The sequence below is a fragment of the Streptomyces sp. NPDC048560 genome (genome assembly GCF_040650955.1).
Taxonomy (GTDB): Bacteria; Actinomycetota; Actinomycetes; order Streptomycetales; family Streptomycetaceae; genus Streptomyces.
In genome coordinates, this window is the sequence record NZ_JBEZIJ010000010.1 from 124,678 (window position 1) to 182,348 (window position 57,671).

Below are 57,671 nucleotides of genomic sequence, written 5' to 3' on the forward strand. Positions count from 1 at the left end.
AAGCTCAACGACAGCCCCCATTTTTCGAACACACGTTTTTCGGTCGGCCCCGAAATCCCGGAATAGAGCGCCGGGCGGACCGTGGGAACTACACCGACCCGCCCCCCGTAACACCCGTGCCACCAAAGGTGGTTGGCCGAATCGCCGAGGTTCCCAAGCGCCGCAAGGCCACGGGCGAGTTGGAGCGGATCGGGCGGAGCCTGCTTGTAGAGTGCGGGGCTCCTCGTACGCCACGGACCGCGCTCGGTAGCCCTCCGCATGGGCTGCCGGTCCACTGCCGGCCGGGGCGGAGGCTGGCTCACGTCTGGGACGAGGTCAGAAGAGCTCGGCCTGGACGGGGGCGGATGCCTTGGCGGGGCGACCGGCGGTCGTCTTCAGGTTGCGCAGGCTCCGGATGGTTCCGGTGGAGTCGGCTTCGGCGATCAGCCGGCCGAAGACCTCGGCGGTGACTCGGACATCGGCCATGGCCCGGTGGCGGTCCCTGGGCCGGGGGATCTTGTAGTGGTCGAGGAGGGTGTCGAGCCGGTAGTTCTCAAGCGGGGCAGGAGGCGTTTGGCGAGAAGGACCGTGTCGATCAGATCGATCGCGGCCAGATGGGGGCAGTCCTCACGGCGGCGGTAGATCATGCCGCCCTCGACGGGGGCGTGGTGGGCGACCAGGAGGTAAGGCCCCGCCGTGAGGCAAGAGTCCAATGCGGCCAGTGCCTCGCCCGCGGTGGGCGCGTCGGCGAGCATGGCCGCGGTGATGCCGGTCTGCGCGGCTCCGGCGGGGGTGAGCGGGGCGAACTCCGGCGGCCGCATCAGCGATTCGTAGGCACCGACCTGCACCCACCCCCGGTGGGGCTGGTGGGTGAGGGCGAGGGCGGCGACCTCGATCGGCTGGGGCGGATGTCCGGCGGGGGTGGTCCCCTCAAAGTCGATGACGACGAAGGTGGTGTTGTGGAACAGCGGATCGCCCTCGAGCTGGCCACTCGGGGGCCGGCGGATATCCGCATTCATGAGATGCCCCTTGGATGCCCGGTTTCGGCGGCGAGCGCGTCCTCGAGATCCACCAAGTTCTCGACCAGACGCCGGATGCCTCTCTGCCGTTCCGACCAGTACCGTTGCAGGTCGGCCTCGGCTTCGTCCGGGAGGTCGTACTCGGCGGTGGTGGCGCCGTAGAAGCTGAACAGCATGTACAGCAGCGCGATCCGCGCGCAATGCCGAACCTCGGCAATGGGTAGGGTCGGGTTCTCGGACCGGTAGGCGGCCGCCATCGCCAGAACGCAGTCGGCCCAGTGGTCGGAGTTGGCGAGGGTGCGCGGGTCGCACGCAGCCCGCCCGAGCTCCCAGGCAGGCAGCGCTCTGGCAGCTCGAAAGTCGATGACACCGGTGACGACACCGGCCTGGACGAGCAGGTTGGTGCGGCTGAGATCGGCGTGCAGGGCCTGCTCGACCAGGTCCTCGGGCAGATGGGCCCTCAGTCGGCCGACTTGGGTTTGCAGGTCCTCGCGTCGCTGGGCGATCTGGCCCCGCAGCTGGTCGAGGCTGTCAGCCTGCTGACGGCAGGCGGTGTCCAGAACCGTGTCGCACTTGGCCAGGGCCTCTTCGACAGACCCCGTACGCCATCGCACGTGCTGGCGGCGCCGGGGGAGAGGATAGGCAGCCAGGACCCGGTGCATCCGGCCCAGGATCATGCCGGTGTGCTCCGCGAGCGCCACCGTCATCGCGGAGGTCGCGACGGTTCCAGGTGCCTCCTCGACCACCGCCCAGGGGCTGCAGTCGGCCAGGCTGAGCAGATTGCCGTCCCGGTCAGGCCATACCCGCGGTACCGGCAGCCGCGCGGCCCGACAGAACTCCGACATGTCCCATGCCGCCCGGGCCGCTTCCAGATCGGCCGACGCCGGGTACTCCTTGACGTACAACCGCTGCCCGCTGGAGGTCACCACGCGCCAGTTGACGGTGTCGGTGCCCATCGGCACTTGCTCGACGGACTCCGCTTCGATGCCGTACCGGTCGGCCAGCACGTCGGCTGTCATTTCGTCCTCCCAGTTCATCTCCTCCATGACGGTCACCGCCTCCTGGACGGGGAGCGCATGATGCCGTGGTTGTAGTGGACCCGGAGGTTTTCGAGCATGGTGTGGGCCGCGTCGACGGTCTCCACGTCCCGGTGTTCCAGACCCCACTGCAGGGCGCTCACGGCGTCCTGGGCGCCGTAGGCCAAACATGCGTGCTGTTCGGCCGGAGTGAGGTCGCGCCCGAAGCCGTCGTAGAAGGCAGCGCGGACATTGGGGCGGGAGGCGAGGATGCGCAGTTCGAGGCGTGGGAGATCGCGCTTCACGGCGGGCTCGACGCAGGTCCGCTCGAAGTCGATCAGCCGCAGGGTTCGGGTGGTGCCGTCCCACAACCAATTCCTGGGCTGGTAGTCGGCGTGGGACACGTGCATCGGCAGCTCGCCGGGGCGCTCCCGGGTAAGGTCGCGCAGCATCACGCCGACATCGGCCGGCAGGTACAGCGCGGCATCGTTGAGCATCTTCTCCACGGCTGCCGCCCACTCGGCCTCGCCCTCGCCCTCGGCCGAGTACGAGGCCGTGGCGGTCGGAGCGGAGTGGAGCAGCGCCAGCAGGTAGCCGGCCTGCTGGTATGCCTCCAGCTCCTCCTTGTCTTCCAGAGGGTGGCTGCGGACGCTGCGTCCGGCTACCGGCGTGATCACGATGGCTAGCGCTTCGGTGTCGGCCGCGACCAGCGTGGGAGCGCGCCCCGCACCGAGGCAGTGGGTCCACCGCTGGTAGGCGTCAACCTCGCGGCGGTGCCCCTTCGGACCGGCATGCCGCTTCACGAACCGCCGCTGGCCGTCACTGCCTCGTACTTCCCAGACTCGGGGGCGGTCGGGGCCCGGCCACGAATGCTCGGCGACAACCTCGAAGGTGCCGACCACCGTGGTGATCAGGTCTTCGATCGTCGCGGGGATGTCGGTCATGCCGATGCGCCCTTCCAATCGGCCGCCCACCCAGAATGATCACGTGAAGTGACTGTGCGGGTGCGCAGCGTCGTCTTGTTGTGTGGGGGAGTAGCTTGCCAAGGGCCACTGACAACGTGGCCGTCTGCAGCTACGTGACCTGGTGGCCGCCGGTTCCGTGGGAGGCGTCGAGTACGCCGAACATCCAGCCCAGGGTGATCAGGTGCGGGTCGTGCTCGGCGTTCCAGCGCGCCCGCAGCGCTCGGATCCGCTTCTTCATGGCGTCGTGGGAGAGGCCGCAGTGCTGTGCGATCTCGGCGTACGTGCCGTCCAGGGCGAGCGACCAAAGAATCTTGGTCTCGACGTCGTCGACGCCGCCGGGCGGTGGCGTTGTCGGCTCCGGCCGGGGCAGCTGTTCGGTGACGTAGCACGCGTGGACCAGGGCATGACGGTGGCGTACTCCGGCACGCCGGTTCCCGTGCGACATCTGGATCGCGACGGTGCCCTCGGCGAGGCCCAGTTCGGCTGCCGCCTTGGCGGTGCTCATGCCCCGGGCGAGGGTTCCGGCGATCTTCACCTGTGCCGGGGTCGGATGTGAGGCGGCCGTGGCGGTCCGTGCGGGCATGAGCGGGTCCTTTCGTTTCGGCGGCGGCGTGGCGGTGCAGGTTGGGCAGACTCCGGCCGAGGGGGGAACGCTCCCGGCCGGAGTCTGGTCTTGGTGCGGCGGGAGATCAGGCGCGGGTGAACCAGCGGGCCTGATCCGCGTCGGTGACGATGCCGCGGTGGTGGTCGAGTTCGAGCTGCGCGAGGTGGGCGTAATGCTCGACCACACCCTTCCCGAAGGCTTCCTGGGCGACGGGGCTGTGGCGGAACGCGGAGCGTGCCTGATCGAGGGTGAGGGGCAGGAGAGCCGCCTCGGTGGCCTCGTAGGCGTTGGAAGTGCAGGGCGCCGGCGGGGTGAGCTGCCGCTCGACGCCATGGATCATCGAAGCGAGCGCCGCGGAGAGAGCGAGGTACGGGTTCGCGTCCGCTCCCGGAACGCGGATCTCCAGGTGCACGCCCGCCCCGTGGCCGGTGACCCGCACTGCGCAGGTGCGGTTGTCCCACCCCCACGTCATGCGAGTGGGGGCGAAGGAGCCGGGCACATACCGCCTATAGGAGTTGACGTTCGGCGCGTACAGCGGGGCGAGCCCCGGCAGCGCCGTCAGCAGCCCGGCGATTGCCTGCTCGCCGATCTCGGACAGCCGTCCGGTCGGATCGGTGATCATCGGGTTGCCGCTGCGAGTGAGGGAGATGTGCAGGTGCAGACCGCTGGCCAGCCCGGTCTGGGGGGAGGCCATGAACGTGGCCGTCATGCCGGACCGGCCCGCCAGGGTGCGCACGGCGTGCTTGAAGACGAGGTGGTTGTCGCACGCGGGCAGCGCGGCACCGTAGGGGAAGGTGACCTCCACCTGACCCGGGGCGCCTTCGGTCTTGATCGCCTCGACGGGCATGCCCGCCTTGGACAGCGAGCCCTGGAGGCGCCGGAAGAGCCGGTCGGTGTCCGGCGTGTGGTCGAGGGCGTAGTCCAGGTTCTCCTCGGTCACCGGCGTGAGTCCGCCCGGGCCGATGCCGACGGTCGGGGTGTAGGTGCCGCGGTAGAGCATGAACTCGGTCTCCAGGCCGGCCTGGGCGTGCAGCCCGTGGGCGGCAAGCCGGGTCAGCTGGTGGCGCAGAATCTGGCGCGGAGCAACATCGATGGGCTCCTCGTCCAGGCCGATCGCGTTGCCGAGGATGAGCGCGGTGCGCGGCATCCACGGCAGGGTGCGCAGCGTCGAGGGGTCCGGCACGACCGTCATGTCCTCGTACCCGCTCGCCCAGGACGTGAGGGCGAACCCGTCGGCGGGCGTCATGTCGACGTCGGTGGCCAGAAGGTAGGCACACATCTCCGCGCCGCCGTCGAGGACACGGTCGAGGAAGTGCCGCGCCCCGTACCGTTTGCCCTTGAGGCGGCCCTGCAGGTCCGGAACGGCGAGGAGGACGGTGTCGATCACACCGGCTCCGACGGCCTTGCGCAGCTCGTCGACGTTGAACGCCCGGGCCGGCCGCTGCGGGGTGGTCGAGGCGGCATCGGCATCACGGTGCGAAGGGCCGCTCGGGCGCGGTGTTGCTCCGGTCTGGGTGGACATTGCGGTCATCACACGACCTCTTCCTGGATCCGGGCCATGCCCGAGCCCGCGTCGGCCGCCGCGGTCGGCACCTTGTAGTCGCGTCCCGCGACACGCCACCACACGGTGGCCAGGGCGAGGACGACCAGCAGGGCGATGGGCGCGTAGTTGAACGTGGTCACGGAGACGAGACCAGACTCGGGCCGGGTCTGGGGGAGGCAGAACAGCACGGTCACGAAGACCACCCAGGCCACGGCGATTGCGCCGACGGGCACGCCCCAGCGGCCGAGGTTCCAGGGGCCGGGCTGGAAGCGGTGGCGGTTGCGGATCCGCAGGTAGATCGGGATGGCGTACGCGGGCGTGATCCCGATGACGTTGATCGCCGTGACGGCGGCGTACGCGGTCGGGCTGTACAGCGACGGCAGGGCCAGGACTGCGGCCACGGCGACCGCCAGCCACACGGCGCGGGTCGGGGTGCCGGTGCGGGCGTCGACGTGACGCCACAGCTTCGACCCGGGCAGGGCGCCGTCGCGGGAGAATGCGAACACCATGCGGCTGGCGGCGGCGGTCTCGGCGTTGCCGCAGAACAGCTGCGCGACGATCACCACCAGGAGCAGGGCCTTCGCGCCGGCGACGCCGAGGGCGTCGAGGAAGATCTGCGCCGGCGGCACCCCGGTGGCGCTGGCCTGGGTGGCGGCGTAGTCCTGGATGGCGAAGGTCAGTCCGGCCAGCAGCACGAACCCGGCCAGCCACGACCAACCGATCGCCCGCATGATCCCGCGGGAGGCGGAGACCTGCGCGTTGGTGGTCTCCTCTGATAGGTGGGCGGAGGCGTCGTACCCGCTGAAGGTGTATTGGGCGAGCAGCAGCCCGATCAGCACCACGTACAGCGAGCTGGACCAGCCGGTGTTGTTGACGAACTCCCCGAAGACGAAGGATGGCGACTGGTGGTGCGACGGGACGATCGCCAGCGTGCCGACGATCACGGCGACCCCGCCCAGGTGCCACCACACGCTGATGGAGTTCAAGATGCTCACCAGCCGGACCCCGAAGAGGTTGAGGGTGGCGTGCAGCGCGAGGATGCAGAAGTAGATCGCCATGATCTTGCCCGGCGTGGGGACGAAGCCGAACTGCAGGTTCAGGAAGGCGCCGGTGAACAGAGCGGCGCCGTAGTCGATGCCGGCGATCGCGCCGAGCAGGCCCAGCAGGTTGAGCCAGCCGGTGTACCAGCCCCACTTGCGGCCGCCGAGCTGTTCGGCCTGGTAGTAGAGGGCGCCGGAGGTGGGGTACGCGGAGGTGACCTCAGCGAGGCCGGCTCCGACGAGCATCACCATGGCGCCGACGGCGATCCAGCCCCACATCATCACGGCGGGGCCGCCGGTCGCGAGCCCGAAGCCATAGAGGGTCATGCAGCCGCTCAGCACGGAGATCACCGAGAAGCTGATGGCGAAGTTGCCGAACGGCCCCATGCGGCGGGCCAGCACCGGCTCGTAGCCCAGTTCCCGAAGGAACGCGTCATCTGCCTGGGCTCCCGGCGCGTCTGTCGATCTGTGCGAGGGTGAGCAAGCAGATCCAAGGCACCGGATCCCGCGGTTCCCGGTGCGCCATCATCAGCGAGGCATGCCGTGCAGCCTCCTCCAATGCCGCAGCGCCCACGTGTTGCTGGTGATGGGCGCGCAGGGCTCGCTCCACCGAGACGCGGGCACGCATCACCTGTGCGTCGTAACTGTTCGGCTCCTCCGCCAGCCACACGCCCATAACGTCGGAGTGGGCAGCGGTGACCGCCAGCACCTGCGTACGCGACGTCCGCAGCCCCCACTGCCCACCAGTTGCCGCCAGCAAGTCGCGCGCCGATCTCCACCGGCCGGCCTGCAACTCGACCATGGTCATACCGAGGGCGTCATCGGTACCGGCCGGGTGGTAAACGGGGCGCATCAGTGCGCCTCGTGACCGGGGTTGTCGCCGGTCGCAGTCGAGGGCCGGGAAAGCTGAAACCTCGTGCTCGCGATCGCGGCACAAGGGTGCGTCATGCTTTTCTCGGTCATTGAATGCTTCCTCGGCAGGGAGAGGGGCGTTGGTGCCGGGCAGGATCGCTGCGCGGCCGGAGAGAGCTACCGGACTGCCGGCGCCCGGTCTAGAACTTGATCCCACTGATCAGGCGCGCGACGTTCGTCGTGACCTCGGAGATCGTGGGGGCCATGGAAGAGCTGGCCAGGTAGAACCCCAGGAGGACGCACACGACGGCGTGCCCGGCTTTCAGTTCGCCCTTCTTGACGAAGAGGATGACGAGGACTGCGAGCAGCACGACAGCGGAGATGCTGACCGCCATGGATGTGTCCCCCTTCCGAACCGTCGGTGATGTGGCTCGTTCCCGGCCCAAGTCCCCCGCAGCGGAGCCCAAGCCCATTCCCGGCGGCATTGCTGACGAACCGGTGCGAGAGGTACACAGGACCGGACGAACTCGTGCTGCGAGTGGTAATCGGCCCTGGACAGAGGCTGATTGAGGCACAAGGCTGACTGGGAAACGTCCGGTGTGCACATTCCGCTGGTGATATCACTGGGGTGATCTCGGTTCCCGGCGGACTAAGCCGGCGGCTGGCGCACTTTCGTTTGGGGAGGTACAGGTGGCCCAGCAGGCGCTGCGACAGTGCGACGACTGCGGCTGCCGACTCAGCCAGTACAACCCAGACGGCCTCTGCTCCGCTTGCGCGCGATCTCGCATCCCGTCCGCCCCCGCGTTACCAGCCGTACCGGAGCGGGTGTGGCAAGACATCGATGTCCGACAGGCCTTTGCAGCCCTTGACTTCGGCAAGGCCAGCCGTTTGATCAGGCAGCGAGGCTCGCTGCGCCAGGAGGACATGGCCCAGCTCACGGGACTGAGTCAGGCGTTCTTGTCCATGCTGGAGTCGGGCAGCCGTCGCCTCACCAACATCGACAAGATCATCGAATTTGTCGCAGGCGTCGGCGCACCCGCCGAGCTCGTCCAGCTCCCGCTCCCACGGTCAGCGGGCAGAGCGCTTCAGCGGCCTGCGGACCAGTCGGCCGGAGATCTCGACCCAACCCTGCCCTGGACCGCGGCCCGTATGGTGGCGGCACTGGACAACGCGGTTGGAGGCAACGTGATTGACCGCCGGCAGTTCCTCACGGTGAGCGGCATGGCGCTCACCGCCTTCGTCCACCATTGGGGCACCGCCGAGGCCGAGCCCCTTCAACGCGCCGTGGAGGGAAGCCAGCTCGCCCCGGAACTGCTGGACAATCTGCAGGCGACCACCGACCGCCTGCGCATCATGGACGCCAGCGCCGGCAGCGGCACCCTCACCGAGCTAGGCGACGCACACCTTGAACTCCTCAAACGCCTTCTGCAGAAGGCGTCATACACCGAAGACATCGGCCGCCGCCTGGCAGCCATCGTCGCCGACACCGCTACACAGACCGGCTGGTTCGCCTTCGACTCCGGGCGCCACGACCACGCGCAGAGCTACTTGCTCGCCGCACTACGCGCCGCCAAGGTCTCCGGCGACGACCGCCTGGGCGCCGGCGCCCTGTCCTACCTGGCCATTCACGGCTACTCCACCGGTCAGCCGCGCACCGCGGTCACCGCGGCGCGAGCCGCCCGCGAGAAGATCAGGACCCTGGGCACCCCCGCCCTGGAGGCGATGCTGCTGACCCGGCAGGCACGAGGGCACGCCAAGCTCGGCGAACGGCAGGCAGCCCTCATCGCGCTCGGCGAGGCTGCCGAACTCTGCGCCCGGGGGCGATCCGAGTTCGACCCCCACTGGCTGTACTGGATCAACGAAGGCGAGATCCACGGCCAGTCCGGCAGTGCCTATCTCGACCTGGACGATGCGCCTAGTGCCGCTGTCAGCTTCACCGAGGCACGGAAGGCCCTTAACCCGGCAGACCAGCGCACCAACGCCCTGTTCCTCTCCCGCGGGGCCTCCGCCTATCTCAGGCAGGGCGAGCTCGAAGCCGGTTGCGCCACGGCACACCAGGCGCTCGACCTTGCCGAACAGCTCCAATCGGTTCGCCTCAACGAGCACATCGACGGCATGGTCGGCGAACTCGCCCCGGTCCGGCGGAGCCCGTACGCTCGGGAGCTGATCGACCGTGCCACACTCGTGACCGGTGCAAGGAGCTGAACGTGACCCAGGCCCAGCAGGTCCTCGTGCTATGGGACATCGACCGCACGCTGCTGTACGTCGGCGACATCGACCGGCAGGTCTATCGCGAGACCTTCGCCGAGGTCGTCGGCCGTCCCGCCGAACACCTGCCAGCCCGCGGCACTGGCGTCACCATGCCACTGGCGATCCGATCGCTTCTGATCGATAACGGAGTCCAGGAAGGCGAAGTTGACGGTCTCCTGCCGCGCATGGTGGATCTCCTGCCGGTCCACCTCGCCGCACACGCTGAGGACCTGCGTGCGCAGGGCGTCCTGATGCCTGGTGCCGCCGCCGCGCTGCGCGCGGTGCACGATCATCCCGGCTTGATTGCGACTGCCGTGACCGGGAACCTCAAGCCGAACGCCGTACTCAAGCTCGCGGCCTTCGACCTCGACGGTCTCCTCGACACCGAGATCGGCGGATTCGCCTCCGACGACCACCACCGGCCGGCGCTCGTCGCCATCGCTCAGAAGCGCGCCCAGGCCAAGTACGGCACGGTCTTCACCCGCTCGAACACTGTGATCATCGGGGACTCGCTGGAGGATGTTCGAACAGGCCTTGAGGGCGGCGCCCCCGTCATCGGCATCGCATCGGGCAAGACCACGGCCGCCGAACTTACCGAGGCCGGTGCTGACCTCGCACTCGACTCCCTCGCAGACGTGGCACGGGTTCTGGAGGGCATCGCCGCGCTGACGACGACGAGCGGGCAGCCTTAAGGTTCTGTCCGGCCGTTCACGAAGAAGTTGTCGTCGGGAGGTTCTTCATGAGGACGATGCTGTCGTAATTGGTGACGTCCCACCGCCAAGTGCCGATCGGCGCGTAGCCGCGCCGGCGGTACCAGTCGACGAGGTCTGTTGCCTGTGAAGAGGTATCGATGACGACCTGTGTCGATCCGAGAGCAGCGATACGTGACTCCGCCAGGGCCAGCAGTCGCTGTCCGAGGCCAGTGCCTCTTTGTGATGGCTCGACAGCCAGTTGCCAGAACGAGCCCCCTCCTGCCGGCGCCGGGTATCCGGCCGGAGTGGTGTGAGGGGCTGACACGGTGACGGTGCCGACCAGTGCGTTCCCGTTCATCGCGACCCAGCACTCGCCTTTGCTCAGGCGGTGCTGTGTGTCCTGCGGATTTTGGTAGGAGGCGAAGAAGACCCGCCCGGCAGCGGCGTGGTCTGCGTAGGCGCGATGAAGCAGGAGGGTCAGCTGCTCTACCGAATCATCGTTGCGGAAACGCCTGACCTGCACGGTTGCAGACGGACTCACTTCCGTCGAGTTGATGTTCATTCGCGCAGTCAAGCGCACTTCTGGGATCTGTCCAGCTCAGTCATCTGACTTTCCTTTGGATCGGGGCGTGCCCTGGTTTTGGGGCGGGGTGATCTGACGGATGCCGAGCGGGATCAGCGACGTCCATTCCTCTCGGTCAGCAACGGGCGTTGAGGCAGGTTGCGGGATCACCGCCAGGTGATCGACCGTATTCTGCACCGGGTCCGGACCGGCGTGCAGTTGTGTGACCTGCTCGAACGGTTCGGTCCGTGGAAGGCCGTCTACGAACGTACCGACTTGGTCAGCAGACGGGACATGGGAGCGGCTGCTCCAGCAGGTCCAGGCAGCGGCCGACGCTGCGGTGAGATCGACTGGGACATTTCCGTGGAGTCCACCATCGTGCGGGCGCATCAGCACGCGGCCGGGGCCCGCACCGGCCCTGGTGAACATGGCGGCGGTCAGGACGCGCGGATCTGGGTGTCGAGCACGGCCTTGATGGCCTCGACGTTGGCGGCCGTGAAGTTGGCCAGCTCCGGCGGCATCAGGTTGAGCTGTCGGACCGCCTCTGCCGTGAACGGCACGCGGACGACCTCGTAGCCGCCCCGCTCGGGCTTGTCGAACTCGGTGCCCGTGCGGACCGCGAGGTCCATCTGCTCCAGGCGCGCGGCGAAGATGTGCTGGACACCCAGGCCGCCATCGAGCGAGTCGGTGATCAGGTGCACGAGCTCTGCCTTGCTCAGCTTGCCCCCGAGCTCCTCGAATACCTCGCGGTGCAGCGTGTCCTCGATGCTCGCGTCCTCGGCCTCGACACCGCCGCCCACCGTCACCCAGTACGGGTCACGGCCCGGCTTGGTCCGCTTGATCAGCACGAGGTCGTCGCCGTCCAACAGGATGGCCCTCGCATTCCGTTTGGTGATCGTCATCCCCGTGCCTCTCTGGGATTCGTTCGTGGCGTCGCTGGCATATCGGCTGATTCGCCTGTGAATTGTCGTAATCGGCGGCCCGCTACCGACTGGACTTCGGGGATCTTCCGAGTCTGAACGACGCAGGCTGTTCGCGCATATCGCGGTGGTGATATCACCTCTGCGCAGGGTGAGTTGATGACCCGGGTCTTAGCTGGGGCCCGCGAGGGACATCTCGGGCTATCTGTCTTCCGCGGGCGAACTGAGACGGCCTCACGCCAGAGCTCCGCATCCTGGCCACGCGCCTGACCGGCTGGACCTGATACCACTAACGCCTCGGTGTCACGTCGAAGTGTGTTGCTGGAGAAAGTACTTGTGCACTCTGGTTGTGTCGTGCACTGCGGGGATCGTACGTGTGCCCTGGCCGAGGCGAGAGCTGCTGACAGCTCAACGATTAGCCGCTGCGGTGGTGACGCCCACGACCTCTGGCGGCAAATCTGCGCTGGCGGGTGAAGACCACGGTCAGATGCCCAAGCTCCGCAAGTGAGCGAGGACGTCTGCGACCGGCAGGTCGTACCGGTCTTTGTCACCCTTCCAGTGCGACATCACCGCGACTGCGGCTTCGGCCATGTCCGACGGCAGATCGGCCGCACGGAGGGTGTCGGCGATGTCCTGCATCTCCGGTGCCCAGCGCCAGGCTCGTGCCGCCACGCTGGGCAGGTATCCGGGGTCGGAGAGGATGTTGGAAGCCATGACCTGGGCTTCGGCGGTGAGCTCGTCGCCTACTCCGTGGGCGTCGGCGAGGGCGTGGGCGACGCCGGCGAGGGTGCGGGCGGCCTTCTGGTAACTGGCGAACGCCATCTTCAGGGCGGAGGCCGAGCCGATGGCGCCGCTTGCTCGGCGGGGATGCAGGGCGGTGTCCTTGAACAGGGTCTCCACGAGGTCGATGGCCGAGCGGTCCCCGGCGAGGTATAGCCGGGCGGTCCGCTGGCCACCGGGCGGTGGACCGAAGATGGCGCCATCCAGCACCGCTACCCCAGGGCTCATCGCCTCGGCGATGTGCTGCATGCGCTGGGGGTTGATGGCGTTGGCGTCGACGTACACCCCGGTGAAGCTGTGGTCGGCGACCGCTGCTGCGACCTCCTCGGCTGCCTGCGGGGGACACACGGAGAGCACCACTGCGCTGCGCTCCAGGGCTTCTGCCAGGGTGTCGACCGCCACTGCTCCCGCCTTCCGGGCCCGCTCACGGGTGGCCGCGCTTCGGCCTTCCGGCACCCAGAGCACCTCATGGCCAGCGGCCGCAACCTGGGCGACGACACCGGCGCCCATGGCGCCGGGGTGCAAGACGGTCACGGTGGTCACGGGCGGCCTCCTGGCGGAAGTTCGGCGATGGTGCGTTCCTGCTGAGCAATGATCGACTCTCGAAGGCCGATCGCGATAGGGGCGCCCGCGCCGGGGTGGGCGGCGAGTTGGCGGCTGAAGTGGCCGATGCGGCGGTCCACGCTCTCCGTGGGGCGGCGGGCGTTGGTCGCGAGTACGGTGTGGATTTGGGCCGCGGCGCCGTCGAGGTCGCCCCGGCCGAGGCGGGCCATGGCCAGGTCCATGCGGGCCAGGGACATTTCGCCGAGCCGTTGCCGCTCTGGCGGCGCGGCCTGGAACATCTCCACGGCTTCCTCCGCCCGGGCCTCGGCATCGCCCAGGTGCTGGGGTCCGGCCAGCCAGAGGTGGGTGCTGCTGGCGTAGAAGAGTTGCTTCTCGACGGGGAAGGCCATCATGCCGCCGGGCAGCTCGTCGCCATCCGTGAGCCGATCGCGCAGGTGATCGGCGGCGGTCAGCGCGGCAAGGGCATCGCCGGGGCGGCCCAGCTGCCCGTACGCGCGTGCCTTGATGCTCTCCAGCCGGATGTGCGCCGTTCCGGACTCGGGCGTGAACGCCGAGCCGGACTCCGCGAGACGTACGGCATCTCCCGGACGTCCGTCCCAGTAGGAGATCAGCGCCTGGAGTCCGCGTACCCATGTCCGGAGGCCGTTGTGGCCGGCCAGCTCGCCGAAGAGGAAGGCGGTGCGGGCCTGGGTCTCGGCGGCGTCGTAGCGCCCGAGGTCGAAGCTTGCGTTCGCCAGGACTCCGCACAGGATGCCCGCGCCGAGATAGAGGTCGCGGGTGTACTGGGGTGGCTGGCGGCCCTCCAGGAGTTCGAAGGCGTGATCGCGCAGGGCGCGGACCTCGCGGAACAAGGGCCCGACCGGCCGATTGGGATACGAGTCGACTATCCGACGGATGTCGGATTCCAACTGCTCCAGCGTGTGCGGTCCCACGTTGCTGCTCTCCGCCCGGGCCGCGAACCGCGCCGACTCGTTGGCCGCCGCGGTGACCACGTCCTCCAGGCCGTACTCGAAGGATTCCCCTGGGCTGCGCCGTTCCGTCTCGGGGACAGACGGTGACGCTTCCTGCGCGGTCTGCGCGGTCTGCGCGGGTGCGAGGAGGCGGGCGGCTGGGATGCCGGGGAACATGAACTCCAGGACGCGGCGAGCAACGGTCTGCGGGGTGCGGACCTCGCCGTGGGCGTACCGGAAGAACTGTCGCTTCTCGATGGTCGCCGTCGCGATCGAGTGAGGCCCCTCCAGCTCGGCCAGCTGCTTGGCGGCCTGTTCGTAGCGCCGCTTGAAGACCTGGTAGTCCTGCCAGCCCCGCTGGTTGATCAGGGTCTGGAAGAGGGTCGGTCCTAACTGATCCACGGCCGCTCCCTTGGCGTCGGCGTATTCCTCCGCCACCACGCTAGACACGAACCGCAGCTGGCTGCAGAGGTGTTGCACAGAAATGGCGGGCGCCGGGCCAATAGACATCCGTTGGACGCGAAAAGGCCCCGTTAGACATCGTCTGGGCCCTCGTTCAGACCGGCCGCGCGGTGAACACTGCGTCTTCGCCCGGTAATCCGGCCACCGGCGAGGTTGCCTCTCGGCTCCACGCGAGCAGGCGACGGGACCGCCGGATCCCCGCAGTGAGGACCATTCCCGACCATCGACTTGCCGAGGCCGACCATGCAGACGAGCCAGAGCAGCACCCCCGGAACGCAGACCGCCCCCGCGCACACCAGATCGGACAACAGCGCACCTGCCTGCGAGTTCGTCCACGCACACGGAACCAGTGATAACTGGAGCGCCACAACCCTCGCGCTGTACGTCGAGCTGTACAGCACGCCGCCGGTGGTCACGCGGCGGCCGGTGTGACGGCCCCGGCCAGCAGCATGGTTGTCGCCGCCGGGCAGGGCCCCGAGCGCTACCACGACACCTACGCCGCAAAGGAGACAGCTCCTGCCAAGGCACGGCAGGACGTGGCGCTTTACCTCAGCACCTGGAACCTCGGTCACCTGGCGGAAGCGGCGCGCACCATCGTCTCGGAGCTGGTGACCAACGCCGTCACACACACGGACACCCGCAGGATCGGGGTCTCGGTCACCCGGACGGGAACCACCGCGGTGCACATCGTCGTCACCGACTGCTCTCGCCAGCCACCACTGCCCGACGCCGGATCCCGCTCGGACCCGGGGAACCTCACCGAGCACGGTCGCGGCCTGCTTCTGGTGGAGGCCCTCTCGACCCGGTGGGGCACCGAGCAGCTGGCCACCGGCAAGCGGATCTGGGCGGACCTCGACACCACGAAGGACACCGACCTGTGAGAACGCATGCCACGGACGGCCGCCAGGCCGTCCAGCTGGCCTTCCGCCGCGCCCGCACGGCGGCCCCCACCCTGACCTGCGGGTGCCAGCAATGCATCGGAAGCGCCACTCCCGCCTCAGGCACCACAAGGTACGGACCGGCGAGGCCCGCTCGCCGCAGTTCTGCTGACCGCGGCCAACTTCATCGGCATCGTCCTGGTCGCCTGTTCCGCCGTGTCCGCCGCGGCCCGGGCCAATCCCACGGCGCCGCCGGCGCCGCCGATCTGCCTCCCGTCGAAGTGCAGCCCTTGCCCAGGGCCAATGCCACGGCGGGCCCGCTCACCTCACCCCCGCGCGCCCAGCACTGACGATCAAGGAGGCGTCCCATGTTCCATTCCGAGGAAAGTCCCACCACGGTCGACCACTTCCTCTTCTCACCGGCCTCGTCCTACCCGAAGCCCTTCGCCAGGCTCATCGACCGGGACGGCCGCACCATCCACACGTGGAGCAACGAGGCAGCGCAGCCGCCCATGGACGCCGAACCGCCGAGCTTTCTCCGGGGGTGGAACCACGTCGAGGTCGACGCGGTCGGCAACCTCTACGCCATGGTCCCGCTGCGGGCCCTGCTGAAGATCGCCCCGGACTCGTCGCTGCTGTGGCAGGCGGACATCGCCGTCCACCACGACCTCGCCTTCGGCCCAGACGGGAAGGTCCACGTCCTGACCGAGGAGCCTCGGCAGGTCCGGCTGGGCAGCCAGTTCCTGGTGATCCTGGACAACGCCGTCACCACCCTCGCCACCGACGGCACGCTGCGCGGGTCCGTATCGCTCTTCGACGTCCTGTGCACGGATCCGGTGATCGCGGCCGACCTCCGCGACCGGATCGTCGACAAGCACACCGCGTTCACGCTCGGGGGGCATCGGATCAACGCCGAGGCCCGCGGTCTGCTGGCCTCGGTCACGTACGGCGGCTCGCCAACCGAGGCCCTGCGGATCCTGCGGGGACTGCCGGGCTCACCGTGCGACGCCCTGCACACCAACACCATCGAGATCCTTCCCGCCCACCCGAAGGGCCTGTGGGAGGCCGGGCACGTTCTGCTGTCGTTCCGGAACCTAGACTTGGTGGCCGTCGTGGACCTCGACACCCCGCAGGTGCTGTGGTCGTGGGGGCCCGGCGAGCTCTCGGGACAGCACCAGCCCTCGGCTCTACCGAACGGGAACCTGCTGATCTTCGACAACGGCAGAGCCTCGGGGCGCTCCCGTGTGGTGGAAGTCGACCCTGCCACCCGGCGGATCATCTGGGAGTACGCGGGCAAGCCTGCGGAGCCGTTCTTCACCGAGCTGGCCGGCGGCTGCGAGCGCCTACCGAACGACAACGTGCTGGTCACCGAGGCCGAGAAGGGCCGGGCCTTCGAGGTGACCCGCGACGAACAGGTCGTGTGGGAGTGGTCCACCGCCAAAGAGCACACCGGGCAGCCGACCAGCCGCGTGACCCTCTACCGCCTCGCCGGTGTCCCCGCGTCCACGGCCGCCCTGCTCAGCAGAGCGGAGGCGTCGTGATCAGCGTCATCATCCCGACCCACAAACGCTCTGACCTTCTCGACCTGGCCCTGGAGAGCCTGCGGCAGCAGACGTTCACCGACTTTGAGGCCGTCGTCATCAACGATGGCGGCCGCACCCTCGCCACGAGTGTCAGCCCGTGGCGGCGGCACTTCGACGTGACCTTGGTGGAGCTGCCCGCGCACAGTGGGGTCTCCAAGGCCAGGAACGCCGGCATCGCCTGCGCCGAGGGCGACCTGCTGGCCTTCCTCGACGATGACGACGTCTTCCTTCCCTGGCACCTGGAAACAGCCCACAAGGCGGTGACCTCAAAGGCCGCGGACTTCGTCTACCTGGGCGCCCTGGTCGCCGACCAACGCCTCACCGCCCTCCCAGCCGACACCACGGGCATGCACACCAAGGCGTACGCCTTCGACCCGCGCTTCTTACTCGTGGCCAACTACATCCACACCGGCTCCGTCGTCACCCGCAATTTCTACAAGGACGGCGCACGGTTCAACGAGGCGCTGACCCACTGCGAGGACTGGGACGCCTGGCTCGCCCTGACCCACGGACTGGGCTACCGCGCCGCGTTCGTGGACGAGCTGACGGCCATCTACCACCAGGTGCCCCGCTCCGGTGGCCTGGTGGCCTCCGCCCAGCTGACCGTACCGAGCCCGTTCACCCTCGCCCGGGAACGGATCCAGGCCCGGTGGCCCTCGGCCGACGAACAGGTGGTCGCCTTCCGGGGCTGGATGACCGCCTTCGAGGACCACCGTAACCAGCGCATCCGTGGCCGGCTCCCGATCCCACACCAGATGTTCGACGCCGTCCTACGCGACCTGCACCAGTGGTTCACCACCGGACGCGAGCCCGACCACCGGCTGATCCCCGGCTACTTCGAGGCGCCACTGTGACCGCCGCCTGCTTCTACTGCCGCCACATCGCCGCAGCGTCTCCCGGATACACCGTTCGCCCCGCGCTGCGGGACCTCGGCTCGCCGGCCCCGCGGTGCGGCCTCCACTGGCGCTACACCTGCCAGGTCTGCCAACAGACCCGCCACTTCATGGCCATCGCGTACTGCCCGAAGGCCGACGCCTACTTCTGCGACAGCTGCGCCACGGGCATCGAGACCGTCCCGGCATCGTTCCACGGCTGGGGCTATTACTTCCGCTACCGCTCGCCGTGGTCCGGTGAGCCGGAGCCGTCGCTGGACTGGCTGGAGTACGAACGCCGCCACCCGGCGCTGCTTCGTGGGCCCAGCCCGGCCGCAGTCTCGGCCGAACGCTGGCTGCCGCGTCCCACCGGCGCGGAGGCCCAGCAGCCAGCCGACCTCGCCGACGTCGATGTCCACGCGCTGTGGGACAAGAACGCCCGGCCGTGGGACGCCGCCTTCGACGACGACGGCGACAAGCACCGCAAGTACGTCACCGATGAGCCCATGCTCGCCCTGCTCGGACCTGCCCACGGCCGCCGGATCCTGGACCTCGGGTGCGGCAACGGCTACCTGTGCCGGAGCCTGGCCCGAGCCGGCGCTCACGTCACCGGTGTCGACGTGAGCGAGGAGATGATCCGTACGGCAGCCGCGTACGAAGTGGCCGCCCCGCTCGGTATCCGCTACCTCGTCGCGTCGGCCACCGCCCTACAAGGCCTCACCGATGCTTCCTTCGACGCGATCGTCTGCAACCACGTCCTGACCAGCGTCGACGACTACGAGACCGCTCTGGCCGAGGCCCACCGCGTCCTACACCCCGGCGGTCGGATGACCGCGGTGATCAGCCATCCGTGCTTCTCCTGCGGCCCGCGCCGCTGGCAGCCACCGGTCGTCGACTCCCCCAGACCGGAGGAGGCCACCGGCTACCTCGTCGACCACTACCTCGATCCGGGTGCCCACCTGCTGGACGACTGGCCCGGCTTTTCGCCTGTGCCGTACTTCCACCGGCCGCTCACTGCGTATTGGCAGGCCTTCCGCGCTGCCGGCTTCGATATCGAGGACTTCACCGAACCCGGCCCCACCAGCGAAGCCCGCGCCCAGCTCGCGCCCTGGGAGTACAACCAGGCAGAGCGCATCCCGCTGTCCTGCATCTTCCAACTCGCCCCGACCTGACCCATCGGAGGACACAGTGCTACCCGACAGGCTCCAGACCGACCCGTACCTGACCTGCGTCCGCCCCGGCGACCCGCCGCCGGTTATCTACATGACCGACACCAAGGGCCCCACCTGGCCCGCGATCACCAACCCTGGCACCGCCGCCTTCGGCGTGATCGGCCTCGACCGCCGCGTCGAGTGGCACCACGACCGCGCGGCCCTCGCAGCCCTGGAGAAGGCCGCCACGGCGCCCATCGACACCAGCGTCCTCGTCGCCGAGTTCGGGCAGGCGACGGTGGGGCAACTGGCGGCCAAGGGCTGGCTCCAGGCCCCCGACGACCTGTGCCGCGAGTACCGGCTGCTGACCGGACAGGTCGAGATCAGCGCCCACTGCAACTGGGGCTGCCGCTCCTGCCCGGTCTCCACCGACCCCAAGCCCCGCGCCACCATGCCGATGGACCTGTTCACCGAGATCATCGGCAAGCTCGCCCCGTACGAGACCGTCAAGTTCGTCACGTTCCACTTCTTCAACGAGCCCACCCTCGACCGGCACTTCACCGACCGGGTCGAGGTCCTGCGCGAGAACGGCATGAAGCTGTCCCTGTTCAGCAACGTCAGTGCCCTGACCCCCGCCAAGATCAAGGCCATCGGGGACGCCAGCGTCCTATACGACCTGATCGTCAACCTGCCCAGTCTCGACCCGGCAGAGTTCCGCACCCTGACCGGAGCCCGCACCTTCCACACCAGCCTCGCCAACCTCGACGCGGCCATCGATGCCGGCTGGCCGGTCAAGATCGCAGTGAACGGCGTCGGTGCCGACGTGCACCGAAACGTCGAGGCGATCAAGAAGCGCTACGAGCACCGCGGCGTGATCGTGTACGCCACTCAGGCCAGCGACCGCGCCGGTGAACTCGCCAACGAGTTCGCCCAGAACCTCAATATCACCGGGCCCCTGACCGGCTGCAGCTGGCCGCTCAATCACGCCTACTTCTCCGTGACCGGCGATCTGTTCATCTGCTGCAACGACTACCACCAGCGGGAAGTCTTCGGAAACATCCGCGACGGCTCCCTTCACGACATCATGACCAGCCCCGCCGCCGTCCAGCTCCGGCGCCGGGTCTTCGGCGTCCAGGAGGCCCCCGACGACTACATCTGCCGTGGCTGTCACGACCAGAAGCCAGACTTCCCGCACCGGCAGTTCCGGCCCCTGCACACCTTCCCGGTCCTCAACACCGCCACGGCCGACCGGGCCTGCCCGAAGGCCGGGTGACCGTGATGACCGAGCCCCTGGTGAAGATCTGGTACGTCAGCCCCCAGCGCCTGTGCAACCTGGCCTGCGACTACTGCGTCTCGACCGGCGACTACGCCAAGAGCAACCTCGGCCACTGGAAGAACCACAACGACCGCGAGAACTTCGCCACCACCGTCCGGTGGATCGCCGCCCAGCCGTTCCCCGTTGGGGTCCGCCTGGCCACCCTCGGGGAGCCGTTCGCCTCCCCCGACTTCCTCGAGCAGGCGGCCTGGCTCACCCGTCAACCCAACGTCCGCTTCGTCGAGCTGCTCACCAACGGCACCCTGCTCAAGAGCCGCCTGCCCCGCATCGCCGCCGACACCGACTTCACCAAGCTGTCGCTGTGGGCCACCCACCACCACACCCAAGTCCCCGTCGCCCGGTTCATCGACAACCTCGCCTTCGCCCAGAACGAGTGCGGCCTGTTCGTCGTCGTCAATGGCCTGCTGTTCCCGGACAACGCCGACAGCATCCGCGAACTGCGCACCGCCGCGGAGAACGCCGGCCTGCGCTTCAACCTCGACCCCGGCTACGACCCCGGCACCGCCCGCGGCCAGCACGACGACCTCCCCGACATGGCGCCCATCCTCGCCACGCCTGCCGGGATCGCCCGAGCCGTCGAGCTCGGCGCCGACCAGGACCTCCTGAACATCAACCTGCTTGCCCTCGCCGACCCTGGCGGACGCCCCTGCGCGGCCGGCCACGACTACCTGTTCATCGGCATCGACGGCGAGGTCTACCCCTGCTCGCGCTACTACCTCCAGCGCCACGGCCGCCTGGGTAACACCCTCGACCCCGGCTTCCGGCTGACTCTCCGCCCCGAGTCCTACCAGCCGTGCGCGGCCCGTACCGGCTGCTGCAACAAGGAGGACTTCCTCAACCTCCAGCCCGCCCGTGACCAGGCACGCCCCTACGCCCCCAGCCTCGGCTGGACCGGCCCCTGACCCGCTCGCCACGACGGAAGGCACCCCGCATGCGCGTTCACAGCCTCACCTGGCCCGAATACGCCGAACGTATCCACGACCACCTCGTGGTCCTGCCGATCGGCGCCATCGAAGCCCACGGCCCGCACCTGCCGCTCGGCACCGACAGCATCCTGGCCGGGCACCTTGCCGATCAGCTGGCCACACGCGTCCCCGCGCTCGTGTTGCCCCCGCTCGCCTACGGCTTCAAGACCGACCCTCTCCGGGCCGGCGGCGAGTTCCCCGGCATGACCAACCTCCGCGCCACCACCATGACCGGCGTCGTCCAGGACATCCTCACGGCCTCATACCGCCATGGTGCCCGCCGCTTCGTCATCCTGCACGGCCACATCGCGAACACCGCCGCCGTCTTCGACGCCGCCGACATCTTCCTCACCCAGGCCCCCGACGCCAGAATCATGGCCGCGGCCTGGTGGGACTTCGCCCCGGAGGACACTCGCAACGAGATCGCCGCAGAGACCGGAGTCCCGCGCACCGAAGACCACCACGCGGCCCTCGTCGAAACCAGCCTCACCATGCACGTCGCACCCGAGGACGTTCGTGCCCACCTGCTGGCCGACGACGACGTCCCCCGCCGCCCGAGCTACCTGATCCTCCCCGCCCCCGAAGACACGAAGACCAAGACCGGCGTCATCTACCGCGCCAGCAAGGCCACATCCGAAATCGGCGCACGCCTCATGCCGGCCATCATCGACAACCTCACCGAGGCCGTGAAGACCGAACTGGCGTCGTAGCACCCCGCTGAGGCGGCTGGAGCTCAGCCCTTGCAGTTGGCCGCCGGCCGCCCAGCGAACGCCACAATCTCCCCGAGTCCCGGCCCGTAGCCGTCACTCGTGTCCACTAGCAGCGTCGGCACGTCCATCGCGATCGGGACCCACGACTCCAGAGGCCGCTCGCCGTTGCGGATCGCCTTCAACAGCTCCTGGTCGGCGTGGGCTGCCCGCTGGGCGCTCTCCTCGGCTCGCCGCACGATACGCTCGTGCGCCACCGCACTGTCCACGGTGCACCGAACCACCCGGATATCCGCGATCTCCGCCAATGGCTCCAGGTTCGGCCGCCACAACTTGTCTTGGAACGCCGCCTCTGCCACCACGGTGACGCCTGCCTCCAGCATGGTCCGTAGCACGTCGAAGAACACGGTCAGCGTCCGCTTGGTCAGCGGATCGCCCGTACTCGCCTCGAAGCCCGGCGTGGAGTGGACCATCCCCTCCTTGATCTCATCCCGGCACACCGCCGGACAGCCCAGCGACCGGGCGATCTCATGTGCCAGCGTGGTCTTGCCGGTACCTGCAGGACCACTTACCACAACCAGGGTCGGAGACGTCATGGGCGCATTGTTCCACCATGAGTCGCCCAACGGCCTTGGAATCCGTGTGACGGTCTCTGCCAACCGACGCCATGGGGTCGGACGCCTGGGACGCGCCCGCCAGGCCGTGGTCGACATGCGGCGCCTGCTCTCCCCGTACCTACGCCGAGGCAATCCGGCCGTTGCCAGCCTGGACGCCCAGGTAGCCGCATACCCCGTCCAGGTACTTTGACCAGGTCACGACGAGGTACGAGGGGAAGCGCATGGCACAGTCGCTGGAAATCGAACCGATCGGCATTGTCGTCGGAGGCCGGACGGAGCCCACGGACGATCACTGGGGTGGTCCCGCGATCATCCGGCTGAACCCCGACTTCCCGGCGGAAGTCGTCAAGGGCCTGGAGGAATTCTCGCATATCGTGGTGGTGTGGCACTTCCACAAGGCATCCCCGACCGATGTCACCCTCCACGCGCGAAGCCCCCGTAACAACCTGGACTGGCCGCCCACCGGGACCTTCGTCCACCGCAACCACCGTCGACCGAACCAGCTCGCGCAGTCCTTCCCGCGGCTCGTGAAGGTCGAGGGCCTGGACCTGCACGTCGTAGATCTCGACGCGATCGACGGCACACCCATCTACGATGTCGCGCCCTACTTCCAAGAGATGGGACCACGCGGGGAGGTACGGGAGCCGAACTGGCCGGCCGAGATGCTGGCTGACTACTGGGAATGAGAGCAGCTGGCGTCGCCTAATCGACAGGTCGGGCGTCGCCGCAGATTCTGGCGGCTGTGGTGCGGGTGGAGGCGGTGTTGGTGGCTCAGCCGATGTAGGGGTAGGTGCCGGCGAGGTAGTCGCCGATCTGCTGGCGCATGCTGGCGTGGATGTTGTAGCGGTCGAGGTCGGCGGGCTGGATGAAGCGGACGCCGTCGGCCTCGTCGTTGATGGTGGGCTCGCCGCCGACCGGACGGCCGATGTAGGTGTTCTCGTACTGCTGGCGGATCTCGCCGTCGGTGTAGGCGACGATGTGGCGGGGGTTGGTGTAGACCCCGAGGAAGCCGGTGATCTCGGCTTCGATACCGGTCTCCTCCAGGCATTCACGCACGGCGCACTGGGCTGCGGTCTCGCCGATGTCCTGGGCTCCGCCGGGCAAGGCCCACTGGCCGGTGTCGCGGCGACGCTGGAGCAGGATGGCGCCGTTGCCGTCGACGACGAGCAGGTTGCTGGCGGGGATGAGTGTGTTTGCTTTGGGCGCGGCGGGGTCGTTGTAGTACTCGGTCCTGCCCATATGCGCGGTCCCCTCTTGGTTGGGAGTCCAGGGCCCCAACACAGTGATCATCGGAGATTCCCTCGAGGGCGTCCGCACAGGCATCGAAGGTGGAGCCTTCATCATCGGTGTGGCATCCGGCAAGATCACTGTCGACGAACTGACCCAAGCGGGCACAGATGTTGTACTCGGAACCCTTGAGGACACAGCCCAGGGGTTGTGCGAGCGAAGTCCCTCACGACTGAGCGTAGTTGAATCGACGTGGTGTCAGGGCCAAGTGGTGTCAGCGAGAGCCCAGAGCACGCATGTACTGAACGAATTCGCGCGCTTGGGGATCACTGTCGTACCGCTGGGTGAGTACAGCAGCCAGGTCGCCAGCGACCATGCTCAGCGAAGGCAGCGACTGTCGACCACTACGCAATGCCTGTTCGCCGTACGTGAGGGCAGCTCCTAGATCACCTTCCCGCGCCGCAACGACTCCCAGGGTGATGCGGGCCTCGGCATTGCGCATGGGGGAACGCTCCGTCCCGTCAAAATCCACCCCGGCTCGGAGGACTTCGCGCGCCAGAGTCTCGGCGATCTGGTTGTCGCCGACCTTGCGATAGCAGTCCATGGAGTAGAAGTCCCACTTGTTCGGGTCTACCACGAAGTGGTTCTGCACATTCTCCGGATAAGGCATGGACTCAAGGAGACTCCGGCCGGCATCGAGTGCGACTTCCGTCTGACGCCGATCTCCGATCCTTGCCCATGCCTTGGCCTTCTGTGCCAGTAGCTGGACAGCCACGGATTCGCTGCGTGCGGCGGCAAGACCGGCGTCGGCGGCGGCGATTACACCGCGCATGTCTCCGTTCGTGAGGGCGAACCATGCGCGCATTTCGTGAGCCCACCCCTGAATACCTGTGTGTCCGACCTCGTGGCCAATGGACAGGGCTGCTTGCCGGGTGGCCTCCGCGTGGCTGCGGGTCACACCCCCGCCGTCGTACTCCACGCATCCCACGAGCAAGGTGAGCATCCCTGCGAGGAAGAGCACGTCACGATGCTGTGCGAGCGTGAGTCGCTGGTGCTGCATGCTGACGACTCGGTTGAGCCACGCCCGGCCCTCGACGAGCAACTGATCGCCAGGCATGTAGGCGTACTCCGTACAGAGCCTGTCGACTGTGATGCGGAGGGCGTCCAAGGTGGCTTCGTCGATGTCTGAAGCCCGCAGCCGGGCGACGATCTCGACTGTGTCCATCCCTGAGACGTCCCTCACCTCGGTGTTTCCATCCCGACGGTGGTCCACTGGGAAGAACGCGTGGGTGGTTGTGCCGAAGACGGCTGCGATCAGAGCCTTGTGGTCTCGTGGCGCGACTGCGCCGGACTCCCAGCGGCGCCATGATCGCGCGAGGGCCCGTTCGTCGGACAGCTCATGGGTTGAGTGAGCGCGCATGGCGCGGGCAGCGTCGAGGGGGCTCCAGCCGCGAGCCGCACGCTCGGACTCCATGCGTCGCGCCCAGCTGGGGCGGTCGTCGATCATGTCATGCCTTCCACCTAGCCGGCGGGCGTCTCTTCTTAGCGAGTCTTGCACGCGGGGTCGTTACCCGCGCACGGACTGCGGGGACATGGCGGGGGCATTTGAGGTGCCCCCCGTGTCCACCCTTTCGACGGTAACCGTCCGCCTACAGAGTGTCGATCGTGTCGTGGCGTTCGACTGTCGGCTTGGACCCGAGGCTGCCCGGGGAGGCGAACGTCGCGCGGCTCACGAGGAGCTGGCCGGGTGACAGTAGCGAGGGGATGACCGTGCTGAGAGAGAGCAGTGCCAGGACGAGAGCGATCACTGAACGTAACCGTCGATGTTCCCGGTGCGGCTGTCGCCTCAGCCGCTATAACCGTGAGGTCCGCTGTAGTGGGTGCCTTCGCACTCTCGCGGGTTCACCTCCAGCATCTCCTCATGTCCTGCCGGAGGTATGGACCGATGCGAGTGTTCGGGAGGCACTCGTCGCCAGGGACTTCGGGAGGCTGTGCACGCTCGTGCGGGAGATCAGCAACCTCAGGCAGGAAGACATGGTCACGCTAACCGGGCTGAGTCAGCCGTTCTTGTCGATGCTGGAATCAGGTGCGCGCCGCCTGACCAACATCGACAAGATCGTCTGCCTGCTCGATGGCCTGCAGGCCCCACTCGAACTCACTGGCTTGATCCTGCGGTCGCGGGCCGACTCGACTCTCGCCGGCACAGCCACCGCCGGCGTCGACCTGCCGATCAGGTCTGTGCCCTCACGGAGTGCTGCACTACCTGCGTGACATTACAGGCGTGATGTGCCAACTCCCGCTAGATGAAGCAGAGTTGCAGCGGTGCGCTGAATCGACAGCACCGCGGGAGGCGGGATCGCTGGTGGGGCAAACGGTTGGACACGGAACAGCATCGGACCGATGCCTGCCCCAGGCAGTGGTCCAAGCGGCACGCGATCAACGGTCGATGCTCAGCCAAGGTCCATCGATTTGATCAGATCGTCTGCGAGTTCGATCGCGCCGAACGTAGGCTCCGCGTGATCGTTTCACCGCCCTTGTGCTGCGGGGCGCGATTGACCTGCTACTCACCACTTCGAGATGGGAGCACCGTTGCCGCAGATCAACCTCATTGCTCATCCGGAGCGGGTGGGAGGGGTCAGCCAGGAAGCAGCTAGTGGTGTCGTGGGCGCTAGTGGGCAGGCTTGGGCGGCACGTTGGGCTGGGTCAAGCAGAGGGCCGGATCGAAGCCCACCACTGCTCGGCCGAGACTCCGCTCCGTCGCGCAGCAGGACAGTTCCCGACATTCCATCTCATCGTTTACAGCGCCGCACGGACCAGGAGACGACAAAACGCCCTAGGAGGTGCCAGGAACGTGGACGCATGGGCAACCCCAAGGGGATTCGCCGACGACGTGGGGCCGGTGGCAGCCGGGATCTTCCGCGCGGAGGCGGAGTTTCGTTCGGTGGTCAGTAGCTTCGGCTTCCTTCCGGTTCAGGTCTCGCCGGTCGGCTATGCGGCGACCTTCGAGCAGTTTGGTACGGCGGCGGCAGGGCGGATCTTCAGTTTCGCGGACCTCGGTGGACGCGAACTCGCGCTGACGGCGGATTCCCTGGTCGGCGTACTGCGGGCGCTGGCAGGCACCGGGGCGTTACGGCACGGTCGGCCCGTTCGGGCCGCCGCGTGCGTGCCCGTGGCGCGGTATCGACACAAACGCCGTCGAGGCTGGACACAGGCTGTCGCCGCCTTGTGCAACGAGCAGGACGAACTTGGCGCAGATCTGACCCTCCTCCGCCTCTGGACCACGCTCTTGGACGGCCGAGCCCCGGGATCAGGCTTCCGTTATTGCGACTTCTCCATGATCGACAAGCTGGCGGAGGACGAAGGGCTCTCGCTGTTGCAGGCGCGGAATGCCATGCACCAAGCCCGTAAGCAGCAACCAGTAGGTGACCAGAGCGCGTCCAGCTTTCTGAGGCGGTATCAGAAGCTTGTCGGGTTATGCGGGGACGCTGACGCGAAGCAGGCGTTAGCGGCGATCGACTGTGCCGAACCACTGCTGCGATCCCGGACGAGCCATGTGCGCCAAGTGCTCGGCACGGCGGGAGGGCTGGGCGCCGCCACCGCCTTCTCCGTGGACTGGCCGCGTGCAACCGAGTACTGCGCCGGGCTGAGCTTCACCGTGCACGACGCCGACGGTCGAATGCTCGGCGACGGTGGCGGCTACCACCACGTTGTCCGTGCCCTGCGGGAAGACGTACAGACATGTTGGAGCACAGCCGTCTCGATCGAGCTTCTCGCTGAGCTGCTGCCCGCGGATTCGACGGAGCAGGTGCACCTCCTCAAAGTCCACGGTTCCGCTGACCTCAGTTTCTTCCTCTCGGCAGCACGGGAGCTCCGAGCCTGCGGTACGCAGGTGATCGAACACTGGCGTCCTGGACGGATCGGCCGCGAGCTCAAGCGCATGCCCAGTGACGAAATGGTCTGGTTCGCCTTCGTCGGCGAGCGGGAGCAGGCCAGTGGAGTACTGACCCTCCAGAACACGGCCGTGCTCGGCCGCACCCGACAGGTCCAGGTCCGGACTTCCCCTAGTGATCAGCCAGCAAGCCGCGTGGTGGCTCCCCGACGTCCTGAAAGGAACGAGGTATGACGCTCAGCAACACCTCTCCCCTCCATCAAAGCGTCTGTGACCGGTCGGCTCGGATCACTATCTGGGGAGCCGGATTCATCGGACTTTCTGCCGCGACCGCTTTCGCCCAGCAGGGCTTCCGCTGCGCGATCGTGGACGTGGACTCCTCCCGGGTGCGTTGCATCAACGCTGGCATCGTGCCGCTCCCTGGCTTCGAGGACAGGGTCCAGTTGGACCCGCAAACATTGCGTGACGGCCGGCTCCGCGCGGTTCCGCCGGACGACAAGGATGCCCTCGACGCCCAGATCCACCTCATCTGCGTCAACACCGATCGAGGCGGCAAGGCATTCCAGGATCCCCTCCAAGCCGTGATCAAGACCATCGGCTCCGCACATCGGGCCGACAGGGAGCTGCTCGTCAGCATCGAGAGCACGGTGAGCGTGCGCTGGCTAGACCAGGTGCTCCCGCTGCTCACCGGTGCGACCGGGGTGGTGGAGACCGGGATCCATCTCGCAACGGCACCGCGCAGAGACTGGCTGCTTGACCCGGAGATGAACCTGCGCAGCTTGCCCAGGGTAGTCGGCACGCTCAGTCCCGCGTCCCAGCCGTTGGTGACTGAGCTGTATGGGACCGTCAGCGACGTGGTGCATGTGGCCAGTGACTGGACCCGCGCGGCCTTGTCCAAGTCGGTCGAAAACCTCTATCGCTACGTCGACTTGGTGTTGACCAACCAGCTCGCGGCGGCTTACCCGGACCTGGATATGGCGGAGGTCTTCCGGCTTGCCGGCACCAAGTGGAACGTCCCTACCCTCCATCCATCGATCGGCATAGGCGGTTACTGCATACCGCTCAGCCCGCACTACGCCGGGGACGGACTCCTCGGTGAGGGACAGCTCCCCCTCGTGGACAGCGCGCTCGACTGGGACGCTGCCCACCCCAGCCGAGTCGCTGAGTGGCTGACCAACAAGTTCGATGGCCCAATTGGCATTCTCGGCATCAGCTACGCGCCGGACGTCCACGTTCCCCAAGGCTCACCGACTCTTGCCCTGGCGGCAGCACTATCTGCCCACGGGGCGGACGTCCGGCTTCATGACCCCTTCCTTTCAACAGAGGAGGTCATCGCCCGAGGGGAAGGCGCGAGAGCTCTCAGCTGGCCGGAAGACCTGGCAGCCGTACGGACACTGGTCATCGCCACCCCGCACACGGTGTACGCGGACCTGCCCGACCATCTGTCGGCCCTTGCCGATCCGCCCACGGTCATCGACAGCCTCGGCAAGCTGCGCGAAGCTTTCGCCGGCACCAAAGTCCGCTACGTCGAAATAGGCACACCGGCCCTGTGGGCGGAGCACAACCCGGTTCTCGGCAACGGATCGTCGGTTTCGGATGCAACCCGATGAGCGAGGACGAGAGCTGGCCCGCTGGCACGCGGGCCGAGATGGATACACCGTCCCGTACCGTGCTCGTCGTCGTCGCTCATGCGGACGATGCCGAGATCGCTGCCGGCGGAACGATCGCCCGCCTCAGTGACGCGGGCGTGCGGGTCGTCACTGCGGTGCTCTCCCTCGCGGAGACCGGCGTCGGCGCGGAACGCCGGATTGGTGACACCACACGAGCCGCGGACCTCCTCGGCTACGAGCTGTGCTGGCCCCGCAAGGATCTCCCGCTCCAGGTCGCCGACTACGGAGAAGTCGCCCTCGTCGCCACCATCGACCGTCTCATGGCGGACATCGCCCCGCATACGGTGCTCACCCACTGGCGCGGCGACGGGCATGTCGACCATGCCCTAACTGGACGAGCCGTCGCAGCAGCTCTGCGCAACCACCGGGCGGACCTCTTCTCCATCCGTCCTGCCGAACCGCGCACGATTGCCACCTCACAATTCACCCCCACCGTCTTCGTCGACATCAGCGACTACGTCAAGCGCAAGGCCGAGGCCCTCGAACCATTCACCCGCCGGCGCCCGGGCTTCCGGCCCGTGGACGGTATCGCCGTCCAAATCACCGATCGCTTTCACGGCCAACTCAGTGGCACCGAGCACGCCGAAGCCTTCCTCCTGGAACGCCAGCACGGATTGGGAGCAGCCCTGCCCGACGGCTGAGCAGACAGTGGACCAACTCGACCGCCCGCAATGGCAGAGGGGAAATCTGATGGCCAACGCCACGCACGTGAAGCTCCTGAACACACTGGATGCCGCCGAAGAACGCGAACCCATTCTCAAAGACATCGCGGCGCTGACCGCGGATCTTCTACACAACACCGGGCGCGGGCTTCAGCTCGCCGACGCGAATCTCGCCAACCTGGACCTCGCGGACGCCGACCTGACCGGTGCCGTCCTCAACCGCGCGACCCTCCACAGCACCTCGTTGCGCGGGGCCTTCTTGGACCGGGTCACCATGATCTGCCCCGGAATGGAACGCACAGACCTGACCGGCGCCAGCATGCGCGACGCCTATGTCCACGCCCTCGCCGCGCAGACGTCCATCTTCGACAATGCCGACCTCAGCAATCTGCGAGACGCCACCGGCAGCCTCTTTCATGGCTGCTCCATGCGCGGCACCGCCATGCCTGCCGGCCAGCTGGCCGGCACCACCTTCTATCAGTGCGATCTGGAAGGAGCCGATCTCAAGGCCGCCAACCTGCAAGGCGCGACCTTCAACGAATCCGTCCTGCGCGAGACAGACTTCGGGAACGCGGTCGCCGATCAGCTAACCGTGACCAAAAGCGATATGGCCGGGGCCCGGCTGAGCGGAATGACCGGGACCGGTGTCGTCATCCAGCGCGCCACGAACTGCGACGGCCTCGACCTCAGCGGAGCGAGGCTGCCGAGCCTGCGCCTTGACGGTCTGCGCGGCCACAGCGTCGTCGCGCGGGACCTTCATGCGCCCGACGCAGACATCGGGCACTGCTGCCTGCCCAGCATCGACCTGAGCGCCGCCGCCCTTCCCGGGCTCAGGCTGCGTGACAGCGACCTTGCAGGCGCCAAGCTCTCCGCGGCCAGTCTCGTGGCCGCCTCCGTGCACAGGACATGCCTGTCCGACGCTGACCTGGTGAACGTCCAGGCCGAGAACCTGCACGTCGTCGAGTCGCAACTTCGGCATACTCGGATGCGTGGATTCACCGGCCGCTGCGCCGTATTCCGTGACGTGGATATGCGCGGTGCGGATCTGTCGCAGAGCAACCTCTACCGAGCGATGATCACTGGTGACCCGCCGCGCGGCATGTGTCTGGCCGAAGCCTCGCTCGCCGGCGCGATCCTCGTCCAGGCATACATCGCGGCCGACCTCAGCAGCGCGGACCTGCGTGAGGTCAACGCGGCGTACAGCCGGTTCAGTCAGTCGGACCTTACGGGTGCGGACCTCACCGGAGCCGCGCTCTTCCAGTCCACCTGGGTGAAGGTGACCTGCCGCCGTACGAAGCTCGCGGGCGTCAAGCCGCCGTTCTTCGCTGACCGGTGCGCCGGACTCAAGGAAGCACTCGAGGAAGCCGAGACGCCAGACGCTGTGGTGCTGAGTTCCTATTTGACGGCTTTCGACGACGTCTTGCGGGGGGAGCAGCATGGCTCGACCTGAGCTGCCCTTCGGCGGCCGAAGCATCGACCTCAACTGCCTCAGCGAGCCCGACAGGGCCCTCGACAAACCGCACTTCACAGCGGTCACCGACCTGCTCGCCCCCCACCTGGATGCGAACCCTTCCGCGTCGCTGCTGGACATCGGCTGCTCTCTCGGCGGATTCCTACAGCAGCTCCGCGCGCGATGGCCACAACTTAGGTGCACGGGCATCGATGTGCTGCCGCAGGTAGTGGAGTACGCTCGCGGGCTGCTACCGGGCGTTGACCTGCATGTCGGCGACGTCCTCGACCCGACGGCGCTGCCGAGGGATCAGGACATCGTCACCCTGCTCGGCATCCACTCGATCTTCGACGAGCCGCTCGCCTGGCTGGACGGAGCACTGAGCGCGGGGACCCCGCAGGTCCGACTGGTGGTCTTCGGGCTGTTCAACCCCGAGGACGTGGACACTCTGGTGCGGGTGCGCCGCTCGGGCCCTGGCACCCCGGGGGAGTGGCAGAGCGGCTGGACGCTGTGGTCGCGGCGGACCATCGAAACGGGCCTGCGAGAGCGGGGACTGTGGTGGCGCTGGACCGCGATGGCACCGTCCCGAACGGTGCCGCGCTGGTCCGAGGATCCGCTGCACTCGTGGTCCGCCGAGGTTGATGGACAGCAGCGGCTGGTCAACGGGAGCCAGCTCATTCATCAACATGCCGTGCTCGAGATTGCTCGGTGCGACCTTGGAGAGGGGGCATGATGCTCGGCGTTTCGACCAGCGTATTGAAGGTCAAGTCGGACCTGGAGGCGCTGCTGGCCTACGAGCCGGACCTCGTGGAGTTCTACACCTACCCAGTAGAGGCACTGGCCCGCATCAGGAAGTTCTGCGCCGATCACGGCATCACGCCAGCGCTGCACACCCCGACTCCCCACCCGCAACTGATGTCTCGCTACTGCCCAACGGGGCCTGATGCACGGGAGGCTGCGGCTGCGGTTGAGGCTCTTGAGGCCACAGTTAGGTGTGCGGCGGACCTAGGGGCGCAGCACGTCGTGGCGCATTTCCCCACGCCCTATCCGCCTTATCCGGCTGAGGGGTTCGAAGACTTGGCTGGCGCCTTCCTCTCGGAGGCCGCCCGGCTCAGTCGGGCCTTCCAGGTGTCGGTACTGATCGAGAACATGACGCACAACCCCCATTGCGCGAAGCCCGAACAGTACGCGCGGTATCTCGCGGAATGGCCGGACCTGGGCCTGTGCTTGGACATCGGTCACGCGCACCAGTTGGGCGGCCCTGAGGCGGTGCGATCCTTCGCGGACGTGCTCGGCCCGCGCATCAGGTCTGTGCACCTGTACGACAACGATCGTTCGGGCCCTGGGCATCGGCCGTACCCGGCCCCGGGCGGTGGCACGCAACCGCAGGTGTCCTACGACGTGGTCGCCCATGTCCTGCGGACCTGCCGTCCGTCAGTAGTCGTCCTGGAACACGACGCGGGGCACGGCCAGCCGGACCGGCGCCTCCTTGACTGGTTGCGCGAGCCGGCTGAGCGCCTGTCCCCGAGGAGCGAGCAGTGACGTGGATCGATCACAACGCGCCCTTGGTCACCGCTAATGACCGGGCCGCCGTGGACCGGGTCCTCCAGTCTGGCTGGATCGCGCCGGGCCCTGAACGCCATCGCCTGGAGGAGGACCTGGCCTCGTATTTCGGCTCGGGCCGGACCGTCGCCACGACCTCGGGCACACTCGCCCTGTTCCTCGCTCTCGTTGGCCTGGACGCGCCAGCCGGAGCTCTCATCGCCGTACCCACCTATTCCTGCGTGGCCTTGCTCGACGCCGTACGCCTGGCCGGCTGCCGCCCGCTCGTTGTGGACGTCGAGCCAGACGAACTGACCATGTCTCCGGAGGCGTTGCGGGACGCTGCCGAGCGCATCGGACAGCCATACGCCGCGTTCGTGGTGCACACCTACGGCGCGACCGCGGCCCTGCCTGAGCTGGCCAGGATCTGCCCCAACATCGTCGAGGACTGCTGCCACTCCTTCGGCAGCGAGGGTCCGTACGGCCGGCACGGGACCTTTGGGCGGGTCGCGGTGTCCTCGCTCTATGCCACGAAGGTCTTCACGGGGGCGACTGGGGGGCTGTGCTGGAGCGCGGACCCTCAGATCGCGGAACGGATCACCGCCTACACCCAGGCGAGCTTTCGCAGCAGCCGATGGCCCCGGATGACCCTCGCCCTGTCCGACCTGCACGCGGCGCTGGCCCGATCGCAGCTCTCTCGGCTCGCCCAGGTCCGGGAACGCCGGGCCTGGATTACCAACCAGTACCTCGCGGCCTGCCCCGACGCACTTGCACCGACGGGCCTGCCCGACCCGGGCCGACTCGTCTACCGGTTCGTCCTGCGGTGCGCAGACGAGAAGGAACGTGAGCGCCTCCTCGACTTCTTCCACCTACATGAGGTCGACGCCAGTCGACTGACACAGCGCCATGAACTGCTGCACCGAGAACTCGGCTTCGACTCCCACTACTTCCCCGCAGCCGAAGCCGCCGTGGCCCGAACTCTCTCCCTGCCGATCTATCCCGCCATGTCTGACGCCGACGTCCAGCGTGTTTGTGACCTGCTGACCCAGCTGCCCCGCTGACTGACTCTACGGAGGTTCACGTGTCCCTGCTCATCGACTCCGTCATCCCTCGCGCACACCCGCCCGCAGAGTGCGTAGTGGGACAAGACGTGGTCATCCACGCCCACGAGCTCACGATCGGCCCCGGCGTACGACTCGACGACGGAGTCCAGCTTGTGGGCGACCGCATTCACCTGGGCCGCAACGTCCACGTCGGCGCGGGAGCCGACTTGCGCGCCGCCCACCTCAGCATTGGCGAGAACAGCGAGATCGCCGCTGGCGTGAAGGTCCTCTGCGCCGACAGCTTCAGCACCGGTCCGGCCGCTCGCGTCTGCAACGGCGTTGATATCGTCGCCCGCTCTTTCGACGCCGGCCGACTCCTCTACGTCGGCCCGCACAGCACAGTGGGAGGTGGAGGCACCCTCGAATCCACGGCCACCGTACGCATCGGCGATCGAGTCACCATCGGCCCCCACAACCTTCTCAACGCCAACTGCCTGATCGACATCGGCTCGGACGTCGGCTCGGGCCAGTACGTCAGCATCTGGACCCACGGCTACCACTTCGCCCACAGTGTCCTCGACGGTTACAGCACCGCCTACGAAGGCGTGCGCATCGGGGACAAGGTGTGGCTCGGCTACCACTGCTCCATCATGCCTGGCGCGGACATCGGCGACAGCTGCATAGTCGCCGCCGGGGCCGTCGTCGCCAAGAGCTTCCCGCCCCGCCGACTCCTGGCAGGCGTGCCCGCCCGAGAGAAGGCTACCTTCGAGCAGCCACCGCTCACGGATGACCAGGCCATGCACGAGGTCCGCCAAGCCCTGGCCGCTTGGCAACGGGAACTCGTCTGGAAGGGCGCGATCACCGACTCCTCTGACGAAAGATGGAGTGTCACCCTGTCCGGGTGCACCAGGGTGGTCGAACTGTGGCTGGACGCGGCGGTGGCCACGTCCAGCGACCGCGTCGCCGAAGACCGCATCGTGGTGGCCCTCGACGGGGAACCGCAGACCTCAGCGGACGGCCCCCCGGTCTTCGTCCTGCGGCGCGGACTGCTCCTGGGCCCGACCGACGAATTAGTCGAAGACCTCAGGGACTACCTACGCCGCCGGACGATGCCCTGCGGCGACACCCGAACCTTCACCAGCATCACACCGCTGGCCTTCCACCGGCTCCAACAGGCCACCACCCCCACTACCTCCGGAGAGCAGGCATGACGTCCCATACGGCGCCGCCGACCGGCGCTCAGGACCTGAGCGACTATCTGGCGCTCAGCTGTGACAAGTACACCGACCGTCTCGCGCTCTCGGACAGCCAGGGGCGCCTGTCGTACGGCCAACTTCACGCTGCCGTTGAAGAGGCGGCCCAGCTGATCCACAAAGGCGCCGGAGGCGACGATGGCCCGGTGATCGTCCTCATGGACAATAGCGTTGACAGCCTGGTGCGTCTCTTCGCCATCTGGAGGTCCGGACGCTGCGCGGTCCCTCTCGACGCCTCGGTGCCGGCTCCGGTCGTCATCAGCGCGGCGGACCGTACCAGGGCTGCGGCGGTGAGTCTGGGCGATATCGAGCAGACCCGCTCCGATCTGGGGGAGTTGGGGGAAGTCCTGCCCGGCGGGCTTCGCGTGTTGCCCGCGCAGCATGGAGAGCGGGACCCGCTGCTCTTCGGGGCCGCACTTGTCATTTTCACCTCCGGTTCCACCGGAATCCCCAAGGGCGTTGTCCTCGGCCACACCGGCATTTTGGCCAAACTGGCCATGGTGCAAGAGGCATTGGCCTATCAGCCGGGCGACCACGCGCTCGCTGTGCTCCGGACGAGCTTTCTCTTCTGCCAGTGGGACATCCTGCTGGCCCTGGGCACGGGTGGCTCAGTCCGGTTGCTGGGCAAGTTCACCCCCAAGGGACTCTGCGAAGCGCTGGCGGAAGAACCGGTCTCGCGTGTCGCCGTGGTCCCCACCATGCTCCGGCAGATCCTGCCGCTGCTGGAAGACGAGGGAGTGCGCGACCCGCTGGTGCGGACACGCTCGCCTCAGCAGGTGGTTGTAGGCGGCGAACTACTCCCCCCTCAAACGGGTGGTCGCTACCGCGCACTGCTCCCACACAGCGGTCTCTCCGTCATCTACGGACTGACCGAGACCAGTGCCCCCGACTTCATCTTGCCCGCGGCCGATTACGACGCGCACCCCGACACCGTGGGCCGGGCCCTGACGGGAGTGCGCTGGTACGTGGATGCTCCGGGTCAGGCTGCTGCTGTCGGCGATAGCGGCGTTCTCGCGGTGAGTAGCGCTGGCGTGCTGCGCGGCTACCTCGGGCAACCGGAGCTGACCAGCGCCTCGGTGGAGGACGGATTCTTCCGGACAGGGGATCAGGTGGAAGTCCGGGAAGGGGGCCGCATCACGGTCCAGGGTCGCGGCACGGCCGTGGTCGTCAAGGGGGCGAACAAGATTGCTCCCGCCGAGGTGGAGGCCGTCCTGGAGCAACATCCGCAGGTGGTCGATGCCTTTTCCTGCGGAGTCCCGGACCCGTCACTGGGGGAGCGGCTTTACGCTGTAGTCGCCCCGGCACCAGGGCACGAACCCACCCCGGAGGAACTGCTTCGGTGGATGTCCCAGCGGGTCGAGCGCTACAAAGTCCCTGATGTTTTGTATATCCGGGAGAGCCTGCCCATTGGATCCACTGGGAAGATCGACCGAGCGAAGCTCAGCGATTGGGTCCTGCGGCACCCCCGGACGCTCTCATGACGGGCCGAGCAGGTGCCGTGGCCTGGGTCGACGGAGCGCTCCTGGACGAAGCCGCTGCTCGCCCCGGAGCGTGGTCGCCCAGCTTTCACTACGGCTACGGCGTGTTCGAAGGCATCCGGGTCTACCCGACTCCCCGTGGCCCGAGCGCTTTCCGACTTGCCGAGCACGTCAGCCGCCTGTTTGCCTCGGCACGCCTCTACCCTCCGCTGGACGTCATCTCGTGGACCGAGGAGGACCTAAGGCGCGCGGTGGTGGACACCGTACGCGCCAACGGGCATGACGCCTGCTACGTACGCCCGGTCATCCACCTGCACACGGGCGGCATCGGGAACGACCCGACGGTCGGCGCCGCCCAGGTGGTAATCCTGGTCACCGCCTGGGCCGGCCTCCTGAAACCGGGCGACCTCCATCTCGCGATCAGCCCGTGGCGCAGACCAGGCCCGACAGTCCTGCCACCCGGCGCGAAAGCCAACGGAAGCTACGGCCCGCTCATGCTCGCGAAGGCCGACGCGGTCCAGCGGGGCTACGACGACGCCCTGCTCCTGGACGAGGCCGGCCAAGTCGTGGAGTCAACCGGGGCCAACCTCTTCATCCGCACCGGGGACGAGCTGATCAGCCCGGGACTGCCACAAGGCGCCCTGCCAGGCATCACCCGGTCGAGCGTCTTCACCTTGGCCACCGCGTCCGGCCTGCGGGTGAGCGAGCGGTCGCTCCAACTGGACGAGGTACTCAGCGCCGACGAGCTGTTCCTAACGGGGACAGGCGCAGAGATCCGCCCCGTGCGCTCTGTCGAGCACAAGACCATCGGGAACGGCACCAGCCCGGTCGCAGACGAGCTCGCCAGCCGCTATCGCGCGGTCGTCCAGGGCCTTGACCCCGCCTATGACGACTGGCTCACCTCCTGCAGTTCCTAACTCAGTCGACACACAAGGAGCATCGTGACCATCCGCTACGACCATCGCAGTGTCGAACTCCAAGACCAGGTCACCGAACAAGCATGGAGCGCCTACCGGCTCTCCGACATGCCCCACATACTGGACGGCTACCACAAGGCCGTCGTCCTCGCAGCGCTCATGCGCACTGGGGTGCTCCAGCGGCTGCGAGAAGGCCACACAGACCTCGGAGACCTGCTGGGCCCCCTCGACCCCTACTTCGGCGAGAAGCTGCTCGGCTGGCTCTCCACCGCCGGATACACCCGGAGCATCGACGGTGGATACGCACCCACCGAGGCTGGCACCGCGCTGTTGAGTGACACCTCTCTCGCGCAGCTGAGCTTCTACATCGAGGCGTACGGTCCGGTGACGCAGCGCATCGAAGACCTTCTGACAGGAACCGCCCACTACGGCCGTGACATCCAGCGCGATGGCGCAGCGCTGGGACGCAGCTGCAACACCCTGTTCGACCTGTACCACATCGATGTGGTGCTCGAAGCGTTTGCCCGACGTAGTGCAACCTGTGCCCTGGACCTGGGGTGCGGAGCGGGCGGATTCCTCATCGAGGCCGCCCGGCGGGACCCGGAGTTCAGCGGAATCGGGCTGGACATCTCGGAAGGGGCCATCGCGGAAGCCTCCAAGCGGGCCGTGGAGGCGGGCGTGGCCGAGCGCGTGTCGTTCCACGTCGCCGACGCCTTCGATTCCGCGACGTGGCCAGATGCCTGCGCCCGGGCCGACGCGCTCTTCGCAGCTGGCGTCTTGCACGAGCACTTTCGGCAAGGGGAGGACGCGGTCATTGAAATCTTGAACGGGTTCGCCACCGCATGGAGCCGAGGACTCAAATCGATCATTCTTGGGGAACCTGAGCTGTACTACGACCGGCAGGACAACGACTCCGATCTGGACCTGGTGCACATCCTGACGCTCCAGGGCTTCCCGCGTAGGCGTACCGGTTGGCTCGAGCTCTTCCCGCGATCCGACCTCGCGTGCCGTGCGGTCTACTCGCGCCGCAACGCCGGCCCGCGTTTCGCGTTCTACGACCTGGCACCGCGCGGGCTGGACGGACCCGAGTAGAGCGCCTGAGACCCTCTCGCTTGCGCCCTCTCAGAGACGAACCCGTCTCTGAGAGGGCGCTCGCGAGGGTTCGCTTGACCGACTTAGGCGCCGACCCAACGTAACGGCGCCGCTGGTAGGCTGACGATCCGTCCGCTTCTTTGACGGGCTTTGACTCGCTTCTCTTGGAAAGGCATTTCCGGTGGGACGATTGCTGCCGACAACCCCGTATCGCGGCACGAGGGACTTCCTCCCCTCGGAGATGTCCGTTCGGCAGCAGGTCTTCCATCAACTCTACGAAGCGATCGAACGCTACGGATTCGCCCGCTATGACGGCCCCATCCTGGAGTCGGCGGAGATCTACGAGGCGAAGTCCGGCCAGGAGATTGCCAACCAGCAGCTCTACTCCCTCACTGACCGCGGCGGTCGCCGTCTCGCACTGCGGCCGGAGATGACCCCATCCGTGGCGCGCATGATCGCTGGCAATGCCGGTCAACTTCAGTTGCCTGTACGCTGGTACAGCCACGTCATCTGTCACCGCTACGAACGCCCACAGCGCGGCCGCCTGCGCGAGCACCTCCAGATCAACGTGGACATCTTCGGGTCCGACAGCGTTAGCTGCGAGATCGAGATCTTCGAACTGATCCACGACATGATGGCCGCGATCGGCGCCACCAAGGACATGTGGGTGCTCCGGGCCGGCGACCGCGTTCTGCTGGAAAGCATCCTCCTCGACGTCGTCAAGATTCCTGCCGACAAGCTGCAGGAGGCTTCGTCGCTGATCGACCGATGGGCGAAGTACCCACGTGAGCAGCTGGTCACTGACGCCGGGGGCCTTGGGATCGACGAGACGCGGTTTGACCTCCTCGAAGAGGTGCTGAGCAGCGGAGCTGGCGTCTTGGACTATGTCTCCGAGGAGGCACGCAGCCGGTCCATGCTGGCGCAGATCCTGGCGGGAGACTCCCGTGACCTGGTCACCTTCGACCCGTTCATCGTGCGCGGGCTGCAGTACTACACCGGGACCGTTTTCGAGGTCTTCGACCAGCACCCACAAAACAGCCGATCGCTCTTCGGCGGCGGCCGGTACGAGGACCTGGCCGGGCTCTTCACGAACCAGCAGATTCCAGGCATCGGATTCGGCATGGGCGACGTCACCCTCCACGACTTCATGGAGGGACACGGGCTGCTGCCGGAGCCCCGCGCCGAGGTGGACGCCGTGGTGATCCCTGTCGGTGCGGAGCTGCTGTCTGATTGCCGAGCCGTCGCCCGCGACTTGCGGCTGGCCGGCATCCGGACGTCTTCGCCGCTGGAGCATCGCAAGCTGAGCAAGGAGCTGGTTCGCGCCGACCAGGCCGGGGCCCAGGTTGCAGTCGTCATCGCTCCGAGCGAGTGGGAGCGGGGGCTCGTGGCGGTTCGCAACCTGGCCACCCGCGAGCAGATCGAGGTGCCGACCAACGACGTCGTGGCGCAGGTGGGCAAGCTTCTCGGGCGCTGACCGGGGACCTGGACGCGGGCGACTGCCGGGCTGACGCCTTGCAGTCGCCCGCGGCGGCCTCTCACCGTTGACCGATGGATTGGGATGGGTCATCGGGGTGACTTTGGAGGGCCTTCATGGGCGCGATGTCTCTTCGACTCCCATCGAGTCCAAGGCTGACGACACGAAGGTCTTACTTCGTTCCGAGCCTGGTCAAGACCCTGGACATTGCCGCAGCCCGGAGAGCCGTGCCCAGTGGCCACCTCCCAGCGATCCAGCAATTGACTTACTACCATCGCAGCATGGCAGTCCCGATCTATCCCCCGAAGCCCAAGCCTGGCGATGCCGTCGCAGTCGTATCACCTTCGCGCGGCCTGCCCGGCGAGGTGCCGCTGCCCTACGAGCTTGGACTGCGAAGACTCCGGGAGGGCTTCGGGCTCAAGCCCGTGGAGTATCCCACCACCCGCAAAATGGGAGCGAGCGCGCAGGCTCGGGCCGCCGACATCAACGCGGCCTTTGCCGACCCTCAGATCAAGGCAGTCATCGCCAGCGTCGGCGGTTCTGACCAGATCACCGTGCTGCGCCATCTCGACCGCGATCTGATCCGCGCCAATCCGAAGCCGTTCTTCGGCTACAGCGACAACACCAACCTGGTGCTCTTCCTGTGCAGCCTGGGCATTGTCAGCTTTCACGGCGGCATGGTGATGACTCAGTATGGCCGACCCGGCGTGATGCACCCGATGACAGCAGAATCCTTGCGGGCAGCGCTCTTCAGCTCCGGCGAATTCGAACTCCAGCCGGCACCTGCGTACGGCGAGGTCCTTGGCTCCTGGCAGGATCCGAAAACCTTCGAGGTCGAACCAGAGATGGAGCCCGCAGGCGGCTGGACCTGGCACAACGCGAATCGCGCAGTCGAAGGAGCTGGCTGGGGAGGCGACCTGGAGATCGTGTCTTGGCTGCTGATGGCGGACCTTGCGGTACGACCGGTCGATGTGCATTCCGGAGGCGTGCTGTTCCTGGAAACTGGAGACTCGATGCCGAACGCCGAGGAAGCGTACGTGATCATGCGCAACATGGGCGAACGAGGTCTGCTCGAACAGTTTTCCGCTTTGCTGATGGGTCGCCCGAAGACCTGGTCCCGCCATCGGACGCTACACGATAGACAGAAGGCGGAGTTCCGCCAGGCACAACGGGAGGCGGTGTTGCGCGCGCTGGCGGAGTACGCGCCCCAGGCGGTGGCGGTCTTTGACGTCGACCTTGGCCACACGGACCCGCAGGTCGTGATCCCCTGCGGCGGGCGCATCCGCGTAGACGGGCCAGAGCGCCGGGTCTTTGTGACGTACTGATGGGTGGAGCGGGCTGAGTGGGACGCAGAGCGTCGCAGTGACAGCGGTTCCCTGCTCGCTCTCCTGGACGAGCAGCCGGTGACCCATCAGATGCGGTGAGCTGCAACAAGCACTGCTGTCTCGGCGAAGAAGAAGCGCCCAGCTGCTGCTGCCCGTTGAACCGCGGCGTACCACTCGTCGATCTCCTCCAACCCCACTGCGCTGTGTCCTTGACTGGCGGTCGACCGCAAGGCTCCACGGATATCGCCGACCCGGCGAGCGGCATGGCCGGACAATTCAGTTGAGGAGGTCACTACGGTCTCTACATGGGTCCGGGCAAGCGGTGATGCCTGGACCAAACCGGGCAGCTTGCGCCCGATTCTCCCATCCGAGCTATCCATCCATGAGGGCGCGTCATCGGCGAAGGCGTGGCCGATCTTGCGGTCGAGGTCGATGGGAGCACCGGCGATCACGAGCGAGTCGAAGTCGGAATGGGACAGCACCGCGCGACCACCCGGACGCAGCACCCGCCACACCTCATTCAGGAGCTGAGCCGGGTCAGGCAGGCACTCGAGAAGGTTGGACGAGACGACCGTGTCTACGCTGCCGTCCGCGAGAGGGAGCTGCTCGCGTAGATCCACGGAGCCCAACTCCACTGTGCCAGCGTGAGCCTGTAGACGCTCGCGAGCCGTGGCCAGAGCCAGCTCGGATCGGTCGAAGCCCGTGAGGTGCGCCTCCGGAAAACGCCTCGCGAAGGCGGCCAAGGCCGGGCCACTGCCACAGCCTAAGTCGACCACCCGGCCCCGCTCCGGAAGCTCCGCGAGGTCGATAAACCGGTCGTGCAGCGTCTCGTTGGTCATCAGCACGCAGGCCTCTCCTTCTCGTACGACACGGCAGTGCATGTACGCGCCAGGTGCTGCACACCATAGGCCGCAGCGATGTTCCGCGGCTCCGGGATATTGGCGCTGGCGCTGAGATGTGTCCTGGGCACTGGTGTGCAAGTGCCACCGGATTCTCTGTCCCGGGTCCGGCCCCGCAGCAGCCGGATATCGGGATGCAGGACGTTTGGCCGGGCCCTACCATCGCAAGGCATGACAAGCATCGACGAGCGGATCAGCGACTTCTACACGGAGTACGACGAGGCGTCCAGGCTGCATGCCACCGCGACGGGCCGCCTGGAGTTCGAGCGGACCCGGGAGCTGCTGCGCCGACGCTTACCTCCGCCGCCGGCCCGGGTACTGGACGTGGGCGGCGGCCCGGGTACGCACGCCCGCTGGCTCACCGAGGACGGCTACGAGGTGCTACTCCTGGACCCCGTGCCGAAGCACGTGGAACAGGCCCGCGCGCACGCGCCGGGGTGTTCGGCCGAGCTGGGAGACGCCCGCGACCTGGCCCTCCCGTCCCACAGCTTCGACGCGGTCCTGCTCTTGGGCCCGCTGTACCATCTGTCGGACCGCGTGGACCGCCTCAGGGCACTCCGTGAGGCTCGCCGGGTCGCAGCACCGGGCGGTTTGGTGGCAGCCGCGGGGATCTCCCGCTACTCCTTGATGCAGGACTACACCGTCAGCGCGGGCCTGTCCCCGGAGCTGATGGCTGGCGAGGTCACACAGGTGGTCCGTACCGGTTCCTACGACGGCAGCAGGGGGTTCACGGTGGTGCACTTCCACACCGCAGCCGAGCTTGCCCAGGAGGCCGGCGAGGCGGGGCTCAGCGGTGTGAGCGTGCATGGAATCGAGGGCCCGGGGTGGGCGTACGTAGTCGCGGCTGGCCGCTTCGCGGACCAGGAGGCAGCTGGAGCACTGCTTGCGGACGCCATCGCGACGGCCCGTCTGGCGGACGAGCACGGCGTATTCGCCGACGCCTCGGCGCACGTCCTCGCGATCGGCACCGCCTGAGGCACCAGCTTCGTCGGGTGAATCCTCAGTCAGGGATGGCGCGAGACCGTCGCCGGGTTGCGGGGATTCGCTACGCAGGCGAGGCTGGCCGCTCTCAGACTGCCGCGTGCCAAGCATCGACGAGTGAGCGCACGGAGCGGAAGCGGCTCTCCGGGACTGGCGCGGTGGCCTTCCTGACGACGGCTAGCTGGCCGCGGGTGCCGCGCCACTGCTTCTCCTCGTCGCCGGCGTCGAGGAGGAGGCGGAGGGCTCGCCCGAGTGCGAACACGGTTGTCCTGAGGTCGATGACCGAACCCCGTACGAACTCTTCCGGGGCCATGAAGCGCCTTGAACCGGGAAGCCGGTCAGTCTCCAGGGTGAATGGTCCAGGCCGGAACTCGTCCAGGTCACACAACATCATTTTGTGACCCTCGAAGTCGTACAGCATGCAACCGTCGTAGAAGTCGACGGCCACCAAACCCGCCTGCTCCACGGCGAGGTGGGCGCCAAGAATGGAGTCCAGGGCCGCGTGGATCCGCGACAGTGGCAGGCCCCGAAACCTTGCCATCGGGCTGCCGGCAATGGCACGGCCTCCGTGTCGGGACCGCGTTGGGTGATACAGGACCTCTCCACTGAACCACGGGTACACCAACGCCAGACCCTCGTCCGTGGTGAAGGAGTGCGTCAGCGGGACGATGGCCGGATGGGAGACCGCTTGGTGTACCGAGACCGCCCGACGCAGTGACGAGACCCCGCTGCCTGTTGAGGCGCTCTTCACAAACCAGCGCTGGCCCGCAGCTGCAAGCCCGTACGAAACGCAACCGGAGTCCTGTTCGTCGAACCGGCGGAACACGGTCCCTGCCCGTTCGAGAAAGGACTCAACGGCGGCTGCATGCGTCGTATCTGAGATTGGGTGCGTTGTCACTCCATGCATCCTGCCTGAGCCGTCGGGAAGCAGCCACCGACGAGCTCAATCCGGCGCAGCTCGTCCTGTCTGCACGGACGGTCCAGGGCTGGGGGATACGCAACGTTGCCGCGTGGGAAGATCGAATCTGGAGATGGCTCTTTGGTGCTGGGGGGAATGGCGGTATGGCGAAGAGGTCAGCATTGCGGGGGTACCTGCTGGAGGAGGCGCTGGCGTGGCTGCTTCGGCATAGCGGGTACCGGCTGCTTGTCGACGAGCAGCAGGACCGTGACGAACTTGTTGGATCTGGTGGCGCGCTGCGTGTTCGCGGCCGTGGCGCTGTCCACCAGGTCGACGTGCTCGGGGAGTTTGCCTTCACACCTGCGTTCTCCCTCCCTGTCCGTCTGTTTCTTGAGGCCAAGCACTACAGGGAGAAGTGCCGGCTGGAGGTCGTGCGAAACGCCCATGGCGTTCTGCACGATGTCAACGAGAACTTCATGGACCACGAGGGTAGGCGGCCCAGGAGGCGCTACCAATACACGTATGCGTTGTTCTCTGCGAACGGGTTCACGCCTGAGGCGCAGCGGTATGCGCTTGCCCACCAGATCTCCCTGGTAGATCTGTCTGGAGAGTCGTTTACCTGGTTGCGTGAGGCGATCAGGATCGCGGCGGTCGACCTGTATCAGGCGCAGGAGAAGCACGCTGTGCAGGTCTTCCCCGTGGCGTGGATGCGCAAGGTACTTCGCGACGCCCTCGGCACTTGCCCGCCAGGGGTGCCAATGTCAGCAGATACCAGCGCTGTGCAGTTCAAGGCATCCGTATCTGTGATCCTTATGCAGCTCGTCGGGGCCTTGGAGCAGCACGCGGCGGCCGAGCTTCTGCTGGGGTTCCCTTCGGCTCCGTTCATCCTGCCGTTGGCTGCGGAGGACCAGGCGCAGTTCCTGGGCTACGCCGAGCAGTCTCCCGACCATGCCGTGCGCCTGCGCCGCTCGGGGCAAGCCGCGACCGCAGAGTGGACGCTGTCCCCCCGGGAAGATGAAGACGCCTACCGCTTGGCCTTCAAACTGCCGGAGCACATCGAGGAGTGGATCAGCGGGAATGCGGAGAAGGAACGGCAGCGCACTCTGGACGTCAAGGAGCAGTTCCTGTCGAGTATCACGATCTACCGTATGAACGGCAACGGTGTCCGCGCCTACCAACTCCGCTATGAGCCGCGCGAGCTGCAACAGCCCTGACGAGGGAGCGCGAGATACTGGCCCAGCTCGGCCATGCGGCGCGGCTGATGCATCAGGCCGGCCGGAGTGGAGCGCTTCTAGCTGTCCAGGCGAGAGGAGAAGCGGACGGGCTCGCTGAGGACGGACGCCGCTCGCTCGGTGGCTGCGAGGCGCTGTGCCACGGTTGTCCGGGCGAGGCGGGGCGGGAGGGCCTCGCTGAACTTCAGGCCGCGGAGGGCCTTGTCGTCGATCTCAGGCAGGACCAGGCGTTGGGCGGCGTCAGAGGTGTGGCTGGCCCACATCTGGGGTGTCAGGTCGGGGCGCATTCGTACGTACAGTTCGTTGAAGCGCTGCCTTTCATCGCTGAGTCCGGCGAGCGTGGCGGTCAGCGTGGCGTTGGCCCTGAAGCCGGCCCAGGTCCACCAGCGAACGTCATCACCGGCGCGTGTGATGACGGTGCTGGCGGGATGGGTGGTGTCGACGGCCGACTCGCGGAGCTGCGCGAGGTAGGTAACAGCGCGCTCGGTGAGCTGGACGGGCGGGTCCTGCCCGAGAACGACGTCACGCATTGCGCGGGCGAGCTGATACGAGGCGCCGTCGAGGACGCTGCCGTACCAGCGGGCCTTTCCTCCGCCATCGGCGGGCTCGACGAAGCAGCGGCGTCGGGCCCAGTCGATCCAGTTGACGCGCCAGCTGCGGCCAGCGAGGAGCAGCAGGCGGGGGCCTTCCACCCTCTCGGTGAGCAGCATGGGGTCGGTGCGGCCGATCTCAGTGCGGCCGGAGAGCACGGCGAATTCCGGGGCGGCGGTGAAGACGGCGGTCAGGTTCATGAAGTGCCGTTGACCGAAGCGCCGTTCCGCTTCCGGGCCGATGAAGAGCATCCCGTTGTCGGAGTCGACGAAGCCGCCGTCGATGAGGTGCTTGACGATGGGGGCTGCGCTCGGGCCGAAGGGCTCGAGGCCGTTCCAGTGCTCGGTCCAGGTCCGGTCGCCAATGCGGCCTTCTTGCAGGCACAGGGCGAGAAGCTGTTGGGCGGCGATGTGTCGCGGCTCGGGTGGGGCAGTTACTGGTTCGACGAAGCCTCGACCCCATAGAGCGAGGAGGCCGGCGGCGTGCAGCAGGCGCTGTTCGTCCAGAGCGAGGAACAGGCAGTTTCGGGTCGTGCCAGCGCGACGTCCGGTGCGGCCGAGCCGCTGGAGGAACGAGGCGACGGTGGCGGGGGCGTTGATCTGGATAACTCGGTCCAGGTCGCCTACGTCGATGCCGAGTTCCAGGGTGCTGGTGGAGACGATGACGCAGTCCCGTGCCTCGGCAAAAGCCTGTTCGGCGCGACGACGCTCGTCCACGGAGAGGGAAGCGTGGGAGAGGAACGTATCGACGCCCTTGGCCCGGAGGGATGCCCCGAGTTCTTCCACGAGCTGCTTGGAGTCGCAGAAGACCAGTCGCTTCTCGCCGCGGTGGAGGGAAGCGATGACCTTTGCGGCATTACCGATACTGCCGACGTAGTCCAGGGTGATATCGCCGGGCGGGGGGGCCGCGGCTTCGGCCGGTCGGGCGGGGATGTCCGGAGCGATGACTTGGGCGGGCCGGCTGCCCTGGCCGGAGCCCTGGAACCACGCCAGGAGATCCTGTGGGTTGCCAACCGTCGCCGACAGGCCGACGCGCTGGATGGGCCGACCGGTGATGCGAGTCAGGCGCTCGAGCAAGGCGAGGAGGTGCCAGCCGCGGTCGTCGCCGGCGAAGGCGTGGACCTCGTCCACGATGACGGTTCGCAGGTTGACGAAGAACCATTGGTGCTCGACCTTGGTGCTGACGAGCATGGCCTCGATGGATTCGGGGGTGGTGAGCAGGATGTCCGGCGGGTCGAGCAGGATCTTGCGTCGGCTGGTCGCGGTGACGTCGCCGTGCCACAGGGCGACGCGCCGGCCCAGCCATCCGGTGTACGACTCCAGGCGGGGCAGCAGGTTGTTGAGCAGGGCCTTGATCGGGCAGACGTACAGGACGGACAGGCCCTTCCACTGCTGCTGTTCCATGGCGGACAGCACCGGGAACGCGGCGGCTTCGGTCTTGCCGCCGGCGGTCGGCGCGAGCAGGAGCGCGTCATTGCCGTTCAGCAGTGGCTCGATGGCCGCTTCCTGGAGCGGTCGCAGACCGGGCCAGCCCAGGGAGTTGGCGATGTGGTGCAGGACGACCGGGTGGAGTTGATCGAGAGCGCTGTCCGCCACATGAGCCTCAGAGGTTGAGTTCGACGTCGCCAGCCGCTGCGGCGGGGGGCATCGCTGCGTTGCGTTCGGTCTCGGTCAGTTCGGAGGACGTCAGGGTGAGGGCGTAGTGCTTGCGCGGGTCGAAGTCCTCGAACTGGTCGATGCGGTCGAGGACGTCGCTCACCAGCTTCTTGAGGAACACTCGTGGCGCGATGCCAACTTTGCCGCCCAGTCCTCCGGCGACGGCCTTGGCGAGGTCGGCCAGATAGTCGTCGTCCGCGCTGGCGGTGACGCGGTCGCTGTGGGTGGATCCGGACGCGTACAGGTCTCGTACACGTCCGCCGAGCTCGGTGAGGGACTCGACCGTAAAGCCGGGCAGTCGGACCTGCACCGCCCGGGGGTTGTCGAACCGCGCGTCGGTAGTGAAGTCGGTGGCCAGGCGCTGAGCCAGGGGCGGCAGGCGCTGCACCCCTTGCTGACCGTCGAAGAAGGCAGGGGTGCCGGTGATGACCAGGTACAGGCCCGGGAAGCGGCCGGCGTGCACTTCATCGATGAGCTGCCGAAGGGCGTTGAGAGCCTTGTCTCGCGCGTCGGACCGGACCCGCTGCAGTGTTTCGACCTCGTCCAACACCAGCAGCAGCCCGGGATGGCCGCTGTCGCGCAGGATGGCGAGCAGCCCCTGCAGGAAGCCCAGGGCGCCGAAGTGGTCGAGATCGCCGCGCACGCCCGCAGCCTTGCGGGCGCTGGCTGCCACATGCGGCTGTCCGCCCAGCCAGGCCAAGATCGCGTCGCCCGTCGGTGCATCTCCTGCGGCGACCGCACTGCGGTAGCCGCGCAAGGCCGCTGCGAAGGATGGTGCGGTGCGGCTGACTTCAGCCAGCCGTTCTGCGAGGAGCTTGTCGACAGCTGTGCCCAGGGCGTCAGGAGCAGCAGCGCCGGTGCCCTGCTCCGCAAGGACGTCTTCCTCCAGCGCGTAGAACCACGAGTCGACCACCGCACGCAGGGCGCTGGGCGGGAAGCCGGGGGTGGACAGGCGTTCCGTCAGACGGCGGTAGACCGTCTCCAGCTTGTGTAGCGGGGTCTCGTTTTCGGAGACCTGGACCTCGGCGACGGCGAAGTTACGTCGTTTGGCGCGTTCGCCCAGCCAACGGGTGACGAAGGTCTTACCCGAGCCGTACTCGCCGCGCACTGCCTTGAACACAGATCCGCCGTCGGCGACCGCGGACAGTTCTTCATCCAGCGCGACCTCGAAGCGGGACAGGCCCACCGCGAGGAGGTCGAGCCCGGACTCGGGGACGGCTCCGCGGCGCAGGGCATCGATGACCTCGCGGCGCTTGGCAGCGCTGACCTGGTTCACACGTCCCCCTTCAGCTCGAACTGGCGGCGCAGCAGGTCCTTGTCCAGTCGAACATTGCGACCACTGTCGGTGAGCGACAGCACCGGGTAGTCATCCACGTTGAAGATCCTCTGCAGCACGGTGGCGAACCGCACAGCACGGTCAGGAAGCTCTCCGGCCCGCTCGCCGAGCACGGCCGCGGGCAAGATGCCGCCCGCCTTCAGCAGAGCCCCGATCGCCGAGCGAATCTTCGGCTTGGGTAGCTTGCGCGGGGTGAGCAGGTGCCGCCCGGCGAAGATGTCCGAGCCAAGGAGTTCGTCGAGCAGGGCTTCCAGCCCGCGCGTGGCGGTCAGGTCCAGTCCGATCTGACCTTCTGTGGGGTCGGGTGTCTTCTGCTTCCTGCCCTGTGTGACCGGCTCGGTCTGCGCCGGCTCGGCAGCCAGTACGGCAGAGCCAGCCGTGTCCCACCAGGTGGGGCGGCAGTCACCCAGGGGGCGCCACTGCTCGGGCGGGGATACAGCTCCCAGAGGCAGGAAGGCCAGCAGGGGGATGGTGACTTCGGCTGCCGAGGCGCCCCCGTGGTAACCGGCCTTGCGGGCCGTGTAGCGGACTCCGGCATCCCACAGGGACACCACGCGCTGGCCGGGAGCGATTACCCGCGGCCCGGCCAGTTCTACCTCGCCTGCGCCCGCGGAAGCAGCCCCCGCGCGGTGCCGGGCTGAGACCGAGTCCTGGGCCGCGCGCAGCTGGCCGTCTCGCTCCAGGACATGGCCGTGGTCACTGGCGATGATGACCGCACGTCCGTGGTAGCTCGCGTGCTCCAGCAGGATCCGCAGCACCCCTATGTCATCGAGGCACCAGGTGGCGTCGCTGCGCTCGCGGTCCTTGTCCAGTGCATCGTCGATCGTGTTCAGGACTACGCCGACGAGCGTGTCGGGAGCGGCCAGAGCCTTGGAGAGTTCGGCCCCGAGCATCTCTCCGGCCTCGCCCCGCACGTCGGCCTTGTGGAACAGGCGCGCAGCGCGGCCGTCCCAGAAGGCGTGACGGGCAAAGCGGTCGCGCTCCAGGTCTTGCCCGCCCTCGCACAGCTCGGCCGCGAACAGCGACGCGCGCGACACCCTGGTGAGCGTCGGCAGCGCGGCCACCACACCGCGACGGCGGGCGGGCTGGCTCTTGGCATTGCGGCTGGTGCCGCCGAGCGGGTCGTACTCCTGCCAGGTGTGGGCCATCTCCGAAGCGATCTGCACGGCTGCCGCGGCACTCATGCCATCGAGGAGCAGGAACAGGACCGGCCGATCGCCAGCCGCCACCGGCGCAACCACCTTTTCGAGGAGGTTCTCGACCATGAGCAATCCATCGCGGGCGGTGCCGGTGCGTGTCCACTCCTGCAGGCGGCCGGCGAATGCCTCGTCCATCGCCCGCCGCCGCACAGCGACCCGCTCGTGCAGCAGCCGGTACGCGGCCTTGAGGCCAGGGTGGATATCCTCGCCGGCCCATACCTGTGCCACGGCGTGGTCGACCCACCCCCAGTCGCTGATCTGGGCGTCGATGCCGGCCGCCAGCGTCTCCGGCAGGGGAGACGGGTGTGCCAGCCACTGCACGAGGCGCAGGGCCATCCGTGCTCTTTCGACCCGGTGCTGGTGAAAGGCATGCAGTTGATGCTGAGACATGGCGGCCACGTGAGCGGCGAGGACGTCAGCGGCGGGGCGAGTGTCGCCACGCCTGGACAGACAGGCTGTCAGCGCTTCGGCGACCGCATCCACGCGGTGGTGGAACCCGGACCGCAGAACATCGCTGTACTTCGCCGCGTCCTGGGCCCCGAACTGCTCCAGCAGGGCTTCGGCTCGGTCGAGAACGGTGTGCAGCAACCGGTTGGCGTCAGCGGGCGTGACGCCAGCACGCTCGGGATCCCAGGCCTCGTCGGCCAGCTGGATGACCACCTGGCGGGCGGCATCTCCAAACGCCCGCATCGTGGCATCGTCGAGCTGCGCGTCGCCGAAGAACCGGTCGACGCGCCCCTTTTGCCGCTCCATGTCGGCGGCCTGCGGTGACCACAGGGCCTGGCAGACCACACCGGCTGCCAGCGCATCGGATCCGCGGTCGACGCCGATGAGGGCGAACAGGGCCCGGCCCGCCTTACCGGTGGCGCCAATGAGCCATTGGGTCAGGCCAACGCGCTCGGCCGATCGCAGAGAAGCGAGGGACTCGGTCGCGCCCCGAAGCGCCGACCAACGTAGCAGGGACCTGATGTCCAGTCCCTCGGCGCCCAGCCCGAGCCGCTGGTCCAGGCCCAGTCGGCTGGCGGCCAGGTGCCGTAGGGCGGTATCACGGCTGAGAACCTTGCCGGGCAGCCTCGGCCACCCGTTCTGCGGAGGCCGGGCCGACATGAGCGCCTCAGCGGCCCATGCTTCATCCGTGAGCCGGGGCTCGACCTGCTGCGCGCCGAACTGCTCGGCGACCAATGCCCAACGGTCGACGGTGTGCACACGCTGGCGAAGAGCCACGCTCAGTACAGTGCGGCCGAGCTGTGCCTCCTCCTGGTCGGTGAGGATCACCAGAAGATCCGCGTCGGGCGAGTTGGTGTGCTGCGTGACGTGGCCCAACACCCCCAGGGGAGATACCCCCGCCGCCACGCGGACGGTGCGCCCCTGCACACGCAGGGGCTGGTCCGACTCCCACACCGGGTCAGCGCGCAGCAGCACGATCGAGGGGACGGGATGGACGGCGGCAGTCGGCCGGTCCAGGTGCTGGCGCAGAAGCTGGGCGACGCGGTGCTCCACAGCCGCACGGCCCAGTCGAGGCGCACGAGACGCAGCGGCCTCGTCCGTCGTCGTGCTCACTCGGCCACCCGCCACTCCAGCTCCACGACGGCCTGCGGGTTGGTGCTCAGGAACTCAGCCAACTCCTGGAGCGGCAGAGTGAGGTCCTCGTTGGTGCCTCGGTAGCGTCCTGCCGCATGTGAGGCAGCCTTGGCCCTGGTGGGCTCGGAGGGAGGAGAGGGCCGGTCGACCGGAGCGTCCTTCGTGCCCTGCTCTTCGGCAGGCGGAGGAGTCGGCCTGCTCAGCGCACGCTCGAGCAGGGCGGCTGCTTCCTTGCGCGCCTGTGCCAGGACGTCGACCAGCCCCACCTTGAGCGTCATCTCGTCGGCCTGCGCGGCGCCCCGCAGTTTCGCGAAGAGTTCGTTCGCCTCCACGCTGTAGGGCGAGCCAACTCCCGCGACCAGCCTGAAGTTGTCCCAGGGGGCCGTTCGCAGCGCCTCCACCACACGGGCTGCGGACTTGATGGAGCGCCCGGCACGCTGCGCGGGCCCGCCCAAGTCGGCGTCGGCCAGGTGCTCCACTATGTCCACGCTGCCGCTGCGGCTACCCAGGCCCTCCAGCAAGTCCACCGCCATACGGGCGGTGTGCAGCCGGCCGGAGGTGGCATTGGGGTCGATGCCGAGCGTTACGGCGTGCTCTTCCAGCTCGGTGACCAAATCGGCTGCGGCGTCGCGATAGCGTCGGGCGTCATCAGACAACTGGCGGACGAACATCCCTACCAGTCGCCCCCGCCGCAGCGGCGGCTGGTTGATACCGAAGAGGTCCATAGCCCTGGCGCGTGCCTGGTCCCAGCGCTCCTGGTCAGGCAGGCGCTGCTCGCGCAGAGCGAGGTCCTCGGAGATCTGGTTCAGCTCCGGGGCGGGGTCGATGATGCCGCCGTGGCGGGTCCATACCCGGTCAGTCATCTCGGCGAAGCAGGCGATCACCAGACTGCTCAACAAGGGCTCCAGACCCCTGCTCATAGGCTCGTCCGTCCACGCCCGAAGGTCGGACACCTTCAGAAGGTCGCCGCTGCGGCCGGCCTTGTCGGCCTCGCGCTCGAAGTGCTGCGCCCAGGCGCGATCCAGAGTGAAGCGGGCCTCATGCATCGTGCCCAGTCCGAGCGCGTCGGCCACGCGTCGCATCACCGCCCGGTCCTGCTTGGCTACCTCGATGCTCGGCTCGGACGACTCCGCGATCTGCCGGATGTAGCCCAGCACGGTGCGTGCGTCGGCAGGCTTGACCGTGGCGTTTACCCGGTCAGGGTCGAAGTCCGGGTGACCGGGGAACTGATGGGCGAGTGCCTGGTCCGCGATACTGCGCAGCGCGTTCTTCAGAGTGTCCCCGAACGGCAGCGTCGGACGCAGCGACGGGGTCATAGACAACAGGTGGTCGCCATAGGGAACCACGTGCCCGGATTGCTGCTGGGCCAGGCCGTACGCCTGCCGCAGAAGATCCCGGAAGAGCGTCATCAGGGCTTCGCGCTGGCTCTCCAGAGCCGCGCGGGCCCGCTGCCGGTCCGCAGGGTTCAGATGCCCCGCATAGGAGTCAAACTGCTGCCCGGTAAGGACCTTGTCGATGACGACGAGCAGCCCCAGGTCGTTCTCCCGCTCATGCGTCAGGCCGGCGGGAACCCAGCACACGGTCTGGGCGTGTACGCCTCGCTCGTTGACGAGCTTGTGAACCCGGTCGCGCGCATCCGCTGGCCCGTAAGTCCCCTCGTCGAACGGGTAGTCGAGGATGAGCCGCCAGGCAGTGTCCTCGCTGGGATGGAACGCATCGTCCCGCACATCGCGCGGATCGCGTACGTTACCCAGGACTACTTCAAGGCTACGGCGTGAGCCCTTCCACGCAACGTCCGCGCGGTTGACGATCTCGCCCTCGATAACGCCGAGTTCATCCCACAGCAGCCGCTTGACCATGGCCTTGCGGGCGCCCGACGTGTTGTAACCAGTGGCATTGGCCAGCACGCTGTCCACGTCGACACCGACGAGCTCCAGGCGCACCCCCGGGTCGTCACCGTCATCGACCTTGATCTCGCCGTGCCGGGTGTGCCACATCCGGACCTTCGAGGCCACCTTGGTGACCTCACCGCCGGGAATGGGGCTCGTGATGCTGCCGTGGTTGAGCGCAGACAGCCGCCGCACGGTCAGGTTCGCGAGTGCGGGAACCGACGGAGCGAGTGCGGACAGGAGCAGCGTCTTCATCAGCCGGTCATCACCGGTGAACTCCTTGACGCGGGCCGCGAGCTCAGCCGACACGGCCTCTCCGGTCGCCGTCCGTCCGGTGGCCCCGACAAGGCGCACGCGCTCCACGTCTTCCTCGCTCAGCGAGTAGTCCGCCAGCAGCCGCGGCCTCAGCCGGGTGTCGTAGAGCTTCTGCGCATTTTCGAACTCGACCTTCAGCCGCTCGGTGAACGGCTGGCCGCCGTCCTTGGCGATCTGGTCGTACAGGTCACCGAGGGGTACCAGCTGGCCCAGCCGCAAGTCGTTGCGGTGCTGGATCAGCAGGTTCCGCATGAGCTTCAATCCGGTGCGGGATCGCTGCAGCGCGTTGGAGACGTGGACCAGGGTGTCGAGGAACGACGGTGAGAAGGGATAGGTGGCGCGGAAGGAATCGATGTCCGCACCCGTCGTGCCCTCGCTGCCCAGAAGCGTGTCCCAGACTTCGCGCCGTACCTTCGTGGTGGCCTCGAACGCCTTGCCGATCGCGGCAGCAGCCTCGTCGTCCTTCGGCTTCAGCAGTCGGCGCCGGGCGATCTCCGGGAGGTTCCGGTCCTCCAAGGTGATTGTGGAGAACCGGCCACTGGCCAGGTTGAGTGTGTCCTGGATCGTCAGCTCGACGGCGCCGGCGGCATCTCCCTTCACCAGGTCACGCATGTCCCTCTGCCGTGCGATGAAGCTGATCACCGGAATCGGCCGGCGGGCGTCGCCGCCCTCGAAGAGGTTACTGAGCTTCTGCACCTCCCGGGCTACGAGCTTCTGGTTGCCCAGCGAGTTGGCCAGCCACAGCACCAGCTCGTCAAGGAACAGGATGAGGCCGTCATACCCGCGGTCCTTGGCGTGCCCAGCGATCTCGGTCAGGCCCCGGTCCAGGGAGACGAACGCCTCCGCGTCCTCGCTCGCGTTGGTGAAGAAACTCGGGAACCAGCTGTTGATCAGGTCACTGACCAACAGCTTGCGCAGCTTGTCATCGTATGGGGCTGCCATGGCTTCGTTCAGCTTCGCGGAGGTCCAGAACGGCTCCGTGTCACCCCATGCCGCATCCTCTGCGGCCCCTGGCAGCTTGGACAAGAACACTTCATCGCCGAGATGAGCGCGGTGACTGCGGACCTGGTCCATAAGGGCATCGGTGCGGTGTACGCCCGGCACCGGGGCTTCCGGGTGGAGCTTGCGTACCAGCGATGCGTACCCGCCGAGGATCCGCTGCTCCATCGACTTCGCACCCAGCATGTGGTAGGGCACAAGGAGGAAACGTCGTCCCTGCAGCCACACATCATGCTTGTCCAGCAGCCCTGCGAACTCATCACGGGACCGGGCGGCAGCCTCGCCGTGCAGCAGTGCGTATAGCACCGCCATGAAGTGCGACTTACCGGCGCCAAAGGAACCGTGCAGGTACGTGGCCTGCGACGTTCCACTGGTCACACCCGCCTGGACCAGGCCGAGTGCCTGGTCGAAGTTCTCCACCAGCCGGTCGGTGATTACGTAGTCACGCAACGTGACTTCAGCGTCCGCCACACCTTCGGCCAACTTGAGGACGAAGTCGGAGTCGCTCGCCCGCTCGGGGATGTCGATGTACTCACGCAGCAAAGAACTATTGGGACCAGCCATGACGCATAGCCTACGGGCCAGCTCTGACACCCCGCAGCCGCCTCGGCTCAAAAGTGATCTTTGGCCTGCGGGGTGTCGACCAGCGTTTGGGAATGGCCGCGTTGAGCTGGAGCAGGGTTCGTATGCGACGCCTCCGTGTGGGGCTGCTCCGGGCGTGGGCAGAGCGCCGAAGCCTCCAACGCCCAGTTGCTTCTAACTCGGCTGGCGCCCGCGGCCCCCCTTCTGTGGCGCACGCCAGGAAGTCAGTGCAGCGTTGGTCAGACGGAGTCGGTTGGTCGTCTCTACCAGGAAGCCCGCGTACACGCTCGCAGGAGAGTCGCCATACGTGACGTCGAAGTCGCTGTGCCACTGGTGAACCCAGGGAAGCGCCTCACGCAGGCCCGCGAGCAGTGGTGTTAGCCGCTCAGAGCCCCAGCCGTCGTGCGCCTCGCGCTCGACGATGAGGGTGGACAGGGCCTGGGCCTGCTCTCGATGATCCCAGCCGGCCCAGCCGAGCAGGAGGGAGCTGTCACCGTCGCGGGAGGCGTACGGGTAGGAAATGAACCGTTCTTTCGGCACGTCCAACTTGCCGCGGTTCCGCCAGTAAGAAGGCTTGAGGAAGTCTGCAGCGGCGTACCTGGGTGGAGCACCGATGGTGTCTCGGATCGCGTTCTGCTTCTCCTCCGTCTCGGCCGCGTCCTCCCGGCGCTGTTCATCCCACATGTGTTCCCAATCGGCGCGCTTGCGCAGACCAGCTTCCTTGTAGCGCAGGGTGGCAAGGAACGGGACGTGCTCGTCCGTGACCAGTTCAGCCACCAGCTTGCCGAGGTCCTTTCCGGGCGCGTACAACTCAGCCACGGAGACAAAGTCCGCATCTAGGGCGAGTGCATCTGCGAGCTCGGCAGCGGTCAGAAGCTTCGGCTGCTCCATTCCGTCCACTTCGTGGAACCACAAGTCCCGCGCTTCAGTTCGATCCAGCAGCCATGTCCGCAGGGCCCGGGCTTGCATGGTGTCCCAGCTCTCGGCTGCCCACCTACGCTTGCATTCGGGCCGTTCGATCAGGCCAATTGCCCGATTGGCTTCGATGATTTCAATACGCTTGCTGACGACTTCCTTGTACTCCTCCGACCAGTGATCCGGTAGCTCGGTGATCGGAGCGGAGCCGTGCCGGGAAAACCATTGAGTTTCAATCTCGCCGCGTGCCATCCTGCGGGCAAGCTCGATCTCGAAGGCGCGTTCACCGAGATTGATATCGGGAACGGAATCTGCAGGTAGGTGCAGGGTGTCCACTAGGTCGTAGGCCGAGTAGACATGCCAATCGAGCTCCTCCTGTAGTGCAATCATGCGGGCCCGGGCGGAATGGTAGCTGGCGTGGTCCGCTTCGAGTTGGGAGCGCAAAGGAGCGGCGGGCGCAGTAGCGGCAAACGGCAGTAGTTTTGCTACGCTTTGAGCCAGGCGATCCAGTTCGGCGGCTAGGCTTGTCGGGTATTCAGTAGGAAGTGGGAACTCTTGGAGCTTGGTCCCAGTGAACTCGTAACGCTCCTCCCATTCCTCATCCTGCACCCCGCGGCCGAGTCCGCTTCCTCCCTTTCCCTGGCTTACCTGCTTAAGCCAGAAGCATGCGGTTGAACTATTCAGAATTCCGAGTAGACCAAGGTGGTCCTCCTCGGTGGCGCCTTCTTGCAATTTGATCATGGGTGCAGTTCGATTGAAGAGGCGGCCCTCTCTATCGAAGGCGAAATGATTGTGCGTGGCCACGAAGGCGAAAGTGATGGCGAGTGGCGTCTTGAGCTTGCTGGAATAATTCTCGAGGTGGGAAGGCCAAGGGCGACCATTCTCGATCATCGTCTTTCCGAAGATCAGGCGGCGGCCTAGAAGAGTCCGAGCGATCCAGAGGTCCTTCGCAAGGGGATGGGACTCCAGGATCGGTTCTTTGTTTTGCTGGTCTTCGTAAGGGTTTCGAACCCATACGGACGTGTTCGCTGAGAAGTCTCGAACCGAATCGCCAACCACTAGCTCGCGAACGTATTCGGAATTTTTTAGACGCCTCGCTGTTTGAAGATTTGGAAGAAAGTAAAGGTCATCTTCGCCCGTTGATGTAGTGCGTCCGACGCTCTCCACGATTTTACCTAGAGGCAAAGTGGAAGATACGCGAAGCGATTCTTCTAGATCTTTGGCGCCGCCTCCAGACAAGCTCCAAGGATAAGTGGAGTAGGCGGAACGC

50 protein-coding genes and 2 pseudogenes (1 of these 52 running past the window's edge) are annotated in these 57,671 nt (G+C 67.3%); 28 read left to right on the forward strand and 24 right to left on the reverse strand.

Annotated elements, in window-relative coordinates; translation table 11 throughout:
• Positions 1-315: 315 nt before the first annotated feature.
• The 9 genes from AB0C82_RS25845 to AB0C82_RS25885 form a co-directional block, all read right to left on the reverse strand.
• The gene (locus AB0C82_RS25845; RefSeq protein WP_362846190.1) at positions 316-465 is read right to left on the reverse strand and encodes a hypothetical protein; all 150 of its coding nucleotides are present in this window, start codon (positions 463-465) and stop codon (positions 316-318) included.
• Positions 423-998 (reverse strand): 3'-5' exonuclease, encoded by a 576-nt coding sequence (locus AB0C82_RS25850; RefSeq protein ID WP_362846192.1) that lies wholly within the window; start codon positions 996-998, stop codon positions 423-425. Before AB0C82_RS25850 ends, AB0C82_RS25845 begins: the two co-directional genes overlap by 43 nt.
• Complete coding sequence (locus tag AB0C82_RS25855; RefSeq protein ID WP_362846194.1) at positions 995-2,044, reverse strand: phosphotransferase; 1,050 nt, start codon at positions 2,042-2,044, stop codon at positions 995-997. Before AB0C82_RS25855 ends, AB0C82_RS25850 begins: the two co-directional genes overlap by 4 nt.
• A gap of 5 nt (positions 2,045-2,049) precedes the next feature.
• Complete coding sequence (locus AB0C82_RS25860) at positions 2,050-2,958, reverse strand: aminoglycoside phosphotransferase family protein (protein ID WP_362846196.1); 909 nt, start codon at positions 2,956-2,958, stop codon at positions 2,050-2,052.
• Positions 2,959-3,088: 130 nt separating this feature from the next.
• Positions 3,089-3,562 (reverse strand): hypothetical protein, encoded by a 474-nt coding sequence (locus AB0C82_RS25865; protein ID WP_362846198.1) that lies wholly within the window; start codon positions 3,560-3,562, stop codon positions 3,089-3,091.
• A 106-nt stretch (positions 3,563-3,668) separates the two neighbouring features.
• On the reverse strand, positions 3,669-5,114 hold the full coding sequence (locus tag AB0C82_RS25870; protein ID WP_362846200.1) for a glutamine synthetase family protein: 1,446 nt from the start codon (positions 5,112-5,114) through the stop codon (positions 3,669-3,671).
• On the reverse strand, positions 5,114-6,583 hold the full coding sequence (locus AB0C82_RS25875; protein WP_362846653.1) for an amino acid permease: 1,470 nt from the start codon (positions 6,581-6,583) through the stop codon (positions 5,114-5,116). Before AB0C82_RS25875 ends, AB0C82_RS25870 begins: the two co-directional genes overlap by 1 nt.
• Positions 6,584-6,599: 16 nt before the next feature.
• Positions 6,600-6,974: a hypothetical protein gene (locus tag AB0C82_RS25880; RefSeq protein ID WP_362846202.1), complete on the reverse strand. Its 375-nt coding sequence runs from the start codon at positions 6,972-6,974 to the stop codon at positions 6,600-6,602.
• A gap of 244 nt (positions 6,975-7,218) precedes the next feature.
• Positions 7,219-7,413: a hypothetical protein gene (locus AB0C82_RS25885; RefSeq protein WP_362846204.1), complete on the reverse strand. Its 195-nt coding sequence runs from the start codon at positions 7,411-7,413 to the stop codon at positions 7,219-7,221.
• A 295-nt stretch (positions 7,414-7,708) separates the two neighbouring features.
• On the opposite strand from AB0C82_RS25885, the gene AB0C82_RS25890 reads away from it, so the two are divergent.
• Together AB0C82_RS25890 and AB0C82_RS25895 are read left to right on the forward strand one after the other, a co-directional pair.
• Positions 7,709-9,223 (forward strand): helix-turn-helix domain-containing protein, encoded by a 1,515-nt coding sequence (locus AB0C82_RS25890; RefSeq protein WP_362846206.1) that lies wholly within the window; start codon positions 7,709-7,711, stop codon positions 9,221-9,223.
• 2 nt (positions 9,224-9,225) lie between these two features.
• On the forward strand, positions 9,226-9,960 hold the full coding sequence (locus tag AB0C82_RS25895) for a haloacid dehalogenase-like hydrolase (protein ID WP_362846208.1): 735 nt from the start codon (positions 9,226-9,228) through the stop codon (positions 9,958-9,960).
• Positions 9,961-9,976: 16 nt separating this feature from the next.
• Here AB0C82_RS25895 and AB0C82_RS25900 read toward each other — a convergent pair whose 3' ends face one another.
• On the reverse strand, positions 9,977-10,522 hold the full coding sequence (locus tag AB0C82_RS25900; protein ID WP_362846210.1) for a GNAT family N-acetyltransferase: 546 nt from the start codon (positions 10,520-10,522) through the stop codon (positions 9,977-9,979).
• A 159-nt stretch (positions 10,523-10,681) separates the two neighbouring features.
• On the opposite strand from AB0C82_RS25900, the pseudogene AB0C82_RS25905 reads away from it, so the two are divergent.
• Positions 10,682-10,801, forward strand: a pseudogene (locus AB0C82_RS25905) (transposase); the annotation flags it as partial.
• A gap of 158 nt (positions 10,802-10,959) precedes the next feature.
• Here the strand turns inward: AB0C82_RS25905 and AB0C82_RS25910 are convergent.
• The 3 genes from AB0C82_RS25910 to AB0C82_RS25920 form a co-directional block, all read right to left on the reverse strand.
• Entirely contained in the window at positions 10,960-11,424 is a 465-nt protein-coding gene (locus tag AB0C82_RS25910; protein WP_362846212.1) for an NUDIX hydrolase, read from the reverse strand.
• A 501-nt stretch (positions 11,425-11,925) separates the two neighbouring features.
• The gene (locus AB0C82_RS25915; protein WP_362846214.1) at positions 11,926-12,765 is read right to left on the reverse strand and encodes a DUF1932 domain-containing protein; all 840 of its coding nucleotides are present in this window, start codon (positions 12,763-12,765) and stop codon (positions 11,926-11,928) included.
• Positions 12,762-14,138: a hypothetical protein gene (locus tag AB0C82_RS25920; protein WP_362846216.1), complete on the reverse strand. Its 1,377-nt coding sequence runs from the start codon at positions 14,136-14,138 to the stop codon at positions 12,762-12,764. The genes AB0C82_RS25915 and AB0C82_RS25920 overlap by 4 nt, the downstream gene beginning before the upstream one ends.
• A 488-nt stretch (positions 14,139-14,626) precedes the next feature.
• On the opposite strand from AB0C82_RS25920, the gene AB0C82_RS25925 reads away from it, so the two are divergent.
• The 7 genes from AB0C82_RS25925 (at position 14,627) to AB0C82_RS25955 (ending at position 21,693) form a co-directional block, all read left to right on the forward strand.
• On the forward strand, positions 14,627-15,079 hold the full coding sequence (locus AB0C82_RS25925; RefSeq protein WP_362846218.1) for an ATP-binding protein: 453 nt from the start codon (positions 14,627-14,629) through the stop codon (positions 15,077-15,079).
• 365 nt (positions 15,080-15,444) lie between these two features.
• Positions 15,445-16,617 carry an arylsulfotransferase family protein gene (locus tag AB0C82_RS25930; RefSeq protein ID WP_362846220.1) on the forward strand — a complete coding sequence of 391 codons (1,173 nt, stop codon included), beginning with the start codon at positions 15,445-15,447 and terminating at the stop codon, positions 16,615-16,617.
• Positions 16,614-17,513, forward strand: coding sequence for a glycosyltransferase family 2 protein (locus tag AB0C82_RS25935; protein WP_362846222.1), 900 nt, complete (start codon positions 16,614-16,616; stop codon positions 17,511-17,513). Before AB0C82_RS25930 ends, AB0C82_RS25935 begins: the two co-directional genes overlap by 4 nt.
• The gene (locus AB0C82_RS25940) at positions 17,510-18,703 is read left to right on the forward strand and encodes a class I SAM-dependent methyltransferase (RefSeq protein WP_362846224.1); all 1,194 of its coding nucleotides are present in this window, start codon (positions 17,510-17,512) and stop codon (positions 18,701-18,703) included. The genes AB0C82_RS25935 and AB0C82_RS25940 overlap by 4 nt, the downstream gene beginning before the upstream one ends.
• Positions 18,704-18,719: 16 nt before the next feature.
• Positions 18,720-19,955 (forward strand): radical SAM protein, encoded by a 1,236-nt coding sequence (locus AB0C82_RS25945; RefSeq protein ID WP_362846226.1) that lies wholly within the window; start codon positions 18,720-18,722, stop codon positions 19,953-19,955.
• Between the two features lie 5 nt (positions 19,956-19,960).
• Positions 19,961-20,920: a hypothetical protein gene (locus tag AB0C82_RS25950; RefSeq protein WP_362846228.1), complete on the forward strand. Its 960-nt coding sequence runs from the start codon at positions 19,961-19,963 to the stop codon at positions 20,918-20,920.
• Positions 20,921-20,949: 29 nt separating this feature from the next.
• Positions 20,950-21,693, forward strand: a complete 744-nt coding sequence (locus tag AB0C82_RS25955) for a creatininase family protein (protein WP_362846230.1) — start codon at positions 20,950-20,952, stop codon at positions 21,691-21,693.
• A gap of 23 nt (positions 21,694-21,716) precedes the next feature.
• Here AB0C82_RS25955 and AB0C82_RS25960 read toward each other — a convergent pair whose 3' ends face one another.
• On the reverse strand, positions 21,717-22,286 hold the full coding sequence (locus tag AB0C82_RS25960; RefSeq protein ID WP_362846232.1) for an AAA family ATPase: 570 nt from the start codon (positions 22,284-22,286) through the stop codon (positions 21,717-21,719).
• Positions 22,287-22,528: 242 nt separating this feature from the next.
• Here AB0C82_RS25960 and AB0C82_RS25965 point away from each other — a divergent pair, with 242 nt between their 5' ends.
• The gene (locus tag AB0C82_RS25965) at positions 22,529-22,993 is read left to right on the forward strand and encodes an SAM-dependent methyltransferase (protein WP_362846234.1); all 465 of its coding nucleotides are present in this window, start codon (positions 22,529-22,531) and stop codon (positions 22,991-22,993) included.
• Positions 22,994-23,078: 85 nt separating this feature from the next.
• On the opposite strand, the gene AB0C82_RS25970 is transcribed toward AB0C82_RS25965, so the two are convergent.
• Entirely contained in the window at positions 23,079-23,546 is a 468-nt protein-coding gene (locus AB0C82_RS25970) for an NUDIX domain-containing protein (protein WP_362846236.1), read from the reverse strand.
• Between AB0C82_RS25970 and AB0C82_RS25975 the strand changes: the two are divergent.
• Positions 23,539-23,730: pseudogene (locus tag AB0C82_RS25975) on the forward strand (HAD hydrolase-like protein); the annotation flags it as partial. The gene AB0C82_RS25970 and the pseudogene AB0C82_RS25975 sit on opposite strands and share 8 nt — an antisense overlap.
• A gap of 78 nt (positions 23,731-23,808) precedes the next feature.
• Here the strand turns inward: AB0C82_RS25975 and AB0C82_RS25980 are convergent.
• Together AB0C82_RS25980 and AB0C82_RS25985 are read right to left on the reverse strand one after the other, a co-directional pair.
• Entirely contained in the window at positions 23,809-25,041 is a 1,233-nt protein-coding gene (locus AB0C82_RS25980) for an XRE family transcriptional regulator (protein WP_362846238.1), read from the reverse strand.
• A gap of 142 nt (positions 25,042-25,183) precedes the next feature.
• Positions 25,184-25,342 (reverse strand): hypothetical protein, encoded by a 159-nt coding sequence (locus tag AB0C82_RS25985; RefSeq protein ID WP_362846240.1) that lies wholly within the window; start codon positions 25,340-25,342, stop codon positions 25,184-25,186.
• Positions 25,343-25,535: 193 nt separating this feature from the next.
• On the opposite strand from AB0C82_RS25985, the gene AB0C82_RS25990 reads away from it, so the two are divergent.
• The 14 genes from AB0C82_RS25990 to AB0C82_RS26055 all read left to right on the forward strand — a co-directional run bounded on the left by AB0C82_RS25990 (position 25,536) and on the right by AB0C82_RS26055 (position 41,329).
• A complete protein-coding gene (locus AB0C82_RS25990) occupies positions 25,536-25,805 on the forward strand; it encodes a helix-turn-helix transcriptional regulator (protein ID WP_362846241.1) in 270 nt (89 codons plus the stop codon).
• Between the two features lie 580 nt (positions 25,806-26,385).
• Positions 26,386-27,657: an ATP phosphoribosyltransferase regulatory subunit gene (locus AB0C82_RS25995; protein WP_362846243.1), complete on the forward strand. Its 1,272-nt coding sequence runs from the start codon at positions 26,386-26,388 to the stop codon at positions 27,655-27,657.
• Positions 27,654-29,033, forward strand: coding sequence for a UDP binding domain-containing protein (locus AB0C82_RS26000; protein WP_362846245.1), 1,380 nt, complete (start codon positions 27,654-27,656; stop codon positions 29,031-29,033). Before AB0C82_RS25995 ends, AB0C82_RS26000 begins: the two co-directional genes overlap by 4 nt.
• Complete coding sequence (locus tag AB0C82_RS26005; RefSeq protein ID WP_362846247.1) at positions 29,030-29,734, forward strand: PIG-L deacetylase family protein; 705 nt, start codon at positions 29,030-29,032, stop codon at positions 29,732-29,734. The genes AB0C82_RS26000 and AB0C82_RS26005 overlap by 4 nt, the downstream gene beginning before the upstream one ends.
• A 49-nt stretch (positions 29,735-29,783) precedes the next feature.
• On the forward strand, positions 29,784-31,205 hold the full coding sequence (locus AB0C82_RS26010; RefSeq protein WP_362846249.1) for a pentapeptide repeat-containing protein: 1,422 nt from the start codon (positions 29,784-29,786) through the stop codon (positions 31,203-31,205).
• On the forward strand, positions 31,192-31,938 hold the full coding sequence (locus AB0C82_RS26015) for a class I SAM-dependent methyltransferase (RefSeq protein ID WP_362846251.1): 747 nt from the start codon (positions 31,192-31,194) through the stop codon (positions 31,936-31,938). The genes AB0C82_RS26010 and AB0C82_RS26015 overlap by 14 nt, the downstream gene beginning before the upstream one ends.
• Positions 31,935-32,747: a sugar phosphate isomerase/epimerase family protein gene (locus tag AB0C82_RS26020; protein WP_362846253.1), complete on the forward strand. Its 813-nt coding sequence runs from the start codon at positions 31,935-31,937 to the stop codon at positions 32,745-32,747. The genes AB0C82_RS26015 and AB0C82_RS26020 overlap by 4 nt, the downstream gene beginning before the upstream one ends.
• Positions 32,744-33,808, forward strand: coding sequence for a DegT/DnrJ/EryC1/StrS family aminotransferase (locus tag AB0C82_RS26025; RefSeq protein WP_362846255.1), 1,065 nt, complete (start codon positions 32,744-32,746; stop codon positions 33,806-33,808). The genes AB0C82_RS26020 and AB0C82_RS26025 overlap by 4 nt, the downstream gene beginning before the upstream one ends.
• A 20-nt stretch (positions 33,809-33,828) precedes the next feature.
• The gene (locus tag AB0C82_RS26030) at positions 33,829-35,001 is read left to right on the forward strand and encodes a DapH/DapD/GlmU-related protein (protein WP_362846257.1); all 1,173 of its coding nucleotides are present in this window, start codon (positions 33,829-33,831) and stop codon (positions 34,999-35,001) included.
• Positions 34,998-36,524, forward strand: coding sequence for a class I adenylate-forming enzyme family protein (locus AB0C82_RS26035; RefSeq protein WP_362846259.1), 1,527 nt, complete (start codon positions 34,998-35,000; stop codon positions 36,522-36,524). The genes AB0C82_RS26030 and AB0C82_RS26035 overlap by 4 nt, the downstream gene beginning before the upstream one ends.
• On the forward strand, positions 36,521-37,438 hold the full coding sequence (locus AB0C82_RS26040; RefSeq protein ID WP_362846261.1) for an aminotransferase class IV: 918 nt from the start codon (positions 36,521-36,523) through the stop codon (positions 37,436-37,438). The genes AB0C82_RS26035 and AB0C82_RS26040 overlap by 4 nt, the downstream gene beginning before the upstream one ends.
• A gap of 24 nt (positions 37,439-37,462) precedes the next feature.
• Positions 37,463-38,530: a class I SAM-dependent methyltransferase gene (locus AB0C82_RS26045; protein ID WP_362846263.1), complete on the forward strand. Its 1,068-nt coding sequence runs from the start codon at positions 37,463-37,465 to the stop codon at positions 38,528-38,530.
• A gap of 181 nt (positions 38,531-38,711) precedes the next feature.
• Positions 38,712-40,004 carry a histidine--tRNA ligase gene (hisS, locus tag AB0C82_RS26050; RefSeq protein ID WP_362846265.1) on the forward strand — a complete coding sequence of 431 codons (1,293 nt, stop codon included), beginning with the start codon at positions 38,712-38,714 and terminating at the stop codon, positions 40,002-40,004.
• Positions 40,005-40,285: 281 nt separating this feature from the next.
• Complete coding sequence (locus tag AB0C82_RS26055) at positions 40,286-41,329, forward strand: S66 peptidase family protein (RefSeq protein WP_362846267.1); 1,044 nt, start codon at positions 40,286-40,288, stop codon at positions 41,327-41,329.
• Between the two features lie 86 nt (positions 41,330-41,415).
• Here AB0C82_RS26055 and AB0C82_RS26060 read toward each other — a convergent pair whose 3' ends face one another.
• Positions 41,416-42,168: a methyltransferase domain-containing protein gene (locus AB0C82_RS26060; RefSeq protein WP_362846655.1), complete on the reverse strand. Its 753-nt coding sequence runs from the start codon at positions 42,166-42,168 to the stop codon at positions 41,416-41,418.
• A gap of 231 nt (positions 42,169-42,399) precedes the next feature.
• Here AB0C82_RS26060 and AB0C82_RS26065 point away from each other — a divergent pair, with 231 nt between their 5' ends.
• Complete coding sequence (locus tag AB0C82_RS26065) at positions 42,400-43,203, forward strand: class I SAM-dependent methyltransferase (RefSeq protein ID WP_362846269.1); 804 nt, start codon at positions 42,400-42,402, stop codon at positions 43,201-43,203.
• A 94-nt stretch (positions 43,204-43,297) separates the two neighbouring features.
• On the opposite strand, the gene AB0C82_RS26070 is transcribed toward AB0C82_RS26065, so the two are convergent.
• Complete coding sequence (locus tag AB0C82_RS26070) at positions 43,298-44,116, reverse strand: serine/threonine protein kinase (RefSeq protein WP_362846271.1); 819 nt, start codon at positions 44,114-44,116, stop codon at positions 43,298-43,300.
• 155 nt (positions 44,117-44,271) lie between these two features.
• Between AB0C82_RS26070 and AB0C82_RS26075 the strand changes: the two genes are divergently transcribed.
• Complete coding sequence (locus AB0C82_RS26075; RefSeq protein WP_362846273.1) at positions 44,272-45,321, forward strand: restriction endonuclease; 1,050 nt, start codon at positions 44,272-44,274, stop codon at positions 45,319-45,321.
• 77 nt (positions 45,322-45,398) lie between these two features.
• Here AB0C82_RS26075 and AB0C82_RS26080 read toward each other — a convergent pair whose 3' ends face one another.
• The 5 genes from AB0C82_RS26080 to pglX form a co-directional block, all read right to left on the reverse strand.
• On the reverse strand, positions 45,399-47,525 hold the full coding sequence (locus AB0C82_RS26080) for a DEAD/DEAH box helicase (RefSeq protein ID WP_362846275.1): 2,127 nt from the start codon (positions 47,523-47,525) through the stop codon (positions 45,399-45,401).
• 7 nt (positions 47,526-47,532) lie between these two features.
• On the reverse strand, positions 47,533-48,861 hold the full coding sequence (brxD, locus tag AB0C82_RS26085; protein ID WP_362846277.1) for a BREX system ATP-binding protein BrxD: 1,329 nt from the start codon (positions 48,859-48,861) through the stop codon (positions 47,533-47,535).
• Positions 48,858-51,680: a BREX-2 system phosphatase PglZ gene (pglZ, locus tag AB0C82_RS26090; RefSeq protein WP_362846279.1), complete on the reverse strand. Its 2,823-nt coding sequence runs from the start codon at positions 51,678-51,680 to the stop codon at positions 48,858-48,860. The genes brxD and pglZ overlap by 4 nt, the downstream gene beginning before the upstream one ends.
• Entirely contained in the window at positions 51,677-55,468 is a 3,792-nt protein-coding gene (locus AB0C82_RS26095; RefSeq protein WP_362846281.1) for a phage resistance protein, read from the reverse strand. The genes pglZ and AB0C82_RS26095 overlap by 4 nt, the downstream gene beginning before the upstream one ends.
• A 192-nt stretch (positions 55,469-55,660) precedes the next feature.
• On the reverse strand, positions 55,661-57,671 hold the 3' portion of the coding sequence (gene pglX, locus AB0C82_RS26100) for a BREX-2 system adenine-specific DNA-methyltransferase PglX (RefSeq protein WP_362846283.1). The gene runs 1,598 nt beyond the window's last position; only the last 2,011 of its 3,609 coding nucleotides appear in the window; its start codon lies off the right edge, out of view; its stop codon occupies positions 55,661-55,663.

Excerpts from the sequence above, each read along its gene's own strand:
- AB0C82_RS25845 (WP_362846190.1), bottom strand. The coding sequence starts at position 465 with ATGGCCGATGTCCGAGTCACCGCCGAGGTCTTCGGCCGGCTGATCGCC.
- AB0C82_RS25850 (WP_362846192.1), bottom strand. The coding sequence starts at position 998 with ATGAATGCGGATATCCGCCGGCCCCCGAGTGGCCAGCTCGAGGGCGAT.
- AB0C82_RS25855 (WP_362846194.1), bottom strand. The coding sequence starts at position 2,044 with ATGGAGGAGATGAACTGGGAGGACGAAATGACAGCCGACGTGCTGGCC.
- AB0C82_RS25860 (WP_362846196.1), bottom strand. The coding sequence starts at position 2,958 with ATGACCGACATCCCCGCGACGATCGAAGACCTGATCACCACGGTGGTC.
- AB0C82_RS25865 (WP_362846198.1), bottom strand. The coding sequence starts at position 3,562 with ATGCCCGCACGGACCGCCACGGCCGCCTCACATCCGACCCCGGCACAG.
- AB0C82_RS25870 (WP_362846200.1), bottom strand. The coding sequence starts at position 5,114 with ATGACCGCAATGTCCACCCAGACCGGAGCAACACCGCGCCCGAGCGGC.
- AB0C82_RS25880 (WP_362846202.1), bottom strand. The coding sequence starts at position 6,974 with ATGACCATGGTCGAGTTGCAGGCCGGCCGGTGGAGATCGGCGCGCGAC.
- AB0C82_RS25885 (WP_362846204.1), bottom strand. The coding sequence starts at position 7,413 with ATGGCGGTCAGCATCTCCGCTGTCGTGCTGCTCGCAGTCCTCGTCATC.
- AB0C82_RS25900 (WP_362846210.1), bottom strand. The coding sequence starts at position 10,522 with ATGAACATCAACTCGACGGAAGTGAGTCCGTCTGCAACCGTGCAGGTC.
- AB0C82_RS25910 (WP_362846212.1), bottom strand. The coding sequence starts at position 11,424 with ATGACGATCACCAAACGGAATGCGAGGGCCATCCTGTTGGACGGCGAC.
- AB0C82_RS25930 (WP_362846220.1), top strand. The coding sequence starts at position 15,445 with ATGTTCCATTCCGAGGAAAGTCCCACCACGGTCGACCACTTCCTCTTC.
- AB0C82_RS25950 (WP_362846228.1), top strand. The coding sequence starts at position 19,961 with ATGACCGAGCCCCTGGTGAAGATCTGGTACGTCAGCCCCCAGCGCCTG.
- AB0C82_RS25955 (WP_362846230.1), top strand. The coding sequence starts at position 20,950 with ATGCGCGTTCACAGCCTCACCTGGCCCGAATACGCCGAACGTATCCAC.
- AB0C82_RS25960 (WP_362846232.1), bottom strand. The coding sequence starts at position 22,286 with ATGACGTCTCCGACCCTGGTTGTGGTAAGTGGTCCTGCAGGTACCGGC.
- AB0C82_RS25965 (WP_362846234.1), top strand. The coding sequence starts at position 22,529 with ATGGCACAGTCGCTGGAAATCGAACCGATCGGCATTGTCGTCGGAGGC.
- AB0C82_RS25970 (WP_362846236.1), bottom strand. The coding sequence starts at position 23,546 with ATGGGCAGGACCGAGTACTACAACGACCCCGCCGCGCCCAAAGCAAAC.
- AB0C82_RS25980 (WP_362846238.1), bottom strand. The coding sequence starts at position 25,041 with ATGATCGACGACCGCCCCAGCTGGGCGCGACGCATGGAGTCCGAGCGT.
- AB0C82_RS26000 (WP_362846245.1), top strand. The coding sequence starts at position 27,654 with ATGACGCTCAGCAACACCTCTCCCCTCCATCAAAGCGTCTGTGACCGG.
- AB0C82_RS26005 (WP_362846247.1), top strand. The coding sequence starts at position 29,030 with ATGAGCGAGGACGAGAGCTGGCCCGCTGGCACGCGGGCCGAGATGGAT.
- AB0C82_RS26010 (WP_362846249.1), top strand. The coding sequence starts at position 29,784 with ATGGCCAACGCCACGCACGTGAAGCTCCTGAACACACTGGATGCCGCC.
- AB0C82_RS26015 (WP_362846251.1), top strand. The coding sequence starts at position 31,192 with ATGGCTCGACCTGAGCTGCCCTTCGGCGGCCGAAGCATCGACCTCAAC.
- AB0C82_RS26020 (WP_362846253.1), top strand. The coding sequence starts at position 31,935 with ATGATGCTCGGCGTTTCGACCAGCGTATTGAAGGTCAAGTCGGACCTG.
- AB0C82_RS26035 (WP_362846259.1), top strand. The coding sequence starts at position 34,998 with ATGACGTCCCATACGGCGCCGCCGACCGGCGCTCAGGACCTGAGCGAC.
- AB0C82_RS26040 (WP_362846261.1), top strand. The coding sequence starts at position 36,521 with ATGACGGGCCGAGCAGGTGCCGTGGCCTGGGTCGACGGAGCGCTCCTG.
- AB0C82_RS26055 (WP_362846267.1), top strand. The coding sequence starts at position 40,286 with ATGGCAGTCCCGATCTATCCCCCGAAGCCCAAGCCTGGCGATGCCGTC.
- AB0C82_RS26060 (WP_362846655.1), bottom strand. The coding sequence starts at position 42,168 with ATGACCAACGAGACGCTGCACGACCGGTTTATCGACCTCGCGGAGCTT.
- AB0C82_RS26065 (WP_362846269.1), top strand. The coding sequence starts at position 42,400 with ATGACAAGCATCGACGAGCGGATCAGCGACTTCTACACGGAGTACGAC.
- AB0C82_RS26070 (WP_362846271.1), bottom strand. The coding sequence starts at position 44,116 with ATGCATGGAGTGACAACGCACCCAATCTCAGATACGACGCATGCAGCC.
- AB0C82_RS26075 (WP_362846273.1), top strand. The coding sequence starts at position 44,272 with ATGGCGAAGAGGTCAGCATTGCGGGGGTACCTGCTGGAGGAGGCGCTG.
- AB0C82_RS26095 (WP_362846281.1), bottom strand. The coding sequence starts at position 55,468 with ATGGCTGGTCCCAATAGTTCTTTGCTGCGTGAGTACATCGACATCCCC.